The sequence below is a fragment of the Pacificibacter sp. AS14 genome (assembly GCF_038899935.1).
Lineage (GTDB): Bacteria > Pseudomonadota > Alphaproteobacteria > Rhodobacterales > Rhodobacteraceae > Celeribacter.
Map to the genome: position 1 here is coordinate 1 of NZ_JBBMQI010000014.1, position 55,745 is coordinate 55,745.

59 protein-coding genes (1 of these 59 running past the window's edge) are annotated in these 55,745 nt (G+C 54.2%); 33 read left to right on the plus strand and 26 right to left on the minus strand.

The annotated features are described in order from the left end of the window. The first annotated feature begins 478 nt into the window (after positions 1-478). The 6 genes from WNY38_RS12965 to WNY38_RS12990 all read left to right on the plus strand — a co-directional run bounded on the left by WNY38_RS12965 (position 479) and on the right by WNY38_RS12990 (position 8,379). Positions 479-2,062, plus strand: coding sequence for an ABC transporter substrate-binding protein (locus tag WNY38_RS12965; RefSeq protein ID WP_342857768.1), 1,584 nt, complete (start codon positions 479-481; stop codon positions 2,060-2,062). Positions 2,063-2,146: 84 nt separating this feature from the next. After that, a complete protein-coding gene (locus WNY38_RS12970; RefSeq protein ID WP_342857769.1) occupies positions 2,147-3,133 on the plus strand; it encodes an ABC transporter permease in 987 nt (328 codons plus the stop codon). Between the two features lie 3 nt (positions 3,134-3,136). Further along, the gene (locus tag WNY38_RS12975) at positions 3,137-3,967 is read left to right on the plus strand and encodes an ABC transporter permease (protein ID WP_342857770.1); all 831 of its coding nucleotides are present in this window, start codon (positions 3,137-3,139) and stop codon (positions 3,965-3,967) included. Next, the gene (locus WNY38_RS12980; RefSeq protein WP_342857771.1) at positions 3,964-5,601 is read left to right on the plus strand and encodes an ABC transporter ATP-binding protein; all 1,638 of its coding nucleotides are present in this window, start codon (positions 3,964-3,966) and stop codon (positions 5,599-5,601) included. Before WNY38_RS12975 ends, WNY38_RS12980 begins: the two co-directional genes overlap by 4 nt. A 275-nt stretch (positions 5,602-5,876) precedes the next feature. Beyond that, complete coding sequence (locus WNY38_RS12985) at positions 5,877-7,991, plus strand: N,N-dimethylformamidase beta subunit family domain-containing protein (protein ID WP_342857772.1); 2,115 nt, start codon at positions 5,877-5,879, stop codon at positions 7,989-7,991. A gap of 187 nt (positions 7,992-8,178) precedes the next feature. Then, positions 8,179-8,379, plus strand: coding sequence for an alpha/beta fold hydrolase (locus WNY38_RS12990; protein WP_342857856.1), 201 nt, complete (start codon positions 8,179-8,181; stop codon positions 8,377-8,379). A 22-nt stretch (positions 8,380-8,401) separates the two neighbouring features. Here the strand turns inward: WNY38_RS12990 and WNY38_RS12995 are convergent, their stop codons facing one another. From WNY38_RS12995 to WNY38_RS13005, 3 genes are read right to left on the minus strand one after another with little or no spacing between them, the layout of a single operon-like run. Further along, positions 8,402-9,103 carry a hypothetical protein gene (locus WNY38_RS12995; RefSeq protein ID WP_342857773.1) on the minus strand — a complete coding sequence of 234 codons (702 nt, stop codon included), beginning with the start codon at positions 9,101-9,103 and terminating at the stop codon, positions 8,402-8,404. Then, positions 9,075-9,377, minus strand: coding sequence for a hypothetical protein (locus WNY38_RS13000; RefSeq protein WP_342857774.1), 303 nt, complete (start codon positions 9,375-9,377; stop codon positions 9,075-9,077). The genes WNY38_RS12995 and WNY38_RS13000 overlap by 29 nt, the downstream gene beginning before the upstream one ends. A gap of 37 nt (positions 9,378-9,414) precedes the next feature. After that, positions 9,415-9,540 (minus strand): hypothetical protein, encoded by a 126-nt coding sequence (locus WNY38_RS13005; protein WP_342857775.1) that lies wholly within the window; start codon positions 9,538-9,540, stop codon positions 9,415-9,417. A 17-nt stretch (positions 9,541-9,557) separates the two neighbouring features. On the opposite strand from WNY38_RS13005, the gene WNY38_RS13010 reads away from it, so the two are divergent. The 3 genes from WNY38_RS13010 to WNY38_RS13020 all read left to right on the plus strand — a co-directional run bounded on the left by WNY38_RS13010 (position 9,558) and on the right by WNY38_RS13020 (position 12,067). Beyond that, entirely contained in the window at positions 9,558-10,085 is a 528-nt protein-coding gene (locus WNY38_RS13010) for a hypothetical protein (protein ID WP_342857776.1), read from the plus strand. A 131-nt stretch (positions 10,086-10,216) separates the two neighbouring features. After that, positions 10,217-10,831 carry a ribonuclease HII gene (locus tag WNY38_RS13015; protein ID WP_342857777.1) on the plus strand — a complete coding sequence of 205 codons (615 nt, stop codon included), beginning with the start codon at positions 10,217-10,219 and terminating at the stop codon, positions 10,829-10,831. 135 nt (positions 10,832-10,966) lie between these two features. Beyond that, positions 10,967-12,067, plus strand: coding sequence for a site-specific DNA-methyltransferase (locus WNY38_RS13020; protein ID WP_342857778.1), 1,101 nt, complete (start codon positions 10,967-10,969; stop codon positions 12,065-12,067). A gap of 222 nt (positions 12,068-12,289) precedes the next feature. Here the strand turns inward: WNY38_RS13020 and WNY38_RS13025 are convergent, their stop codons facing one another. Next, a complete protein-coding gene (locus tag WNY38_RS13025) occupies positions 12,290-13,429 on the minus strand; it encodes an alkane 1-monooxygenase (protein WP_342857779.1) in 1,140 nt (379 codons plus the stop codon). Between the two features lie 43 nt (positions 13,430-13,472). Continuing rightward, the gene (mutY, locus tag WNY38_RS13030) at positions 13,473-14,522 is read right to left on the minus strand and encodes an A/G-specific adenine glycosylase (RefSeq protein WP_342857781.1); all 1,050 of its coding nucleotides are present in this window, start codon (positions 14,520-14,522) and stop codon (positions 13,473-13,475) included. A gap of 104 nt (positions 14,523-14,626) precedes the next feature. Here mutY and WNY38_RS13035 point away from each other — a divergent pair, with 104 nt between their 5' ends. Both WNY38_RS13035 and WNY38_RS13040 read left to right on the plus strand, forming a co-directional pair. Continuing rightward, complete coding sequence (locus tag WNY38_RS13035) at positions 14,627-15,196, plus strand: DciA family protein (RefSeq protein WP_342857782.1); 570 nt, start codon at positions 14,627-14,629, stop codon at positions 15,194-15,196. Further along, the gene (locus WNY38_RS13040; RefSeq protein WP_342857783.1) at positions 15,193-15,864 is read left to right on the plus strand and encodes a DsbA family protein; all 672 of its coding nucleotides are present in this window, start codon (positions 15,193-15,195) and stop codon (positions 15,862-15,864) included. The genes WNY38_RS13035 and WNY38_RS13040 overlap by 4 nt, the downstream gene beginning before the upstream one ends. 3 nt (positions 15,865-15,867) lie before the next feature. Here WNY38_RS13040 and lpxK read toward each other — a convergent pair whose 3' ends face one another. From lpxK to WNY38_RS13055, 3 genes are read right to left on the minus strand one after another with little or no spacing between them, the layout of a single operon-like run. Next, complete coding sequence (gene lpxK / locus WNY38_RS13045) at positions 15,868-16,860, minus strand: tetraacyldisaccharide 4'-kinase (RefSeq protein ID WP_342857784.1); 993 nt, start codon at positions 16,858-16,860, stop codon at positions 15,868-15,870. Next, positions 16,857-18,143, minus strand: coding sequence for a glycosyltransferase N-terminal domain-containing protein (locus tag WNY38_RS13050; RefSeq protein ID WP_342857785.1), 1,287 nt, complete (start codon positions 18,141-18,143; stop codon positions 16,857-16,859). Before WNY38_RS13050 ends, lpxK begins: the two co-directional genes overlap by 4 nt. Positions 18,144-18,155: 12 nt before the next feature. Continuing rightward, positions 18,156-18,401 carry a DUF4170 domain-containing protein gene (locus WNY38_RS13055; protein ID WP_342857786.1) on the minus strand — a complete coding sequence of 82 codons (246 nt, stop codon included), beginning with the start codon at positions 18,399-18,401 and terminating at the stop codon, positions 18,156-18,158. A gap of 166 nt (positions 18,402-18,567) precedes the next feature. Here WNY38_RS13055 and WNY38_RS13060 point away from each other — a divergent pair, with 166 nt between their 5' ends. Together WNY38_RS13060 and WNY38_RS13065 are read left to right on the plus strand one after the other, a co-directional pair. Beyond that, positions 18,568-19,368: an HAD-IIB family hydrolase gene (locus WNY38_RS13060; protein ID WP_342857787.1), complete on the plus strand. Its 801-nt coding sequence runs from the start codon at positions 18,568-18,570 to the stop codon at positions 19,366-19,368. Positions 19,369-19,371: 3 nt separating this feature from the next. Further along, positions 19,372-20,598, plus strand: a complete 1,227-nt coding sequence (locus tag WNY38_RS13065; RefSeq protein ID WP_342857788.1) for a glycosyl transferase — start codon at positions 19,372-19,374, stop codon at positions 20,596-20,598. A 20-nt stretch (positions 20,599-20,618) separates the two neighbouring features. On the opposite strand, the gene WNY38_RS13070 is transcribed toward WNY38_RS13065, so the two are convergent. From WNY38_RS13070 to WNY38_RS13080, 3 genes are read right to left on the minus strand one after another with little or no spacing between them, the layout of a single operon-like run. Continuing rightward, a complete protein-coding gene (locus tag WNY38_RS13070) occupies positions 20,619-21,404 on the minus strand; it encodes a 3'(2'),5'-bisphosphate nucleotidase CysQ (protein ID WP_342857789.1) in 786 nt (261 codons plus the stop codon). Then, entirely contained in the window at positions 21,391-22,737 is a 1,347-nt protein-coding gene (locus WNY38_RS13075; RefSeq protein ID WP_342857790.1) for a metallopeptidase TldD-related protein, read from the minus strand. Before WNY38_RS13075 ends, WNY38_RS13070 begins: the two co-directional genes overlap by 14 nt. A gap of 57 nt (positions 22,738-22,794) precedes the next feature. Continuing rightward, complete coding sequence (locus WNY38_RS13080) at positions 22,795-24,309, minus strand: hypothetical protein (RefSeq protein ID WP_342857791.1); 1,515 nt, start codon at positions 24,307-24,309, stop codon at positions 22,795-22,797. A gap of 178 nt (positions 24,310-24,487) precedes the next feature. Here WNY38_RS13080 and WNY38_RS13085 point away from each other — a divergent pair, with 178 nt between their 5' ends. Together WNY38_RS13085 and WNY38_RS13090 are read left to right on the plus strand one after the other, a co-directional pair. Then, positions 24,488-25,102 (plus strand): enoyl-CoA hydratase/isomerase family protein, encoded by a 615-nt coding sequence (locus WNY38_RS13085; protein WP_342857792.1) that lies wholly within the window; start codon positions 24,488-24,490, stop codon positions 25,100-25,102. Further along, positions 25,099-26,298 carry a TIGR03862 family flavoprotein gene (locus WNY38_RS13090; RefSeq protein ID WP_342857793.1) on the plus strand — a complete coding sequence of 400 codons (1,200 nt, stop codon included), beginning with the start codon at positions 25,099-25,101 and terminating at the stop codon, positions 26,296-26,298. The genes WNY38_RS13085 and WNY38_RS13090 overlap by 4 nt, the downstream gene beginning before the upstream one ends. Here WNY38_RS13090 and holA read toward each other — a convergent pair. From holA to WNY38_RS13115, 5 genes are all read right to left on the minus strand, one after another. Further along, a complete protein-coding gene (holA, locus tag WNY38_RS13095) occupies positions 26,264-27,289 on the minus strand; it encodes a DNA polymerase III subunit delta (protein WP_342857794.1) in 1,026 nt (341 codons plus the stop codon). The two genes, WNY38_RS13090 and holA, sit on opposite strands and share 35 nt — an antisense overlap. Next, positions 27,286-27,771: an LPS assembly lipoprotein LptE gene (lptE, locus tag WNY38_RS13100; protein WP_342857795.1), complete on the minus strand. Its 486-nt coding sequence runs from the start codon at positions 27,769-27,771 to the stop codon at positions 27,286-27,288. The genes holA and lptE overlap by 4 nt, the downstream gene beginning before the upstream one ends. Next, positions 27,758-30,319, minus strand: a complete 2,562-nt coding sequence (leuS, locus tag WNY38_RS13105; protein ID WP_342857796.1) for a leucine--tRNA ligase — start codon at positions 30,317-30,319, stop codon at positions 27,758-27,760. The genes lptE and leuS overlap by 14 nt, the downstream gene beginning before the upstream one ends. A gap of 76 nt (positions 30,320-30,395) precedes the next feature. Further along, positions 30,396-30,959 carry a DUF3576 domain-containing protein gene (locus WNY38_RS13110; protein WP_342857797.1) on the minus strand — a complete coding sequence of 188 codons (564 nt, stop codon included), beginning with the start codon at positions 30,957-30,959 and terminating at the stop codon, positions 30,396-30,398. Between the two features lie 159 nt (positions 30,960-31,118). Next, positions 31,119-32,192 carry a porin gene (locus tag WNY38_RS13115; protein ID WP_342857798.1) on the minus strand — a complete coding sequence of 358 codons (1,074 nt, stop codon included), beginning with the start codon at positions 32,190-32,192 and terminating at the stop codon, positions 31,119-31,121. Positions 32,193-32,409: 217 nt separating this feature from the next. On the opposite strand from WNY38_RS13115, the gene WNY38_RS13120 reads away from it, so the two are divergent. After that, complete coding sequence (locus WNY38_RS13120; RefSeq protein WP_342857799.1) at positions 32,410-33,069, plus strand: YggS family pyridoxal phosphate-dependent enzyme; 660 nt, start codon at positions 32,410-32,412, stop codon at positions 33,067-33,069. A 31-nt stretch (positions 33,070-33,100) separates the two neighbouring features. On the opposite strand, the gene WNY38_RS13125 is transcribed toward WNY38_RS13120, so the two are convergent. Further along, a complete protein-coding gene (locus tag WNY38_RS13125; RefSeq protein ID WP_342857800.1) occupies positions 33,101-33,610 on the minus strand; it encodes a L,D-transpeptidase family protein in 510 nt (169 codons plus the stop codon). Next, entirely contained in the window at positions 33,610-34,698 is a 1,089-nt protein-coding gene (ribA, locus tag WNY38_RS13130; protein WP_342857801.1) for a GTP cyclohydrolase II, read from the minus strand. The genes WNY38_RS13125 and ribA overlap by 1 nt, the downstream gene beginning before the upstream one ends. A gap of 168 nt (positions 34,699-34,866) precedes the next feature. On the opposite strand from ribA, the gene WNY38_RS13135 reads away from it, so the two are divergent. The 4 genes from WNY38_RS13135 (at position 34,867) to WNY38_RS13150 (ending at position 37,951) form a co-directional block, all read left to right on the plus strand. Further along, complete coding sequence (locus tag WNY38_RS13135) at positions 34,867-35,553, plus strand: response regulator transcription factor (protein WP_342857802.1); 687 nt, start codon at positions 34,867-34,869, stop codon at positions 35,551-35,553. Positions 35,554-35,762: 209 nt separating this feature from the next. Beyond that, positions 35,763-36,440, plus strand: coding sequence for an amino acid ABC transporter permease (locus WNY38_RS13140; RefSeq protein WP_342857803.1), 678 nt, complete (start codon positions 35,763-35,765; stop codon positions 36,438-36,440). Positions 36,441-36,460: 20 nt separating this feature from the next. Further along, complete coding sequence (locus tag WNY38_RS13145; protein ID WP_342857857.1) at positions 36,461-37,123, plus strand: amino acid ABC transporter permease; 663 nt, start codon at positions 36,461-36,463, stop codon at positions 37,121-37,123. A gap of 39 nt (positions 37,124-37,162) precedes the next feature. After that, positions 37,163-37,951 (plus strand): transporter substrate-binding domain-containing protein, encoded by a 789-nt coding sequence (locus tag WNY38_RS13150; RefSeq protein ID WP_342857804.1) that lies wholly within the window; start codon positions 37,163-37,165, stop codon positions 37,949-37,951. Between the two features lie 62 nt (positions 37,952-38,013). Here the strand turns inward: WNY38_RS13150 and soxR are convergent, their stop codons facing one another. After that, positions 38,014-38,448 (minus strand): redox-sensitive transcriptional activator SoxR, encoded by a 435-nt coding sequence (soxR, locus tag WNY38_RS13155; RefSeq protein WP_342857805.1) that lies wholly within the window; start codon positions 38,446-38,448, stop codon positions 38,014-38,016. A gap of 80 nt (positions 38,449-38,528) precedes the next feature. On the opposite strand from soxR, the gene WNY38_RS13160 reads away from it, so the two are divergent. From WNY38_RS13160 to WNY38_RS13180, 5 genes are all read left to right on the plus strand, one after another. Then, positions 38,529-38,912, plus strand: a complete 384-nt coding sequence (locus tag WNY38_RS13160; protein ID WP_342857806.1) for a VOC family protein — start codon at positions 38,529-38,531, stop codon at positions 38,910-38,912. A gap of 89 nt (positions 38,913-39,001) precedes the next feature. Further along, a complete protein-coding gene (locus tag WNY38_RS13165) occupies positions 39,002-39,790 on the plus strand; it encodes an exodeoxyribonuclease III (protein ID WP_342857807.1) in 789 nt (262 codons plus the stop codon). A 55-nt stretch (positions 39,791-39,845) separates the two neighbouring features. Continuing rightward, complete coding sequence (locus WNY38_RS13170; protein ID WP_342857808.1) at positions 39,846-40,751, plus strand: co-chaperone YbbN; 906 nt, start codon at positions 39,846-39,848, stop codon at positions 40,749-40,751. Between the two features lie 26 nt (positions 40,752-40,777). After that, complete coding sequence (locus tag WNY38_RS13175) at positions 40,778-41,413, plus strand: LON peptidase substrate-binding domain-containing protein (RefSeq protein WP_342857858.1); 636 nt, start codon at positions 40,778-40,780, stop codon at positions 41,411-41,413. After that, positions 41,413-41,601: a Trm112 family protein gene (locus tag WNY38_RS13180; protein WP_342857809.1), complete on the plus strand. Its 189-nt coding sequence runs from the start codon at positions 41,413-41,415 to the stop codon at positions 41,599-41,601. The genes WNY38_RS13175 and WNY38_RS13180 overlap by 1 nt, the downstream gene beginning before the upstream one ends. A 7-nt stretch (positions 41,602-41,608) precedes the next feature. Here the strand turns inward: WNY38_RS13180 and WNY38_RS13185 are convergent, their stop codons facing one another. Further along, positions 41,609-42,832, minus strand: coding sequence for a UbiH/UbiF/VisC/COQ6 family ubiquinone biosynthesis hydroxylase (locus WNY38_RS13185; protein ID WP_342857810.1), 1,224 nt, complete (start codon positions 42,830-42,832; stop codon positions 41,609-41,611). Positions 42,833-42,944: 112 nt separating this feature from the next. Between WNY38_RS13185 and WNY38_RS13190 the strand changes: the two genes are divergently transcribed. The 4 genes from WNY38_RS13190 (at position 42,945) to WNY38_RS13205 (ending at position 49,287) form a co-directional block, all read left to right on the plus strand. After that, positions 42,945-44,273 carry an amidase family protein gene (locus tag WNY38_RS13190; protein WP_342857811.1) on the plus strand — a complete coding sequence of 443 codons (1,329 nt, stop codon included), beginning with the start codon at positions 42,945-42,947 and terminating at the stop codon, positions 44,271-44,273. A gap of 129 nt (positions 44,274-44,402) precedes the next feature. Then, entirely contained in the window at positions 44,403-45,584 is a 1,182-nt protein-coding gene (locus WNY38_RS13195) for an aminotransferase class I/II-fold pyridoxal phosphate-dependent enzyme (RefSeq protein ID WP_342857859.1), read from the plus strand. 11 nt (positions 45,585-45,595) lie between these two features. After that, positions 45,596-48,544, plus strand: coding sequence for a DNA translocase FtsK 4TM domain-containing protein (locus WNY38_RS13200; protein ID WP_342857812.1), 2,949 nt, complete (start codon positions 45,596-45,598; stop codon positions 48,542-48,544). Between the two features lie 131 nt (positions 48,545-48,675). Then, positions 48,676-49,287: an outer membrane lipoprotein carrier protein LolA gene (locus WNY38_RS13205; protein WP_342857813.1), complete on the plus strand. Its 612-nt coding sequence runs from the start codon at positions 48,676-48,678 to the stop codon at positions 49,285-49,287. 53 nt (positions 49,288-49,340) lie between these two features. Here WNY38_RS13205 and WNY38_RS13210 read toward each other — a convergent pair whose 3' ends face one another. After that, entirely contained in the window at positions 49,341-49,925 is a 585-nt protein-coding gene (locus tag WNY38_RS13210) for a lytic transglycosylase (RefSeq protein WP_342857814.1), read from the minus strand. A gap of 86 nt (positions 49,926-50,011) precedes the next feature. After that, on the minus strand, positions 50,012-50,893 hold the full coding sequence (locus WNY38_RS13215) for an AEC family transporter (RefSeq protein WP_342857815.1): 882 nt from the start codon (positions 50,891-50,893) through the stop codon (positions 50,012-50,014). Positions 50,894-50,978: 85 nt separating this feature from the next. Between WNY38_RS13215 and hspQ the strand changes: the two genes are divergently transcribed. Continuing rightward, entirely contained in the window at positions 50,979-51,305 is a 327-nt protein-coding gene (gene hspQ, locus WNY38_RS13220; protein WP_342857816.1) for a heat shock protein HspQ, read from the plus strand. Positions 51,306-51,317: 12 nt separating this feature from the next. On the opposite strand, the gene WNY38_RS13225 is transcribed toward hspQ, so the two are convergent. Both WNY38_RS13225 and WNY38_RS13230 read right to left on the minus strand, forming a co-directional pair. Further along, positions 51,318-51,809, minus strand: coding sequence for an ATP-binding protein (locus tag WNY38_RS13225; RefSeq protein ID WP_342857817.1), 492 nt, complete (start codon positions 51,807-51,809; stop codon positions 51,318-51,320). After that, the gene (locus tag WNY38_RS13230) at positions 51,799-52,143 is read right to left on the minus strand and encodes an STAS domain-containing protein (RefSeq protein WP_342857818.1); all 345 of its coding nucleotides are present in this window, start codon (positions 52,141-52,143) and stop codon (positions 51,799-51,801) included. Before WNY38_RS13230 ends, WNY38_RS13225 begins: the two co-directional genes overlap by 11 nt. Positions 52,144-52,348: 205 nt before the next feature. Here WNY38_RS13230 and WNY38_RS13235 point away from each other — a divergent pair, with 205 nt between their 5' ends. Both WNY38_RS13235 and WNY38_RS13240 read left to right on the plus strand, forming a co-directional pair. Beyond that, the gene (locus tag WNY38_RS13235; RefSeq protein WP_342857819.1) at positions 52,349-52,996 is read left to right on the plus strand and encodes an RluA family pseudouridine synthase; all 648 of its coding nucleotides are present in this window, start codon (positions 52,349-52,351) and stop codon (positions 52,994-52,996) included. 97 nt (positions 52,997-53,093) lie between these two features. After that, positions 53,094-53,747: a peroxiredoxin gene (locus WNY38_RS13240; RefSeq protein ID WP_342857820.1), complete on the plus strand. Its 654-nt coding sequence runs from the start codon at positions 53,094-53,096 to the stop codon at positions 53,745-53,747. Between the two features lie 48 nt (positions 53,748-53,795). On the opposite strand, the gene WNY38_RS13245 is transcribed toward WNY38_RS13240, so the two are convergent. Together WNY38_RS13245 and WNY38_RS13250 are read right to left on the minus strand one after the other, a co-directional pair. Further along, entirely contained in the window at positions 53,796-54,626 is an 831-nt protein-coding gene (locus tag WNY38_RS13245) for a glycosyltransferase family 2 protein (RefSeq protein WP_342857821.1), read from the minus strand. Continuing rightward, positions 54,627-55,418 (minus strand): hypothetical protein, encoded by a 792-nt coding sequence (locus WNY38_RS13250; RefSeq protein ID WP_342857822.1) that lies wholly within the window; start codon positions 55,416-55,418, stop codon positions 54,627-54,629. 93 nt (positions 55,419-55,511) lie between these two features. Here WNY38_RS13250 and WNY38_RS13255 point away from each other — a divergent pair, with 93 nt between their 5' ends. Then, positions 55,512-55,745: the start of a sulfotransferase family 2 domain-containing protein gene (locus WNY38_RS13255; RefSeq protein ID WP_342857823.1), read on the plus strand. Its footprint extends 555 nt past the window's final position; the window shows 234 of its 789 coding nt (coding positions 1-234); its start codon is at positions 55,512-55,514; the stop codon falls past the right edge of the window.

Genomic DNA, 55,745 nt, shown 5'->3' on the forward strand with positions numbered 1-55,745 from the left:
AAGGCCGCGTGAAACCAACCAGATTACATCTTAGCTGAGCCGCAAACCTGTCCTAAAAAGCAGGACCACTTCACTTCTCAGCCTCAAAAATTAACGTGACAACACCGGTTGAGCGCAACGTGACCTAGAAAATCTGCGCCGTTCAGGCAGCTCTTTCGGTGACGAAAGTGTTTCACAGACTGAACGCGTCCCCCTGAGATTGGCGATATTCCATCCAAGATTCGGTGAGATATCTTTTGCAAATATTTTCATAACGCATGATAATTGCTTATTTTTTGCGCAACATTGCATTGAGTTGTTTAACGGCGTCTAAAAAAAATGCTATTTGCAGGGACCACGCGCAATGACGAGCATAATTCTCGTCGGCGGCTTGACCTTTGATCCTCGAAAGATGGCAATGAAGGTACAGCAATGTCAGACCAGCTGACACATAAATATGTCTCACTTGAAGTACAGATGACAACAAGGAGTATCTCGGATGCGTTTTAGGACCCTGATCTTAGGGGCTGCCTGTGCGGTAGGAGTTGCGTTTTCTCCGCTCACAGCAATAGCACAAAACCTCGTTTATCTTGTTCAACCCGAGCCGCCGTCGCTGGCGTCATTTCTGTCGACGTCCGGGCCAATTGGCCTTGTCGCCCCAAAGATTTATGATGGCCTTTTTGAATACGATAACGATCTGAAAATCGTGCCGTCACTGGCTGAGAGCTATGACATAAGCGAGGACGGAAAGACAATCACGTTCAAGTTGCGCGAAGGTGTGACGTGGCATGACGGCAAGCCCTTCACATCGGCGGACGTGGCTTTCACAGTTATGGAGGTGTTGAAGCAAACCCACCCGCGCGGTCCGAATACATTCCGCGAAGTGGAATCGATTGATACGCCCGACGACTATACCGCCGTGTTCAACCTTGCAAATCCGGCCCCCTACATGTTGCGGGCTTTGTCGTCCTATGAAAGCCCGATGGTGCCGAAGCATTTGCTGGAAGGAACTGACCTGCGCAGCTCCGATCTGGCGACCAATCCGGTCGGCACCGGCCCCTTCAAATTCACCGAGTGGAAAAAGGGCCAGTACATTCGGATGGATAAATACGAAGGCTATTGGAAAGAGGGCTACCCGAAAATTGAGCGGCTGGTCGCGCGCTTTATACCTGATGCCTCGACCCGTACTGCTGCGCTGGAAAACGGTGAAGTGATGTATGGCGCCTATGGGGCGATCCCCAATATTGACGCTGTGCGACTGCGCGAAATGGATGGCTTTTCGGTCACCACTGATGGTTACTCCATGATCAACCCAATGGCGCTGATTGAGTTCAACACAACTAAGCCTCCTTTCGACAATCCGGCCATGCGTCGGGCGGTTTCGCTTGTGATGGACCGCCAGTTCCTGATCGACAACATCTGGTTTGGCTATGGCAAACCCGCCACTTCGGCGCTGTCTTCGAACTTCGACAAGGTCGGTCTGTATAAGGCAGGTCTGCCCAACTATCCGGCCTCCGGCGATCTGGAAGCTGCGATCAAAGAACTCGACGATGCAGGGATCATGCCAAATGCGGAAGGTGTGCGTGCAAGCATCACGTTGGACCTGATCCCCTACGGCGAAGACTGGCGTCGGGCGGGTGAGTATATGAAGCAAGCCATGAAGCCGCTCGGCATCGAGGTTGAGCTGCGCTATGAAGACGTACCGACGTGGCTGAACCGCATCTACGCGGATTATGATTTCGAGATGAACGTCAATTTCTTCTATCAGTTGCCTGATCCGGTGCTGGGCGTTCACCGTCATTACGGAACTGATCAGATCCGTCAGGGTACGCATTTCGTGAACGCCTCGCGCTATTCCAACCCCGAACTTGACGTCCTTCTTGCTGCGGGTGCTCAGGAACCTGATGCGGCCAAACGCGCTGAAATCTATGGTGAAATCCAATCCATTCTCGCCACTGATATGCCCGTGGCCAATCTGTTCGAGATGGAATTCCTGACCGTTTACAACGACAAGCTATCAGGCCACGCAAATTCCGCTTTGGGGGCCTACGGCTCGTTCGATCAGGCCACCGTATCCGAATGATCTCGGTGCGCTTCGTCCGCGCATTGTAAAAAACGCACTGGCTCGCACAGGGCCGGTGCTATCCACCAAGGGGGTCACGCCTATATGGAAAGTTCAAAACGGCGCACGCGCTATGTGCTCAAGCGCCTTTTGCAGGCCATTCCGATTGTTCTCGCGATCATCGTCCTCAACTTCTTTCTGTTGCAAATGGCCGAAGGCGATGCGGTTGACGTTCTGGCAGGTGAGGCCGGATCCGCAACACCCGAATATATGGCCGAGCTGCGCGAGAAATTCGGGCTCGACCAACCGCTTATTATACAGCTTGGTGTCTATCTGAAAAATGTTGTGTCCCTTGATCTGGGATACTCATTCCGCCACGACATGCCGGTCAGCCAGCTTGTGATAGACCGCTTCATGCCGACATTGTTGCTGATGACATCGACAATTCTGCTCGCGGTGGGCTTTGGCATTGTGCTTGGACTTATCGCCGCATCCGGGCTTAACACTTGGCGCGATACGGTGATTTCGATCTTTGCGCTGATCACCTACGCGACCCCCCTGTTCTGGGTTGGCCTTATGCTGATCGTGGTCTTTTCGCTTAAACTTGGATGGTTCCCAACCTCGGGGATGGAGAATTTTTCGATGTTTTACCACGGCTGGGAACGGGTCGTCGACATCGCCCAGCACCTTGTCTTGCCCACCATAACACTGTCGCTGTTTTACCTCGCACTTTACACGCGCCTTATGCGTGCCTCCATGCTGGAACAGGCGGGCCAGGACTACGTCGTCACTGCGCGCGCCAAAGGACTGACCGAGCGGCGTATCGTTTTTGTTCACGTCTTGCGCAACGCGTTGTTGCCTGTCGTCACAATGGCAGGCGTGCAGGTGGGTGCCTTGATTGGCGGGTCGGTCATCGTCGAATCCGTCTTCGCATGGCCGGGGCTCGGCATGCTCGCGTTTGAGGCGCTTTTCGCCCGCGATCTCAATCTGTTGCTGGGAATTTTCCTGCTGTCCGCCTTGCTAGTTGTTGCGGTCAATCTGGTCGTGGATATCATTTATTCAACGCTTGATCCGCGTATCGAGATGGCTTGACCGATGGAATTTTGGAAACTCTTCGCACGCAACCGATCTGCCGTCATGGGTATGGTTATTCTCGTCTCAATTCTTTTGATGGCAATATCCGCGCCCCTGTTTTTCCCGGCTGATCCGTTCAGTCTGGTCGGGCAGTCAATGTCGCCTCCGGGCCAGAACGGGTTCCTTTTGGGCAGCGATTCTTTGGGCCGCGATGTGGCGGCAGGCATCGCGCACGGCGCGAAAACATCGTTGCTGATCGGATTGCTCGCCACGCTGGTCGCCGTCTTTGTCGGCGTTATTATGGGCGCGCTTGCGGGATATTATGGAGGCCTCGTTGACAACCTGCTGATGCGCACGACCGAGATGTTTCAAACCATCCCTTCGTTTTTGTTCGCCATCCTTCTCGTCGCGATCATGAAACCCTCGATCAACAGTATCGTCATCGCCATTGCCGTCGTCTCGTGGCCTGCTGTGGCACGTCTTGTGCGCGGAGAGTTTCTGAGTCTGCGAAACCGCGAATTTGTGCAGGCCTGCCACACACTTGGCATGGGTGATATTCGTATTATGCTGGGAGAAATCCTGCCGAACTGCCTGTCACCGATCATTGTGATCGGCTCGCTTATGGTGGCATCGGCCATCCTTATTGAAAGCGGGTTGGCCTTTCTGGGCTTGGGCGATCCCAATATCATGAGTTGGGGCTTCCAGATCGGGGCCGGGCGGACGTTGCTGCGATCCGCGTGGTGGGTCTGCACCTTTCCGGGCATCGCCATCCTGCTGACTGTTCTGGCCATCAATCTTGTCGGCGAAGGCCTCAATGATGCGCTCAACCCCCGACTGAGGGAGCACTCATGACCCGGTTGCTTGAGATCAAAGATCTACATGTCGGTTTGCCTGCCGGTGGGCAAAGAAAATTCGCTGTCGAAGCCACAAACCTGCATTTGGACGCAAATGAAATTCTGTGCGTGGTTGGCGAATCCGGCTCGGGCAAGTCACTGACGGCACGTGCCATCATGGGGCTGTTGCCAAAGCCGCATGTTCACATCGCCAAAGGTCAGGTCAATTTCCTAGGTGAAGACCTTGCCGCCGCCAGTGAGGCCCGCTTGCGCAAAATCCGCGGCTCTGAAATTTCGATGATCTTTCAGGAACCGATGACGGCGCTTAACCCCGTCATGACCATCGGAAACCAGATAGATGAGGTCTTTCGGTTTCATAAAAAGATGCCTGGCACCGAACGCCGCAGCCGCGCCTTGGAGCTCCTCCATGATGTGCAGTTGCCTGAGCCGGAGCAGGCGCTTGCCGCCTATCCCCACCAATTGTCAGGCGGGCAGCGCCAGCGGGCGATGATCGCCATGGCCTTGGCGCTTGATCCGAAAATCCTGATCGCGGATGAGCCGACGACAGCGCTTGATGTGACGACACAGGCGCAAGTGCTGCGGCTGATCAAGCAAATGCAGAAGACGCACGGCACCGGAGTTGTGTTCATCACCCATGACTTTGGCGTTGTCGCTGACATTGCCGATCGGGTCGCCGTGATGCAGAACGGTCTGGTTGTCGAAACAGGCACCACGGACGAAGTGCTGCGCAAGCCAACCCACCCCTATACGCAGGCTTTGATGGCGGCAGTGCCCAGCCTTCTTCCACGGGCAGCGCGGCCCCGCTCTGACAAAACGGTGTTGCGGGTCAATGGCCTTACCAAGACCTACAGCGGCGGCGGCGGGCTGTTTGGCGGCAAGGCACGCGTCGTGCATGCGGCCAAAGAAGTCACCTTTGATCTGACGCGCGGTGAGACATTGGGCATCGTGGGCGAATCCGGTTCGGGCAAGTCGACCGTCGCGCGCTGCATTGTTCGCCTGAACGATGCCGAGGCCGGGGAGATTTTGCTGGGAGACGCGGATTTGCGCCCTCTGGGTCGTGCGGCCATGCGCCCGCACCGCGCACAGATCCAGATGGTGTTCCAAGATCCCTTCGCCTCGTTGAACCCACGTTCCAAGGTGGGGCGGATCATCGCGCAAGGCCCGGAATTGTATGGCGCGAGCCGGAGTGAGGCCCGCGACAGAGCGCTGGAGCTGTTGCGCATCGTCGGGCTGGACGACCGCGCCTATGATCGCTTTCCGCATGAGTTTTCGGGTGGCCAGCGTCAGCGGATTGGGATCGCACGGGCGTTGGCGCTGGAACCGAAAATCCTTGTCGCAGACGAACCTGTTTCGGCATTGGATGTCTCCATTCAGGCGCAGATTCTAAATCTGTTGGAAGAAATCCGGGATCGTATGAACCTGTCGATGATCTTTATCACGCATGACTTGCGGGTCGCCGCACAAGTCTGCGACCGGATCGCAGTCATGCAGCGCGGTGAAGTCGTGGAAATCGGCCCAACGGCTGAGCTTTTCGCCAATCCGCAGCACCCCTATACGGCCGAGTTGCTGGCCGCCGTGCCCGGCAAAGGTTGGTTTTCCGCTGAGAACAAGTCCTTGCCCCAAACCTCATAGTCCCAAGACGCGTGCGACGATCTGATTGAACAACGCGGGCGCTTCCAAATGGGCGGCATGGGCACAACCGGGCAGAACGCATAGATTGCAGTCTGGAACGCCTCGCCAAATCGCTTCCGGCTGGCTGCCTTGGAAAGGGTGCCCTGCTGCGTTGCAGATATCGTTGTGACGACAGAAAACAATCAATTTTTGCGGGCGACTGGCATTCCAATCCATTGCCATTGCGACATAAATAAGGAAATACTTAACGCCTAGGCAAAAGGATAAGCACCGTGATGACAGACGCAAAAGATCTCCCACTGTTGGGCTATGTTGACCGTCTCTCGGCGCGCCCGGGTGACCAGTTGAACTTCAAGGTCTCCAGCATCTCTTCCGAACCGTTTAGGGCGCGCCTGACGCGCTCCATCAGTGCCGACCCCAATCCCGAGGGGCCGGGCGTGGTAGAGGAAGATGCCTCGCAATATTTCATGCCAGCGCAGTTCACGTCAGTGCATCGACCTTTCGCGGCTGGATCTTATGGGATCGCGCAGGCCAGCATTGATGCACAACCAACGTCCGAAATCGTTATGTCGGCGCGCATATATCCGACGTTGCGCAGCGCGCAGGTGCAAACAATTCTAAGCATCGGGCGGATTGATTTGAGGCTTGATGCGCAAGGCACCGTCGCGCTTGCCATCGACGGACGCGTCATTCGCTTGGACGAGGCTGTGTCCCTGCGGCGCTGGTACGCCGTTGAGGCGCGCATCACACTGGATAGCATTGTCGTTTCGCAAAGCCCGCTCGGGCATCAGGTGAGCGCAGCCAGTGATGTCACCGATGAAGGTGCAGGTGATCTGACCGTCCGCGGTCGCCCCACAATTGGTGCGCATTTGATTGACGCTACCCCGGCGCAACATTTCAACGGCAAAATCGAGGCGCCAAAATTAACAACCGACGGCACGGTTGTCTGCCAGTGGAACTTTTCTCATAACATTTCAAGTAACACCGTACCCGCGCAAGCCGGACCTGATCTGGATCTGATCAATTACCCCGCGCGCGGGGTAACCGGGTCTGCATGGGACGGATCAGAGATGAACTGGACCCACAAACCCGACCACTACACGGCGATCCATTTCCATCAGGACGACATCTATGATTTCGGATGGGATACGGATTTCTCCTTTACTGTGCCTGCCGACATCCCGTCCGGTGTGTACATCATGCGGATAAGCTGTGACGGCCACGAAGATGCGATCCCCTTCTTTGTCTGTCCCCCCTTGGGCAAGCCAACGGCCACGTTATGCGTGCTGGTGTCAACCTTTACCTACGCCATCTATGGCAACCATGCGCGGCCTGATTACAAGCCATCTTGGCAGGACAAAATCCGCGACTGGGGGTCTTACCCCTACAATCCGGCCGCGCACCCGCACTACGGGTTATCGACCTACAATTATCACGCGGATGGATCGGGAATTTGCCACGCCTCGCACAAACGCCCCCTATTCAACCTCAGACCCGGCTATTTTACATTTGGGGATACGGATTGCTCGGGCTTGCGGCATTTTCCGGCTGATATGCACCTGATCGCCTGGTTGCATGCCAAAAACATCGACTACGATATCGTCACCGACCGGGAATTGCACGATGATGGCGTCGCTGCCATTTCGGGATATGCTGCCGTCACCACAGGCTCCCACCCAGAATACCACACGCGTGAAACGCTGGATGCCTTGCGCAATTATCGCGATTCCGGCGGCAATCTGCTCTATCTGGGTGGAAATGGGTTTTATTGGCGTGTCGCGGTTCATCCCGAACAGGGTGATATGCTCGAAATTCGCCGGGCTGAGGATGGAATTCGCGCATGGGCCGCCGAGCCGGGTGAGTATTTCAATGCCTTTGACGGTACCTATGGCGGATTGTGGCGGCGCAATGGCCGTGCGCCGCAGGATCTTGTCGGGATTGGATTCACCGCACAGGGAGAATTTTTCAGTGACCCTTATCGTCGGCGGGTCTCTGATCCAGCCTATGATTGGGTTTTTGAAGGCGTTGAGGGCCCGCTTATCGGTGATTTCGGGTATTCAGGGAACGGAGCTGCTGGGTTTGAACTTGATCATATGGATTACCGGTTGGGAACGCCTGAAAATGCTGTTCTGCTGGCGCAATCCGTAACGCGCGAAAATGGCTTCATGCTGGTTCCCGAAGAACAGCTGACCCATCTGACAAATCTAACAGGGGGCAGCACAAAGGACGCGATGCACGCGGACATGGTCCTTATTGATTATCCCGGCGGCGGATCGGTTTTCGCAACAGGATCAATCACGTTCTGCGGTAGTCTGCCGTGGAATAATTTTCAAAACAACGTGTCCCAGTTGCTCCAAAATATCATGACACATGTGTTGCATACAAAATAGCCGAGACTGATGGGGTGGATGCGGTGCTGTCAGACAAATTCGAACCTGTCTCAGTTTGCCGCAATAGACACAAAAGACAGATAAATGTTTAAATCCTAAAGACTTCTCCCAACCCACTTTGATCGCAGTCAACGGTGTGGAACTGGAAGTCTTTGAAGCCGGAAAAGAAAGCGCTGGAAAACCGATCGTGCTGTGTCACGGCTGGCCAGAGCATGCCTTTTCATGGCGGTATCAAATGCCAGCGCTCGCGGCCGCTGGCTATCATGTCATTGTCCCCAATCAACGAGCTGTTGAAACTTCTCGGTTCACCCCGTTCAATCGGGGTCACCAATTCATGGCAGTGCAAGAAGCTCTCGGAATGCTTTGCAAAGGTCATGTGTGTTCTTAGATCGGGGTCACGTCTGTATTCTCTAGACCATTTTGATCACATCGCGGGGTACAGACAGCATATAGCCTTTGCGGGCGATGTTTTTGACCAAGAGCTCGCTCATCATCTGATTGCCCAAAGTGTCGCGCAGACGTTTTATCCGTGTGGCACCCGCAGCTTCGTCACAGTCTGACGCATCACGACCCGATACGACGCCTTCGATTTCGGCGCCGCTGAGCACATCATCATCCATTCGTGCTTCGGCCAGCACGCAAAGCGTTTCTATCGCGGCACCCGTCAGTTTGAATTCCATGTTGTTCAGGTAGACGGTGTTTTCAGCGCGCGAGATCATCAAGGACGATATCTGAATGCCCTGTTTGTCGATCTGGGACATGCGTTTGTTGAGACCCAAAATGGTGAGCAAAAACACCAAGGACGCCACGAGCAGAGCGGTGGCGAACAGCATCAACACAAAGATCACCACACGGTAACTGGTCAGCGTATCCGAGAAGGCTGTGCCCGATTGCGCGAGGATTTCCAGCAGTTTGATTTCTGCACTTGAGGTCAGGTTGTTGTTCTCAACAAAGATCGCTTCCACCCGTGCGTTGAACGCATTGGCATCAGGCAGATTGGCGAACAACAGCCCCGCGGCGATCAGCAAAATTAACACAATCGCGACAATGCCGATGGACAACACGCGCCCTGATTTAGACCCGTCAGTAACGGAGGAAATAGGCTCCAGCACTTTCTTTCTTCCCTTGCAATGCGGCTTCATCGACAAAGCCGACAACCGACAACAATACCCAACCATCCGCCGCAAGGCGTGGTGTTAATGCAGCCTGTGCTGCGGACTTGTCGCACTGGGCGTCAAGCACTTCAGCGATACCGTAATGCAGTTTCAATGGGTTGTCCCGCTTTGCTTTATATTCTGCGTAGCACGCTGCATTGGCGCTCAAGGGTAGCAGCGCCAATGCGAGTGCAGCGGCAATAAGGCGGGGGTTTATATATGTGTGTGTCATGGACAAACCTTGCCCAATTGGCGATTGTTATTCAATATCAAAGCCACCAATGCGCATCGATAGCCAATAACAATTCGCTGATATTGAGCGGCAAAGTCCAATGCCCCCATTCCTGTTTCATCGACATCCCGCCAGTCACCCCAAGTGACAGTGCGGGTCCCATAACAGGAAGGACTCAACATGACGACGCAGACCAAAACATCCACACGACGCATTCCGAAATTCGCCGCAGGTCTTGTGGCGCTTTCTATGGCTGTCACCGCGACATATGCCACGCCAGCACGCGCTGATGATGCAGATGTCGCTCGTGCAATCGGTGGCTTGCTCACCCTGTTTGTTATCAGCAAAGCGATTGAGAACTCAGGATCGAAATCAAATCCACCTGTCACGGTCACACGCAAGGTTACGGTCGAAGATAACAGCAAGGACAAAGACCGTGACCGCCGCACGGCGCGCAAAGACACGTTTGAAATTCCGAACACTTGCGTTGTTTCTGTGAGTGACAAACGTAAGCGGATTCAATCTGTTGCTTTGGAAAGCTGTGTGATGCTCGACCGCCACTCTGCCGTCGCTTTGCCGCGTGCCTGCGAAACCAAAGTGAGCACAAAACGCGGTCGTGCAGACGCCTATGATGTGGGTTGCCTGAACAACTTTGGCTACCGCGTCACACGTTCAAACGATGGCAAAGGCGGCCACGCTTTGCGCTAACCCGAAATAGCATACGCGCGTTTCATGTCCCCATGTGCCGCGTTACCTTGGCGGGTGGTCTATGCGTTCCACCCGTCCTTTTTCTTTTAAATCTCCTTGCCCTGATGGGCCGCATGAGGTTTCACAAACGCATGACAGTATATACACCAGATTTTTCATTCGAAGCAGCCGCGACGCAGCGTGGTTATTCCCGTATTGTTGGCGTGGACGAAGTGGGCCGTGGGCCGCTGGCTGGCCCTGTTGTCGCCGCTGCTGTTTGGCTTGATCCAAACCAAATCCCCGACGGCATGAACGATTCCAAAAAACTGACCGCCAAACGGCGCGAGGCTTTGTACGATCAAATCCTTGCTGTGTCTGATGTGTCTATCGGGTCTTGTTCGGTGGAGGAGATTGACGAGATCAATATCCTGCAAGCGTCCTTGCGTGCGATGGAGCGCGCTGTTGCAGGGCTGAAAACCCAGTCAGATTACGTCTTAGTTGACGGTAATAAAATCCCTGCTGCCTTTGGGTTGAGTGCCGAGGCGATTATCAAAGGTGATGCGCGCAGTTTATCGATTTCCGCGGCCTCAATTGTGGCGAAAACATGGCGCGATAGATTGATGGTGGATTTGGCGCAACAGTACCCCGGTTATGGATGGGAGAAGAACGCAGGTTACGGCACCAAATTGCACATGGACGGCTTGGCCAAATTTGGGGTGACCCCACACCATAGACGTTCGTTCAAACCTATACACAACATGTTGTAGCAAGCTTTTTTCTAACACATTGATTCAATAAAGAAATTGACCTCGAATCACCTTTGACTCATTTTAGTACTCACAAAACGACACCAAAAATGGTGCGACTGTATCGCTCGAGAGGGCGTTTCTGTGAGGCAGAACATGACGAAAAATACACGCAAGGAAGCACCTGTGCTTCCGCTCAATACAATTATGTCTGGTGATTGCATCGAAGCAATGAACAGTCTTCCCGAAGAATCTGTAGATCTGATCTTCGCGGACCCGCCCTACAACCTGCAATTGCGCGGCGATTTGCATCGCCCTGACAATTCCAAGGTCGACGCGGTGGATGACGATTGGGACCAATTCGACAGCTTTAAAGTTTACGACGACTTCACCCGTGCGTGGCTCAAAGCCGCCCGCCGCATTCTAAAACCGAATGGCGCGATCTGGGTGATTGGTTCTTACCACAACGTGTTCCGCCTTGGCGCTGAACTTCAAAACCAAGGTTACTGGCTTTTGAACGATGTTGTGTGGCGCAAGTCCAACCCAATGCCAAACTTCCGCGGCAAACGGTTCACCAATGCGCATGAGACATTGATCTGGGCCTCAAAAGGCGAGGGCGCGAAATACACCTTCAACTATGACGCTCTCAAAGCGCTCAACGAGGGCATTCAAATGCGCTCTGATTGGGTTCTGCCCATTTGCAATGGCGGCGAACGCCTTAAAGACGAAGATGGCGAAAAAGCGCATCCAACGCAAAAACCACAAAGCTTGCTTCACCGCTTGTTGATCGCAACGACCAACCCTGGTGATGTTGTGCTCGACCCGTTCTTTGGCACAGGCACCACTGGCGCCGTTGCGAAAATGCTAGGCCGTGATTACATCGGCATCGAGCGCGAAGAAAAGTACCGTAAAGTTGCCGAAAAGCGCATCAACGCGATCCGCAAGTTCGACACAGATGCTTTGACTGTCACGGCATCCAAACGTGCAGAACCACGTGTGCCGTTTGGCCAATTGGTTGAGCGCGGCATGCTGCGCCCAGGAGAGCAGTTGATGTCCATGAACGGTCGTCACAAAGCCAAAGTGCGCGCTGACGGCACGCTTATCGGCAATGACATCAAAGGGTCAATCCACCAAGTCGGGGCGCATCTTGAAGGCGCGCCAAGCTGCAATGGTTGGACCTATTGGACCTATCAGCGTGAAGGCAAAAACGTGCCCATTGATTTGCTACGTCAGCAAATCCGCGCAGAGATGAACTGATCTCTACCTTTTTTAACGAACATCAAGAGCGCCCTTTGCCTGCATGACCGCTGGCAAAGGATCAAAAGTCCATCCGCCCACACCTTTGGACGGCCCATTTGGATGCGCATGCATCACAGTTTACCGCCTGATGCCAGTGGTCTGACTTCCACGGCATCACCTTGCCCCGCCTTATGGCGGGGCCTTTTTCGTCTTCATAAAGCGGTGATTTGGGACTGACCGCTAAAGACGGGGTAGAGGATTGGTCCCGTGTTTATAGGGCTCCCAATCTTCAAACGTCGCCATGTCAGGATAGTATTGTTTGCGCCACGCTTTCACGCGCGGGTTCATGATGCGCCGCCACCACGGTGGCACCATGGCTGCAAATGTCATCACCGGATAGCCGTATGGCAATTGTGGCGCGTCCTCTTCGGAATAGTTTTGCAACAATGGAAACCGACGGTCTGGCTTGTAGTGATGATCCGAATGCCGTTGTAGATTGATCAACAACCAATTGGTCGCCATCTGCGCCGCGTTCCAGCTGTGATGGGGTTTGACGTGCTCATATTTGCCATCGCCCAAGTGGCGACGGGTCAGCCCGTAGTGTTCAACGTAGTTCGTCAGCTCAAGCTGCCAAATCGCAATAAAAGCCTGCCAGATGAACAGGCAAAATCCCATCGTACCGCCCAGCAGTACTGCCAAAATCAAGGCGCTGAGTTGCAAGACCCAATAGCGAAAATGCGGGTTGCGCGGATGAAACGCAGACAGGCCGCGACGCGCCAGCAAGGCTTTTTCAGCCTCCCAAGCGGATACAGGCCCTTCGCGCAACACGCGGCGAAAGAAGTGGTGAAAGCCTTCGTTATAAAGCGCTGTCACCGCATCGCGCCGCGTGCCCACATGTTTGTGATGCACCAAAAGATGCTCGGTGCGAAAATGCGAATAGAGCACAGAAGCCAGCAGTAAATCCCCCAGCCAGCGTTCAACCCGATTGCGTTGATGCAAAAGCTCATGCGCATAGACGATGCCGATGGTGCCCGATGACACCCCAAGGCTAAAGAATAACACGATCACTTCGGTCATGGTCAGATGATCCGTATGGGTCACAAAATAGATCAGCCCATAGATCATCACAAACTGGATCGGGAACCAGATCATCGTGATCAATCGATACAAAGCCAGCTCAGATGTGTCGGTCTCTGGATCGGGGTTTTCTTTGTTCATGCCCAAAAGGCGGTCCAAGATCGAAAACAAATACCACGCATAAAGCGGCACCAAAAACGTGAGCCATCCGCCATATGCAGCCCCCAGCACCAGCAAGGGAACGACGCCTAGAGACAGCCAAAAGGGCAAGGCATTTCGAGTGCTAATGGTGGACATGTTCATCGGGGTAGGTCCTTAAAATATGCGTCTTGGCGGAGGGTATTGATCATTGGCTAAAATGAGGTTGCGCCACATCAAACACCTTTCGCATAACGGTTGGCAAATCCGAAGGTTGAAATTCATTTGCGCCCAACGCGAGCAGCGCCTCTGGCGGGTTTTCCACGACAGGCACCACCATCACGCGCAAGAACAGATGAAAATGCGTGAATGTATGTTTGATCTCGCCGACCTCTGACCAATCAGCCACAAAGGGCGGGGCGTCTTGGGCAGTCTCATCCCAAGGCGACCCCGGCCAGCCGAGCATCCCGCCAAGCAATCCCTTATCGGCGCGCCGTTCCATCACCCAAGCGCCAGAAGCGGTTTGCGATACATAGGCGAAACCTTTGCGGGTAGGTTTCACGGGTTTGGGCACCTTCTTGGGCAGTTCTGCCGCCGTGCCATTTTTACGCGCCAAACAGGGTGCGGTCCAAGGGCAAATCTCGCATTTCGGTGACTTTGGCGTACACACAGTCGCGCCTAGATCCATGATCGCTTGGGCGTAATCGCCTGCGCGTTTTTTTGGCGTGGTGCGCGTCGCCAGTTCCGTCAGTTGCGGTTTCGACAGGGGGAGCGGTTTGTGGATGTCATGCAGCCGCGACATTACCCGTTCGACGTTTCCGTCCACCACAGTTTCGGGCAAATCAAACGCGATCGAGGCCACGGCCGATGCCGTATAAGGCCCGATGCCCGGTAGCGCCAAAAGCGATTTGCGATCTTGGGGAAAGGTGCCACCATGATCCGCCACAACAGCTCGCGCGCCTTTGAGCAAATTGCGCGCGCGGGCGTAGTACCCAAGACCTGCCCATTCGCCCATAACCTGATCATCGGGGGCTGCTGCAAGGTCTTGCACTGTGGGCCAAAGATGGGTGAAGCGTTCGAAATAGGCTTTCACCGCGGCCACTGTTGTCTGCTGCAACATGATTTCCGACAACCAGATTCGGTAGGGATCAGGGTTAACGCCAGCCGCACGGGCACTGGGGCTGACACGCCATGGCAAATCGCGGGCGTTTTCGTCGTACCAAACCAGCAAAGACTGGGCCAATTCCCCGTGTTTCATAATGTGTTTCACTCCGTCACGTAATCTTTAGCGGCTGTCATCGGGTTTTGTCTGGTATCGCGGGGCCCTCAAGCTAGAATAGAGCTTGAGATTGGATACGCCAGATGCGCAAAGCAAAAGTCACAAAGAAAACGACCCCGATTGCCGCCGCTGTCATTAAGCGACGCAAAAAGGGATTCGAAATGACTTCGGGTCTGTTGCAGTCACGGATTCGCAAAGCGACAGAAACACGCGGGTTTTCTGAAATGCGTCTTTTGACGCATTGGACTGAAATCGTTGGCGAACAAACCGCTGCCATGGCGCGGCCTATAAAAGTCAGCTACGCCAAAGGCGGGTTCGGCGCGACACTGGTGCTTTTGACCACTGGCTCTTATGCGCCGATGTTGCAAGCCGAGCTGCCTAAAATTCAAAATCGCGTCAACGCTGTCTACGGATATAGCGCGATCAGCCGTATCCATATCACGCAAACAGCGCCGACCGGTTTTGCCGAAGGGCGTGTGCAATTTGAACACGTGAAAGAAAAGCCGCGCAGTCAGCCAAGCCCTCAGGTTTTGGCCGAGGCGCAAGAACTGTCCTGCGGGGCACAAGATGAACACCTGCGCCGAGCGCTTGAAAAGCTGGCCAGCAGCTTTCTGCACCGTGCCGATAATACAATAAAAAAGGTAGACCCATGAACAGACGTAATTTTTTGATGACCACTGCCGTAGCTGCTTTGGGCGTTGGCGGCGCTTACCTTTACAACTCACCTGCGCCAGTGACTGATTTTCTTGTGACACCTGCAATCGCACAGGATACAGCAGAGATTGATATCTCAACGGTCAAAGACTTGGTCATGGGCGATGAAAACGCACCGATCGAATTGATCGAATACGCGTCCTACACTTGTCCGCATTGCGCGAACTTCCACACGACTGTGTTCAAGCAGCTCAAAGAAAATTATATCGACACGGGCAAAGTGAAATTCGTCTACCGTGAAGTGTATTTCGACAAATACGGTTTGTGGGCGGCGATGGTTGCGCGCTGTGGTGGTGATCTGCGCTACTTCGGTATCAACGCAATGTTGTACGAACAGCAAAGCGAATGGCTCGCTGGCGGCAAAGATGCGATGGAAATCGTTGAAAACCTGCGCACCATCGGCAAAAAAGCCGGTCTGTCTGATGCTGATTTGGACACTTGCATGAATGATGGCGCTATGGCGCAGGCCATGGTTGCCAAGTTCGAAGCAGAAGTGGCGGAATACGATGTGTCTGGCACGCCAACGCTGATTATCAATGGCGAAAAGAATTCGAACATGTCCTACGCGGATCTGTCCGAAAAACTTGATGACATTCTAAAGGGCTAAGGCTCAGGTGATCCCGATTTGCGCCAATAAAGCGTCGATCAGGGCCTCATCTTGGATGGTCATACGCACAGGCAAGGTAAGCACCTTCATTTGAAAGGCGCGGGGCAAACGCACCGCGTCTTTTTCCGTTGTGACCAGCTGTGCATCCAGCGTCGCGGCCTCGATTTCAAGCCGTTTCATCAAAGCGAGGGGCAGGGGTTGATGATCGCGCAAAGCCTCTTTGCGGATCAGCGTCGCGCCCAAGCCCTCCAACGTCGCAAAAAACTTTTCGGGATGACCTATGCCCGCAAAAGCCAAAGCCCGTAGACCATTCCAGTCCATGCCTGTCTCTAAAGGGGCAAGCCGCGCGCGCACTTGCGGCAGTGAAATATGAGTCCCCCATGTGGCATCAAAACGGGATTGTGCGGCTGCGTCACCGATGGAAATCACGATATCCCCTCGCTTTAGACCCACATCAACAGGTTCACGCAATGGTCCTGCAGGCATCACGCGCCCGTTGCCAAAGCCGCGATGAGCATCGACCACAACATACGTCGCATCCTTGATCACCGACGGATTTTGCATCCCGTCATCTAACAAAATAACATCCGCGCCATCCGCTTCGGCAGCTTTGACACCAAGCGCGCGGTCTTTGGCGACCCAGACAGGGGCAAAGGCTGCAATCAAAAGCGGCTCGTCACCAACGTCATCGGCTGAATGCGTCCGTTCCACGACGCGCACGGGGCCCGCCAGTTTGCCACCATAGCCACGCGACACCACCTGAACGATCTTGCCCATGGACTGCAGCTTTTGCACAAGCGCGATCACTGTGGGTGTTTTCCCCGTACCGCCTGCGTTGATATTGCCGATACAAATCACAGGGACCGAGGCCTTGTAGCCTGTCTTCGACACACGCCGCGCTGTGGCATTTGCATAAACCTGCGCTAAAGGGGATAGCAGCCGTGACTGCCAGCCTGGATGATTGGGCGCATTAGACCAAAACGACGGAGGGGTCATGCCAGCATCTCTTCACGCGTGTCCAAAATATCCTGAATCAAAGCGGCAACGCGATCTGTCATTTCCGCCCCCGTTGAACAGACGTCCCAAGCGGCACTGGCCATCAAGGCTGCGCTGTCAGGGGCCAATAGTTCGTTGATTGCATCGCCCAAACTGGTGCCGCATTTGACCACGCGTGTGGCCTTTTCTGCGCGAAACCGTTTATATCCGCTGGTGTACTTTGACACATGCGGCCCGTGCACAATCGCAGAGCCAAAGATTGCTGCAGGGTAGGGGTCGATCCCGCCACCGTGGGTGATAGATTGGCCTAAGAATGACACTGGCGCGAGTCTATACCACAGGCCGTCCTCGCCGCCGGCACTGACGATCAATACCTGAATAGGCTCTGAAATCTTTGCATTATTGGCGCGCGACACGGCTTTTAGTCCTTGACCGGCACAGTGTGTTTCGATCAATGGAATCATGTCCGGGTCTTGGGTTGAAACGATCAACAGCAAACGGTGGGCGCGGCGCAACGCTGCTTTGTGTGCGCGCATGACGACGCTTATTTCGCCTGTGGCAATTTGCGCCGCGAACCAAACGGGACGGGTGCCAATCTCGTTCGATAGCGTTTCCAATTCGGCTTCATCGAACTGAGGCACCTTTGCGCCCTCTTCCATATACCCAAGCACTTCGATGTTCTCGGCGCTGAGGCCCGCGCGGCGCCATGAAATCGACTGACTCACGTTGGCTGCGAAAACATGTTCGAACAACCTTAACGTTGCATTGCGCAATCCAGGAATGATCTGTGAAATCGCGAGCGTGTTCAGGCTGTTCGGGGCATCGATGGACATGGACGGAATGCCGCGCAGTTGCGCTTGTTCGATCAAGGCGGGGCGAAAACCGCCACCGACCCATATCAGGCAATCAGGATCCCAATGGCTGAGAAAACGGCGAATAATGGACAAGCGTTCTTCGGGCGCTTGTGTCATGAACAGTCCCTCGGGCAATCCCTCAGGTGCGGGCGCGATAAAGGTGGCGGTCAGGATGCCGTGCAAATCGGGTTCGTTTTCGTGCAACCGGCGAAACAGCTCTAAGCAAGCGGGTATCGCGCGCGGTGTCCCCGCGGTCATCCAAATGAGACGGCCCTTGGGGCGATCTGGTAGGCCAAACGCAAGACGTTGGTCTCGCGCGGCATCGGTGATGGCGCGCGATTGGACCATTTGGTCAAGCAGCTTCACGACGGACGCTTCTGCGCGAGACGAGAACGCTGAATATGCGATCAAGGAAAGAGATCTGGCCATGCGGCCTAAGCCTTAGCTGTTTGTGTCTTGGGTTGAAGGGGCCGCAACCTTAACATCACGCAAGCTACTCAAATCCGCGATGAAATATCGCATATGTGCGTTGTCCACGGTGCGCTGGGCTTCTGCTTTCCATGCAGAATGTGCGGAAGGATAATCTGGGAAAATGCCGACAACATGAATGTCGTCTACGTTTCGGAAAGTCGTTGTCGATGGGTCAACCAATTCGCCACCAAAGACCAAATGCAAGCGTTGTGTCATTTTTCTCTCCGTTTGAGGATCTAAACCGCACCCTAGTGGAATGCGGTCTATGGTCAAGCTAAGGGATGCTTTCGCTTAAAGATTAGGCTTTATTATTTTTTTGCCAAAAAAAAGGGCGTTAACTGTTGTCCTTTGCTTATGGCTGAGCACATCATTAGACATGTCAATGACGCCAAACATAGCAACGAAACTTATCGTCTTCACCGACCTCGATGGCACTTTGCTTGATCACGATACCTATAGTTGGTCTCCAGCCGAGCCTGCTTTGGACGAGATGAAATCGCGCGGTGTGCCGCTGGTTTTGGCCAGTTCTAAAACTGCGTTTGAACTTGTTGCGTTGCGTAAAGAGCTGGGGTTTGAACACTGTCCAGCGATCGTGGAAAACGGCGCAGGATTGCTGCCTGCCTATGAGGAACCAGATGATAACGCGCAGCAACACGCACAGATTTTGAAGGCTCTGTCCGAGCTGCCGTCTGCGTTGCGCGCAAAGTATGAAGGCTTTTCAGATTGGAGCGCTGCGGAGTGTGCCGAGAAAACGGGATTGCCTTTGGCACAAGCAATGAGCGCGCGGCAACGTCAGTTTTCAGAGCCGGGCCTTTGGTCTGGCACGCAAGAACAATTGCAAGATTTCGAGACAAAACTGGCTGAAAAAGGCATTTCTGCGCGCCAAGGGGGGCGCTATTTGACCCTGTCGTTTGGCGCGACCAAGGCTGATTGGATGTCCAGAATTTTGGATGATTTCGACCCTAAACCAAAGACAATGGCCTTGGGCGATGCGCCCAATGACGTTGAAATGATTGTAGAAGCAGATTTTGGTGTCATTATCAAAAATACACATGGCGCTGGTATTGCTCGACTGGATGAAACCGTCGAGGCATCGATTGTCAGAACAATACAGTCCGGCCCAACGGGCTGGAACATAGAGGTTCAAGCGCGCCTCAAACAGATATATGAAGAAGAGGAATAGAGTATGGCTGATTTTCACCAAGGTGGGCATGTCGCTACGCTGCACAATCTTCGCGTTCATCAACCGGAAGCATTGGTCAGTGAGCTTGAGGCCTTTGCCGCCTCGCGCAAAATAACGTTGATTTTGCCGTCGCTGTTTTCCGAGCTCGAGGGCGAAGCGTTGCCCGATATCATTGACGAGTTGAATAAGGTTAACTTTATCCACCGGATTGTCATTGGTCTGGATCGCGCCAACGAAGAACAATACCGCTATGCGTTGAAATTCTTTTCCAAGCTCAAGGCCGACCACGTCGTGTTGTGGAATGACGGGCCGCGTTTGAGTGCTGTGGATCAAAAACTGCAAGAGCTGAAACTGTCGCCAAGCGAACCCGGCAAAGGGCGCAATGTTTGGTTCTGTATGGGCTACACGATTGCCCAAGCCGACAGCGCCGTGGTCGCGGTGCATGACTGTGATGTGCTGACCTATACTGCCGATATGCTGGCGCGTTTGGTCTATCCTGTGACCAATCCGCGGTTCCCTTATCAGATGTCAAAGGGCTTCTATCCACGGGTTGCAGACGGCAAGTTGAACGGGCGTGTCTCGCGCCTTTTGGTGACGCCGATCTTGAGCGCTATGGCTAAGGTTTTGGGCCCGCGAGAGTATTTGGATTTCATTTCCGATTTCCGCTACCCCTTGGCGGGTGAGTTCGCGATGCGCACGTCTATCTTGCCAGATATGCGTATTCCGTCGGATTGGGGTTTGGAAATCGGTCTGTTGTCAGAGGCTTGGCGCAACCTTTCACCACGCTCTGTTTGCCAAGTTGAAATTTCGGATCGCTATGATCACAAGCACCAAGTGCTGTCCGAAGAAGATGCCTCACAAGGTCTGTCGCGCATGTCTGTCGATATTTGCAAAGCGCTGTACCGCAAGTTGGCCGCCGATGGCACGGTGTTTTCCGAAGAAATTTTTCGCTCGATCAAGGCTACATATTTCCGCGATGCGCTGGATCTGATCGAGACTTATTTCAACGATGCACAAATGAATGGTCTGCACGTCGACCGCCATGTCGAGGAAAAAACGGTCGAGCTGTTTGCCTCAAATATCATGCGCGCGGGGCAGGTGTTTTTGGACAACCCGATGGAGACGCCGTTCATCCCCAACTGGTCGCGCGTCCATGCGGCGGATCCTGATATCACCACGTCGATGTTGGATGGTGTTGCGCAGGACATGAAAGACTACGGTCCCGAATAAGGCTTAGGGTTTCATAAGGTTTACGAAGCGGGCGCAAGTCGTCCCGCGATGCGGTCAGCCAATATCGGGTTGGCCGCAATAAACCCATCAAAGGCGGGCGTCTGTTTGTTGAATTTTGGCGCCTTGCCGTGACGGTCTGTCACCTTCGCGCCGGCCTCATTGGCGATCAACGTACCTGCTGCGACATCCCATTCCCAAGTGTTATGCAGGGCAAGCATGGCGTCATAACGGCCTTCGCCTACAAGCGACATGCGGTAAGCCAAAGATGATCGAAACTTGCGGGCAAAATCAGGACAGCCATCAATCCAAAATTCGGGCAACAGATTGCGCCCTGTTGTCAAAAGGCGAGCGCCAGTGAGATCTTGATGTGGGCTGACCTGCAATGGTTCGCCGTTCAGGGTCGCACCCAGACCTTTTTGCGCAGCATACAGACGTTTGCGCATCGGCAAATAAACCACCGCGGCAATCACTTCACCATGTTCAACAACGGCCAAAGAATGCGCCCAATTGTGGTCGCCTTCAATAAAGCTGCGGGTGCCATCAATCGGATCGATGATGAACACGCGGTCTTTGGATAATCTTGCGTCTGTGTCTTGGGTTTCCTCAGACAGCCAACCGTAATCAGGGCGCGCGCCCAACAGCTTGACGTGCAACATTTTGTCGACCGCCAAATCAGCTTCGGTCACAGGGCCAGCACCGTCTTCTTTGTCCCAAGTCCTTGGGTGTTTGCGCCAAAAGGGGCGCGCGATATCGCCAGCGGCCTCGGCTGCCTCGATCAAAAGGGCAAGATCATCATGCGCCTGCAATGGTCATACCTTCCACCAACAAAGATGGCACAACGCGGCTGAGATGTGTGCGTGCGTCGTTTGCGGGAATGATGCTTTTCAACATATCGCGCAGATTGCCCGCGATGGTGCATTCATTCACGGGATAGGTGATCTCGCCGTTTTCGACCCAAAACCCCGAGGCGCCACGTGAATAATCGCCGGTGGTGGGATTGATCGAAGAGCCAATCATCGAGGTGACCAAAAGCCCTGTGCCCATGTCTTTGAGCAATGCGTCACGCGACTGATTGCCCTGGGTTAGAGACACATTTGTGGGCGACGGTGACGGCGGAGAACTGACCCCGCGTGAGGCATTCGACGTGCTGGTCAGGCCAAGCTGACGCGCTGTCGCCAAGTCCATGGTCCAGCCCATCAAGACACCGTTTTCAACGATGGCGCGCTCGGCAGTTGGCAGGCCTTCGGCATCAAACAGGCGCGACCCAGAGGTGCGCTTGCGATGCGGCTGTTCGGTGACGCTCAGGTTTTTTGGCAAAACCAGTTCCCCCAAACCATCGCGCAGCCAGCTTGACCCACGTGCAATGGCACCGCCGTTGACCGCAGCCAAAAGGTGGCCGATCAAAGTGGATGAAATACGCTCGTCAAAGAGCACCGGAAAGGATCCGGTCTTTGGTTTGCGCGCGCCAACGCGGGCCAATGTGTTCTGCGCCGCACGCAGTCCGATCTCTTCCGCGCTCATCAAATCCGATTGAAAAATCCGACTGTCGCCAAAATAATCGCGTTCCATATTAGACCCAGTGCCGGCAATCGCGACACAGCTGAGGGCACGATCAGAACGCTCATACCCGCCTTCAAATCCGTTGCTCATGGCGATGTGAATCTGCCGACGCCCATATGCGGCCGACGCCGATTGCACCTGCGAAATCCCGTCACAGCCCAAAGCGGCAGCCTCAGTACGGCGTGCGTCGTCTTCCAATTCTGCCGCTGGTGGCTCATCCGTAGGATCAAACATTTCCAGCGTGCTGCAGTCGCGATTGGTGGCCAGCTGGCTTGCATCCGCAAGACCAATATAGGGATCATCCGGTGACAGCTTTGCCATAGCAACAGCGCGCTCTGCGATGGTTTGGATGGTCTCATCGCGCACGTCAGAAGCCGACACACAGGCTTGCTTTTGCCCGATCAGCACCCGCAGCCCGATGTCCACGCCTTCAGAACGCTCGGCATGTTCAAGCGCTCCGCCTCGCACGTCAATCGACACGGATGTGCCCGTGACGGCGATGGCGTCGGCCGCCTCCGCGCCGTTGGCTTTCGCGGCTTTCAATAGGGCAGCGGTCAGCTGAGACAGATCTTTATGCATGGCGTCCTCGGGTTAACTTAAGGGTGTGTCGCAGGTGGCGCGCCATCCGCAAGAGTATTAAAATGGGATGGCGTTGCCATTGGCTGTCAACGTTCCGTCCGCGCCCAATTCGATATCGGTAACGTAGGAATCCGGTTCCGCACCGGGGCGCGCAAACATACCCAGCATGATTTTCGCGGTGACGCTGATTTGGGGGGGCACAAGTCCGGTTTGGGCCAGTGTGTTGATCAAGGCTGTGCCGCCTGTCAAAGATAAAGTCCCCGCTGCCGTTTCCAGAGGCATTGTCCCCGGGATCAGGTCATCTTGTGCAACAAACGTCGCCTCGCCTGTGCCGGTAAGTGTGGCACCTGCGATGGATAGAAACAGCTCGTTAAGCAGCATGTTTGTCGGAAACAAAGGTAACTTATCCTCGCTCAATGCTAAGATTTCGGTGGGATTAAGTAGGTTTGCATCCATCGTCATGTCACCACTGACATCGAGTATCAGCGTGGCAGGGTCATGTGCCATTTGTGTGCTGGGATCGAGAATCATCCAAAAGATCTCAGGCAGGCGCAGCTTTTCAAGCGCGAGTTTGAGACCAAAGGCCTCTTCTTTCTCGCTGGCCAAAAACGGCATGGTCAAACTAAAGTCAGCGCTCTCGAGGCCAAAATCAACCTGCGGAAAGGGTACAGCCGACCCATCAAGCACAACTTCTGTATTGGCGGATGTGCCAGCATAGGTCAGCGCACCCTCTGCAATGGTCACACCAAGTGTCGAGGCCTCGGTTTCACCGACAATATGCATCATCAGCTCTGCACTGCCCGTCGTCATCTCAAACGACGTATTTCCCATCGTATAGGTGCCGGTGCCTTCCAATGCTTCAAGAAATCCAAGGGGTGCATCTGACGGGGCGGCGCTGGTTGTGAACTCAGCAGCGAGACTAAGCGGCGCAATTTTGTAGCTCGTGTTCAATGTCATGTCTGATGTTGAGCCATTCGTCACCGCATTGACCGCGTCAACCTGTATCGCCCAATTTGATGACACCTCTTCGCCAGACGTGCTTTGTGTCGCACTGCCCTGCACTCCAAGCAAAGTAATAATTTGCTCAGGAACAATCGAAATCCCCTTTTTGACCTGTTTTTGGGTCAAATAAGTGATCGAGCCTGGCAAAATTTCAAAACTCAAATCGTCCGCAGACCCTGATGCAATCATCACGTTGTCGATCGCCATGGAACTCTTGATAGTCGTTGGCTCCACCCCAAGATTGAGGCGCCCTTCAACGGACATATCGTAAGAAACAACGTCGGGGATCGAGATTTCAACTTTGCCGTCGCTGAGTTGTTTCATGATGATCTGGGGAATGGTCCCGTCCAGCGTTATAATGTCTGAAACCCCAGGCATCTCGATGGTCACGTCATGCGCGATCAAAGTGTCGCCCGTGGCTTCTAGTTCTGCGGTAGTCCATGTCTGGCCAGAGATTTTGGCGGCCAGTAGCGCTTGTACCCACACGTCTTGCGGAGTGACGTCAGCGAATGAGGCTGCTGCTGGGAAAAGGGCCGTGGTCGCAACCATAAACGATGTAAGGTACTTCATAGCTCATCCAATCAAAACTTTACGCCAGACTTCCATGCTATCGAAGGGATGGTCAAGGCTGGATGCCGCGTCAAATGCGCATTAGAGTCGGGAAAACGGCAAAGGGCCCAGATGATTAATTTATCCACTAAAACAATGATCATCATCGAACTTTGCGCAGAGGTAATGGACTGACAAAATGATTGATGTGACCCGTGATGGTGACCTGTTCACTGTGATCCTAAATCGGCCTGAAAAGGCCAATGCCTTGACTGCCGATATGCTGAAAACCCTTATTCATACAGTCACCGAATTGCGCGGCTCTGCCAAAGCTGTGGTGTTTACCGGCGCGGGGTCTGTTTTTAGCGCTGGTGCCGATCTCGATGAGGCGCCAAACGGCTTAGCTGTGTCACAAGATTGGGATCGACTTTCATCTGCCATCGCCGCACTGCCCTGTTTGACCATCTGCGCGCTCAACGGCACGCTGGCAGGGGGTGCCTTCGGTATGGCGTTGGCATGCGATCTGCGTTTGAGTGTTCCCACCGCAAAGTTTTTCTACCCCGTCATGCGCTTAGGCTTTCTACCACAGCCTGCCGATCCTGTGGGGATGGCGCAGTTGATTGGCCCCTCGCGTACCAAGATGATTTTGATGGCTGGCGAAAAGGTACAGGCGGATGAAGCTCTGGCTTGGGGGCTTGTGGACCGCATCATAGCGCCGGATCAATTACTCTCAACGGCACGCAGCCTATGCGCGTCTGCTTTGGCTGCCGAGGCCTCTCATATTCAAGGCATCAAGGAATTGACTTCCCAATGACCAAAAATGTTCCCGTTGAGGCTGTAGACGCGCTTGTTATAGGCGCTGGACCGGCGGGGCTTATGGCCGCCGAAGAATTGGGACGCGCGGGCGTGCAAGCGGTCATCGTGGATGCCATGCCATCGCCTGCGCGCAAGTTTTTGATGGCCGGCAAATCGGGTCTAAACCTGACGAAAAATGAGGATATGGATGTTTTCTTTAGCCAGTTTTCGCCCTGTCCACCGGCTTTGAAAACAGCGCTAGATGCCTTTGGTCCAGCCGAGGTTTCGGCATGGGCCGAAGCGCTTGGCCAACCTGTTTTCACCGGTTCAACAGGGCGGGTGTTCCCAAAAGCGATGAAGGCCTCGCCGCTGTTGCGGGCATGGCTTGCGCGTCTTGGTGGGTTCGGCGTTGTACTTCGACGTCGTTGGAACTTGGTCGAATTCAATCACGGCATCGCGGTTTTCGATACACCTGATGGCGAACGCCGCATTCGGGCCAAGGCAACTGTGTTGGCTTTGGGTGGCGCGAGTTGGGCTAGATTAGGGTCGAATGGAGCATGGACAGCATCGGTGCCACCTGAGCGGCTTGCGCCGTTTGAACCGGCTAACTCTGCGCTGTCCCTGACGTGGAGCCCGCATATGGAGCGGCATTTTGGCAGTGCCGTCAAAGGCGTGTCTTTGTGCTGTGGGCCGTATCGATCACGCGGTGAGTTTGTCATCTCAAAACGCGGACTGGAAGGCGGCGGCATCTATTCTGTGTCCCGAGGCGTCCGTGAGGGACATGAACTCTACGTTGATCTTTTGCCTGACATGCCTTTGGATGTCGTCAAATCGACCCTGAAGCGGCGAAAAGCAAAAGAAACCGTAGCAAATTTCCTGCGCAAGTTTTTGCGTTTGACGCCGGAAAAAATTGCCCTCGTTATGGAATTTGCCCGCCCCTTGCCCGCCGATCTTGCGCCTGTTTTGAAAGGTCTGAAAACCACTGGTGCAACGCTGCGGCCTATTGATGAGGCCATTTCCACAGCTGGCGGTTTGCGGTTTGATGGGCTGAGCGAAACACTTGAGCTTGCCGATATGCAATGCGTATTTGCCTGCGGTGAAATGCTGGATTGGGAAGCGCCCACGGGGGGGTATTTGCTGACCGCATGTTTGGCCACGGGCCGCCGCGCAGGACGGGCTGCTAGCGACGTTGTGCGAGCATCGCGAGACGAATAAGCGCGCGTTCCATTACAGCCATATTGGGGGCTTTCGAGGCTGATCGCAGTGTCAAATCGGTGTCTGTTAGAACCCCAAGAGCCACTTCCAATTTATACATGCCCCAACCGCTGGCTTGTCGGGTCATCTTGTCACGACGCGGTCCGAAAATCGGTGGACGTGCGCGCGCGATACCTGCCGAGGCGCCCCCCGGATCAGAAGCCGCAGCGTGCAAGGCGCGAAAATGGCGCATCGCAAAGATCGAGATTGCGACGGGATCAATGCCTTGGCCCTCGATCTTGCGCATGATCGGCCCCAGTTCAACCGTGCGACCTTCGGCGACGATATTGAGCACATCATCGACGGCAGCCTCGGTTGTCGCAGGAGCGCAATTCATGATGTCTTCTGACGTTACCGCTGTCACGTCGCCGATTTTATACAGCGCGAGTTTTTCTAAGGTTTGGCGAAAGTCACCTGGATCCAAGCTGCGCGACAGTGCTTCGATGTCGGTCATCGCATCAGGGGCAATTGTGCCGAGGCCTGATTTTTTCAGCGTCTCTTCGATTTCAGCGCGCGATGGCGGATCGGCATAGATCGCGGCGGCAAATGCGTTGGGGTGCGATTCGAAAAACTTGCGCAGTTTGGATGTCGCCTTAAGATTGCCGGCTGTGATCACCACCTGCGCATCGCCTTTTTGCCAATCGGTCATGGACTCGATGATCAAAGGCGCCAGCTGTTCAGTAACATCCTCGACAAAAGCGACACGCGGACCAGGGAAAAAACCTTGGGCCTTGATCGCATCGGCCAGCATGGCTTTGTCTTTGCGCAGTTCGCCCGCTGACATGCGGGTCAGACGCATTTCTTCTTCGCCTTGTGGTCCGATCAAAGCGTTGACGAGGTCTTGGCGTTTAAGCGCGATGCGCATGGCATCCGCGCCAAACAATAAGACCCCAGCCTTGTTCGGGTCTGGTTTCGCGAAATATCCAACAGCTTCGCGAGGGGACAGCTTCATGCGGGCGTTGCCAATTTCGCGTAAATCTGTGCCGCGATTTGATCGGCCAAGATTGACATCAAACGGTCATAGGCATCACGTGTTGCGGTGACGGAGGACACGGTCGACCCTGTGGCGGAATAGGCGGTAAAGTTGCGCGCTTCGCCAGAGGCCACTGTTTGTCCATCTGTGGTGCGTACCAATGTGTATTTGGCGGCACCTGTCACGTGGTAACGGGTGATCTCTTGATCCGTGTTGATGCCAAGCCCGTCTTCATCTGTCTCGATCGTGAAGGATAAAACATACTGCTCATCTGAGGCTTGCGCAAAGATGTCTTCAAGATCATGGGCCAGCGTAAAGCCTTCACGCGTGTTTAACGATTCGACCCGGATCTTGCCGCGCAGCGCCGAGGCTGTGCCATTCGGCCCATACGCAGGCGTAAAGCCGCAGCCCGCGAGGGCCACGGCAGAGAGCAAAAAGGATCTGCGATTAAACAACAACATTGACGATACGACCTGGCACCACGATGAGTTTTTTCGGCTGCCCACCATCGAGCGCCTTTATCACAACGTCGGTTTTTAGGACGAGCTTTTCAACCTCTTCTTTCGACATGTCTTTGGGCACGGTGATTTCAGCGCGACGTTTGCCGTTAATCTGGATCGGCATGGTGACGGAATCTTCTACCAACATGGCTTCATCCGCGACAGGCCATGGGGCGTGCACGATCAAGCCTTCGCCCCCCAGCAGCGACCACATTTCCTCGGACAGGTGTGGCGTCATTGGCGACATCAACTGCGCCAATGTTTTCAAGGCAAAGCGTTTCGCTTCGCGGCCTGCTTTGGATTTGGCGATAAAGTTGGTGAAACCATAAAGCTTGGCGATAGAGGCGTTAAAGCCAAAGCTGTCCACGCCCAAAGTCACCTCGACGATGGCTTTATGCGCTGTGCGGATCAGGTCTTCGTCGCCGGTGCCTTGCTCGGGTTGATCATTAAGTTCAGCGGCCAAACGGTGCACGCGGGTCAGGTGCTTGGCAGAGGCTTCCGCACCAGAGGCGGTCCATTCCACATCGCGTTCGGGCGGGCTGTCGGACAGGACAAACCAACGGGCTGTGTCTGCACCGTATTGTTTGATGATCTCAACCGGATCGACCACGTTGTTTTTAGATTTTGACATCTTAGCCGATGGGATCACGGTGATCTTTTCGCCTGTGGCGGCCACCACGGTCTCGCCATCGCGTTCTTCCACTTCTTCGGGGTAGTGGTAAATCGCGCGCCCGTGTTCGTCGGTGCGCTCGGCGTTTTGGTAAATCGCGTGTGTGACCATGCCTTGAGTGAACAGCGCGTTGAACGGCTCGCGCGCACTGTCTGGCAAGTGACCGGTCTCGTTCATCGCGCGGGCAAAGAAACGTGAATAGAGCAGGTGCAAAATCGCGTGCTCAATCCCGCCGATGTATTGATCGACGTTCATCCAGTAATCTGCGTCCTCGGCGATGGTCGGCGTCGTGGCGCGCGGCGCAGTAAAGCGCGCGTAATACCAAGAGCTGTCGACGAATGTGTCCATCGTGTCGGTTTCGCGCAGCGCGTCTTTGCCACAGCTTGGGCAGGCACAATTGCGCCAAGTCGGGTGACGATCCAGCGGGTTGCCTGGGATGTCAAAGCTCACATCATCGGGCAGCTCAATCGGCAGGTTTTCTTTTTTCTCAGGCACAACACCGCAGGCGTCACAATGGACAACAGGGATCGGACAGCCCCAATAGCGCTGACGCGACAAGCCCCAATCGCGCAGGCGATATTTAGTAACACCAGTGCCAACACCGTTTGATTCGCAAAAATCAACAGCAGCCTCGACAGCCTTTTCGCCGGTTTGAACCGCTTCACCGCTGAACCCACGGATGTAGCGGACGGTGTCGGATTTAAGCGGCACATAGGCCTCGCCGGCTTTCGCCTCGCCCTCAATCGGTTCAAAAACAGGCGCAATTGGTAGGTTATATTTGGTGGCAAATTCGAAATCACGTTGATCATGCGCAGGGCAGCCAAAGACAGCGCCCGTGCCGTAATCCATCAAGATGAAGTTGGCGATGTAGACCGGCAATTCCCAAGCGGTATCAAAGGGATGTCGCACTTTCAGGCCAGTGTTTAGCCCCAGCTTTTCCGCCTTTTCAATCGCTTCTGCCGTGGTGCCACCTTTGCGGCATTCTTCGCAAAAGGCTGCAATCTCGGGGTTCTCATCGGCAAGCGCCTTGGCCAGCGGATGATCCGCAGAAATGCCCACAAAAGACGCGCCATTCAACGTGTCAGGGCGGGTGGTGTAAACTTCGACGCGATCTTGATTGGCAGGACCATCGATCAGAGAGAACGAAAACTGCAATCCGCGCGATTTGCCGATCCAGTTTTTCTGCATGGTTTTGACTTTGTCAGGCCAATTGTCCAAATGGTCGATCGATTCCAAAAGGTCTTCGGAATAGTCGGAAATTTTAAAGAACCATTGCGTCAACTCGCGACGTTCCACCAAAGCGCCAGAGCGCCAGCCGCGGCCGTCTTCGACCTGCTCGTTGGCAAGCACTGTCATGTCGATGGGGTCCCAATTGACCACAGCGTTTTTGCGGTAAACCAACCCTTTGTCGAGCATATCGATGAACATCGATTGCTGCTGGCCGTAATATTCAGGGTCGCAAGTTGCGAACATCCGCGTCCAATCGATGGACAGACCCAGCGGCTTCATTTGATCGACCATGGTGTCGATATTGGCATAGGTCCATGTTTTTGGGTGACCGCCTGATGCCATCGCGGCGTTTTCGGCGGGCATGCCAAAGGCGTCAAAACCCATAGGGTGCAAGACGTTATGGCCGGTTGAGGACTTATAGCGCGCGACAACATCGCCCATGGTGTAGTTGCGCACGTGACCGATGTGGATGCGACCTGAAGGGTAGGGGAACATTTCAAGCACATAGTACTTGGGCTTGCTTTCGTCACGTTTGGCGAGGAAAACCTCTCCCTCGTTCCAAGCTTTCTGCCATTTGGGTTCAAGATCGGCAGGGGTGTAGCTGGTCATGTGTCGTATCCTTCGGGTCTTCATCAAAACGCCGAGCACGTCGGCTCGGCGTGGTCTTCAACTGTCTGCGTTTGTCTTATTTGCCAGTGCGCAACTGTCGTGCGCGGGTCAAAATCGCATCTTCGACCGCGTGGATGGTGTCGCTGCTCACGGCACCGCTGCGGGTATATAGAGATAGGTTCAAGGTGCGCGCATCAAGGGCGGGATCGGTCACGTGAATCACAGCACGGTACGCGCGACCGCCGCCGGGGGGCGTGCCATATCCGGTGATGATCACGCCGGTGAACGGATCGGCAGACTGCACAGGCAGGAAGGACAGCACATCAAGGGTTGCGTTCCAGATGTATTTGTTGACTTGCGCGCCAGCTTCCAGTGATCCGCGTCCGCCACCGAAGATTTTGCGGCGGTTGGCTTGTTCGATCACGATGACTTCGCCATTGGCCAGCTCTACGGCTTGGCCAGTTCTACTCGTATCGACGGTTTCGCCCGCGACTTGGGTTGTACCCCCGCCGTTTGACATAGATCCGGATCCGGTTGACCCGACGCTATTGCCAACTGACCCAAGACTGCCGTTACCGCAGCCGGTCAAAGTTAAAGCGGCAGCAAGGCCAAGCAAAGCAGTTGTTTTCAAGCGGAGCATACTGTGGTTTCCCTAACGATCAATCGCGGCAACCGTATCGCTCAATGTCAGGATGAACAAGACCTTTGGAGGCTGAGGCCCCATGCAAAGCAACGACCCGCGCAAACGAAAAGGGCCGCCCCCAAAGGAGCGGCCCTAGAAAGTCTAAAGTTTTATGACTTAGAAGTCGAAGCCGAGCTCAACTGTCAAACCGTCGTACAATTCGTAGCCACCGACAACTGTGTCGATGTCGTCAGAACCTTCGCCGCCTTCGATGCCGTCAGCGTATGACGCCAGAACAGACGCGCCGCCACCGAGATCGTAGTCTGCGATGATGTATGCACCGAAGTCGTCGTCTGACAGGCTGTCGCCGTCAACGTAACCAACTGTTACAACGAGCTCGTCCATAGTGTATGAACCACCGATGCCGAACTCGTCGGATTCGTTAAGTGATTTGTAGTAAGCTTTAGCTTCGATGCTGTTTGCTGAGTATACAGCAGACATACCGTAGTTGTCTTCGTCAGCAGACTCAGACACGTAGAATGCGGCAAGAGTGATGTCGCCAACTGGGTAAGAAACTTCGATACCTGTTGAATCTTCGTCGTCAGATGTAGCGTATGCAACAGTTACGTCAGCACCAGCGAATGATGTACCAACAGCAAGTGCAAAGACTTCTTCATTTGTGAAGTCGCCTGTGTCAGCCGCGTCATCAGATTCGTTGTATTCTTCTGCTTGGTATGCAGCGGAGAAGCTTACAGCGCCGATGTCACCAGAAACACCGAATGAAGTTTGGAATGTACCGCCAGTGTCTGTGTCAACACCTGTAGAGATAGCAGCTTCAACGCCGCCGAATTCACCGGAGATTTTGAGATTGTCTTCGCCGTCAGCTTCAGAGAAGTTGTCTTCGTCCATTTCGGAAACGCCAGACCAGTATTCAGCAGCAGCGTATTCTGTGTCGCCGAATGTCAAAGCGTATGTGCCGTTAGACAAAGACAAAGTCAGGTTGTCGTCGTCTGTGAAGTCTGTGTCAGAGTTGTCTGAGAATTCTTCGAGTTCGAAACCGTAAGTTACAGTCGCTGTCCAACCGTTGTTCAGCTCTTGTGACATTGTCAGGTCGAGATCAACGTCAGCGTAGACGCCGTCGTTGATTTCTTCGTTGTAGCCCAATGAGGCTGAGCCGGAGAATGATACGTCTGCAGCTGCTGCGCCAGCGAAGGCGACGATGGCAGCGGAGGAGAGAAGAATATTTTTCATTGTTACCCTCGTGGATTTGAAGAAATTGCTCATGCTAGGTAGTCCAGCATATGACGAGACATTTGCGACTTATCGCGCTTTGGGTCAAGAGATGTGGGGGTGTGTTGTGCGCTCTGGCAATTAATGATGCAACTTGGCCACACACCTGTTGCATCGCCGACGCGTGGCGGCCTAAATGCTACTTAATGATCAAGTTTTATTGGGTTTGGAGGCAGTCATGGGACTGAGCGATATTCAAGAAAGAGTCGAAAAAGAGGCGGTTCGGGTGGGTCGAGACCCGAAAGCTGCTCAGCTAATCGCCGTTTCTAAGGTTCAACCGAACGCGCGAGTCGCGCAGGTTTTGCGAGAGGGACACCGAGTCTTTGGCGAAAATCGCATTCAAGAGGCGGCTGGGAAGTGGCCTGCGTTCAAAGAAGAGTTCTCAGGCGTTGAATTACACCTGATTGGGCCGATGCAATCGAACAAGGTGCGTCAAGCGATGGATCTGTTTGATGTCATCCACACAGTGGATCGCCCGAAGATCGCGCAGGCGATAGCGCGGATCAAAAACGAGACAGGATCCTGCCCGCGCCTTTATATACAGGTCAACACAGGCGCCGAGCCGCAAAAAGCGGGCGCTCTGCCGGATGAGGCTGATGCCTTTATAGATATGTGCAAAGAATTAGGCCTGCCGCTTGAGGGGCTGATGTGTATTCCGCCCTCTGATCAAGACCCGTCCGCGCATTTCGCACTGTTGGCGGATATCGCCAAGCGCAATGGGTTAGACGGTCTATCGATGGGCATGTCAGGTGATTTTGAGCAGGCCATCGCACATGGGGCGACATATGTGCGTGTGGGTTCTGCGATTTTTGGCGAGCGGACTTATGAAATTATGTAGAGTGATCGCCTAGATCACCTACGTTATCTGGCTAACTTATAATAAGACGGGTTCTGGGGGTCAGGTGTTCGGCAATCCAGCGCAGATGATCGGCGCGAAAGGCCACGCAGCCCTCAGTCGGATAACGGGGCCGACGCCAGCGGTGTACGAATATGGCGGAGCCTTTGTGCGCTGTGGCGGCGGGCCAGTTCCAATCGGTGATCACCACAAGGTCATATAGACGGTCCCCGCGGCGCAGTTTTTCGTGACTTTGCCCAAAAGGCGCTTTGACCAAAAGATTATAGTCAGGGTGATCCGGCGCATCGCACCACAGATCACGGGGCAGAATCATCTCCCCTGTGATTGGGGGTGTACGATCGGCGCGATACAATACGCCAGGCATCGCATGAGCCCCACGCGGAGAGGCGCCATCGCCCTCGCGTTTGTCAGATGTGATGCCGCCTTTGCCGATAGAACAGGGAAAGCGTCGGCCCATAAATCGCGCGCCCCATTTGGTGACGACAATGTCTTTGGCTGACACAGGTCGAGGTGTAGCGCGCATTATAAGAGGTGCCCCGATTTTTTCGCCTTGGTTGCAAGATAGGCGCTGTTGTGGCTGTTTTTACCAACTTCCAAAGGCACACGGGTCACGACGTCGATGCCTTGTTCTTGCATACGGGCGATCTTGGCGGGGTTGTTGGTCATCAACTTGACGGCACTGAACCCCAACTCTTTGAGAATCGCAGCCCCGATACGGAAATCGCGCTCATCGTCTTCAAAGCCAAGGCGGTGATTGGCCTCGACTGTGTCATAGCCTTGGTCTTGCAATGAATAGGCACGCATCTTGTTGGCATGGCCGATGCCGCGCCCTTCTTGGTTCAGATATAACAGCACACCACTGCCAGTCTCGCCCATATGCGCCAAAGCGGCGTGAAGCTGCGGGCCGCAATCGCATTTGAGCGAACCAAACAGATCGCCGGTGAAACACGCAGAATGCAAGCGGGCCAGCACGGGCGCGTCTCGATCAGGTTTGCCGATCTCGATGGCGAAATGTTCTGTGCCACCATCATCGGGGCGAAACACATGAACGCGTCCGGCATTATGCGCCGCAAGTGGCACGCGGGCGTGCACGACATCCTGTAGTGGCGCGAGCAAAGACATATAAGGAGAAGCCTCTTCGGCGGGCACCACGGTCAAGCCGTTGCTTGCCGCCAAGTTCAGCGCGTCATCTGTGTTCACCAATAAGACAGCTGGCAACAGCTGCGCAGATTTTGCCAGCTTAATCGCGGCGCGGTGGCGCACGGGGCAGCCCGTACGGGCGCTTGCAAGCGGCCCTTTCATCGGCGAGGCCAAATCGCCCGCAGGGTCTGCGATGGCTTCGATCCAAGATGTTTTGGCATGGATAGGCAATTGCAGCCGCGCGATATCGCCGTCATAGGGGCGCGCTTTGAGTGTCGCGGCCCTGCGCGCGGTAATGGCCAACACGACAGGCCCGATGGATTTGAATGTCTCTAATCTGTCTTTAGACAGGTGTTCCGCCGCAATCGCCAAAGACATGCCCGTGGCTGAACGCAGCACAATCGGCACCCCCATACGCAAATCAGCGCGGGCGCGGGCGATCAATTCCGGCAGGCTTGGGGCTAGGCTCATGTTCAATTCCAACGATATGGTCGCGCAATATGTAGTGATCTTTGTTAGAAGATGAAACATACCCCGTGAAATTCACACGGTTGCGTGAGAGCACTGTTGTAAATCTTGTCGAAAGCGTGAACCCGCATCACATCATGGGCAGAGACAAACATAAGGAGGGCATTCAAAATGGCCACTCTCAAAAAAATTCTGCTGGTGGATGACGACGACGACCTGCGCGAGGCGCTGAGCGAACAGCTGGTGATGACCGAAGACTTTGACGTCTTCGAAGCTGACAGTGGCGTGACGGGTATGGAAAAAATCAAAGACCAACATTACGATCTCGTGATGCTGGATGTTGGTTTGCCGGACACGGACGGGCGCGAGCTGTGCAAATTGATGCGCAAAAGCGGTGTGAAGGCGCCGATTTTGATGCTCACAGGGCATGATACCGATGCAGACACGATCTTGGGTCTGGATGCGGGCGCCAACGACTATGTGACCAAACCGTTCAAATTCCCTGTGCTTTTGGCGCGTATTCGCGCGCAGCTGCGCACGCATGAGCAATCAGAAGCCGCCGTGTTCCAGTTGGGCCCGTATTCGTTCCAGCCTGCGCAAAAGATGCTGGTGACTGAAGACGAAAAGAAGATCCGACTGACCGAAAAAGAAACCAATATTCTCAAGTATCTCTACCGGTCCTCTGAAACCGTAGTGCCGCGCGATGTGCTGCTGCACGAGGTTTGGGGCTACAACGCTGGTGTGACCACACACACGCTTGAGACACACATTTACCGTCTGCGTCAAAAAATCGAACCTGATCCCTCGAATGCGCGCATTCTTGTGACGGAATCCGGCGGGTATCGTTTGGCGTCCTAAGCGGCACCTTATATATGTGAAAAGGCTCGGATCGTTTTGATCGGGGCCTTTTTTTGTGCGTTTGGTCAAAAATGGGTCTTCTTTTTTGGCACACCAAAGAATGAAAGCGCCCCATGCGCGCGCCGCCTTGTGCCGCCCCAACGTCGCCTATTGTGTCAACTCAAGTACATGATCGTACACGAAATTGTAGACGCAAAGGTCGGCCACTTATGGAACTGCGCTTTTTCGAGATCTACCGAAACCCAGAATACCTTTGGCTTTTGGCCGAAGGAATCGCGTTGAGCGCAGGTGTGACGCTGGCTGGCGCTGTTCTGGGATTCATTTTAGCGCTGGGCTTGGCGGCCGCGCGCTATGAGAAAATTCCAGTCCTGCGCTATATCGCTGCCACTTACGTGGATTTCATTCGCAACACGCCTTTGATTGTTCAGCTGTTTTTCGTGGCCTTTGGTTTGCCGCAATTGCTTGGCTATGTCTGGCCGTTTTGGGGCCATGCTGTGTTGGCGCTGATGTTGAACTTTTCCGCCTATTTCGCCGAAATTTTGCGGGCTGGGTTTCAGGTCGTCGACCAAGGCCAGCATGACGCCGCAAAAGCTTTGGGCATTCCGCGTTTTGTTCAGTTCATCAAGATCATTGTGCCGCAATCTGTGGCGCAGATGTTTGCCTCGCTCAATTCGCAGTTCATTTTCTTATTCTTGACCACTGGCGTGATCTCAGAGATCGGCGTGCGCGATTTGACCAACGCAGGTCTTTATATCGACAGTCGCACGTTTAGATCGTTCGAGGTCTTCTTCACGCTCACCGTGCTGTATATCTTGCTGTCCTTGGCCTTTAAAACGCTGATGTACGGAATCGAAAAGCGCGCCTTTCGCTGGAAGACCGCGCGATGAAAGATCTGTTTATTTCCCTGATGGGCAAGCCCGACGGCATCATTTTGTTCCAGCTGATCGAAGCCACGCAGTTTACAATCTATCTGTCTTTGATCGCCTTTCTCGGCGGTGGCATTCTGGGCGGGTTGGTGACATTGCTGCGCATTATGCCAAACAAGACCGCCAAAGGTGTTGCCGTCAGCTACATCTGGCTGTTCCAATCTACGCCTTTATTGATGCTGCTGTTCCTCACGGGTCTTGGCGCGCCTGCGCTTTTGGGTATCACCATTGATCCTTGGACGGCTGCGATTTTCTCGTTGACGATCTATTCCTCGGCCTATCTGGCCGACGTATGGCGCGGTGCCATCGAGAGTGTACCGCCAGGCCAATGGGAAGGCGCGCGCGCGATTGGGCTTGGGTTCTATCCGACCCTGCGCAAAGTGATTCTGCCGCAAGCGTTAAACATCGCTTTGGCACCTACTGTGGGCTTTATGGTGCAGATCATCAAAGGCACCTCGCTGGCCTATATCATCGGGTTTCACGACCTCATGGCAATTGGCAAGCGCTGGGCCAATGCCCCTGTCGAGGGCTCAGAACCCTTCGTTATTTATCCGCTCATGGCGCTGATTTATTTCAGTCTTTGTTATCCGCTGACCCTGTGGTCGCGCTGGTTAGAGAAACGCCTTGGGTCGCCCGCCCACTGATTCACATCATTCAAACTTATTCACCTCAAGGAGACTCCAATGTTGAATAATAAAGTAAAATCCCTGATTGCAGCCGCAGCGCTGGCCTTTCCCGTCTGTGCACCCGCACATGCGGACCTGTCCGATATCCTGTCTGAAGGCGTGATCAAAATCGCTGTCCCTGAAAGCTTTGCGCCTTTTGGATCGCTTGGCATTGAAGGCGAACATGTTGGCTATGATGTCGATGTGGCGAAACTTTTGGCCGAAAACCTCGGTGTTGAACTTGAGATCGTGCCCGTTGTGTCCAAACAACGCATTCCGTTCTTAGAGACAGAACGCGTTGATTTGGTGATTTCGTCTTTGGGTGCCAACCCTGAGCGTGCGAAATCCATCTGGTTCTCGGCCGCCTACGCGCCCTTCTACTCTGGTGTGTTCGCATCCGATGACACGGTGATCAGCACGGCTGCCGATCTGTCTGGGCTGACCATCGGTGTGACCGGCGGCAACTTGGAAGATCTTGAACTGTCCAAAATCGCGCCTGAAGATGCGAAAATCGTTCGTTTCGGCGATGATGCGGCGACCTTGTCTGCCTATACATCTGGTCAAATCGACGTGCTGGTCACAGGCAACACAGCCGCAGCGCAGTTGACCGTTGACCACCCAGAGATCAGCATCGCCACCAAAATCATCCTCAAAGAAAGCCCTGCGTTCATCGGCGTGAAAAAAGGCGACTTTGATCTGCTGCAATGGGTCAACGTCTTTATCTTGCACAAAAAACTGGGCGGTGAATTGGACGCGATTTCCCAAGAGTGGTTCGGTCAACCGTTGCCACCACTGCCAACATTCTAAGACACTGAATTCCATCAAGAGAAGGCCCCGCATGTCGGGGCCTTTTTGCTGTGCCGTGGTGCCTACAACAGTTGCGGTCCAGCGCCGCGGGCCGCCACCTGATCGTTCTCGTTGTAAAGTTTGCACTTTTTCATAGACAGGCATCCGCAGCCGATACAGCCTTCCAAATTATCGCGTAGCCGTTCTAAGGATGCGATTTTTGAATCCAGCTCTGCGCGAAATTCCATGGCGATCTTGCGCCAATCGGCTTCGTTCGGCGTGCGGTTTTCCGGCAGGTCCGCCAGCAGTTCACGAATACGGGCGATGGAAAACCCAAATTTTTGCGCCGCGATGATAAAGGAAATCCGCCGCAGCGCCATGCGCGCATATCGCCGCTGCCCGCCTGCATTGCGGTTCGCTTGCAGCAATCCTTCAGATTCGTAATAGCGTAACGCCGAAACCGCGATGCCAGTGCGCAGGGCGACTTGCCCGATGGATAGTTCTTTTGCGAGTGCCATAAATAAACCTTGACCTAAAGTTAGGTTTAACAATTACACAGGCTCTATAAACGCACAACAGCAATGTTTAGGAGAGCCAAATGACACAGGTAAAATTGGAACACGTGAACGTCACCGTCAGTGATTTGAGCGCCACAGTGGATTGGATGGAATTCGTTTTCGATTGGAAAATCCGCTGGCATGGCCCGTCTATTCACAACGGCAAAACTGTTCATGTAGGCGGCGATGACAGCTATCTTGCGCTTTATCAGCCGCCCACAGATCCCACGCCCCCCGTGGACAGTTACCGCAGCATAAATGGCCTCAATCACATCGCCGTGGTGGTGCCAGATTTGGATGTGATCGAGCAACGCGTGCGCCATGTCGGGTTCACCCCGTGCTCGCATGCAGACTACGAACCCGGACGCAGGTTTTATTTCGATGATGCAGATGGCATCGAGTTTGAAGTGGTTCAATACGATTGATCCAGTTCTGGGTGGCGCAAGTGGGAAAGGCCGATTAACCTGTCGATCAAATTTATGGGCCGCTTTGGCCAAATCGCAGGGACCCGCATATGTCATTCACGCTTGCCACTTGGAACATCAACTCAGTCCGCCTGCGCGAGCCGCTTGTGCTCAAGCTTTTGTCCGAGCAAGGCCCCGACGTGTTGTGCCTGCAAGAGTGCAAATCCCCCGTTGATAAAATCCCGCTCGAGGGCTTTCACGCGCTGGGCTACACCCACATGGTAGCGCGCGGGCAAAAGGGCTATAACGGCGTGGCTATCCTGTCGAAACTGCCGATTGAAGATGCGGGCGGCGAAGATTACGCCAGCTTGGGCCATGCGCGCCACGTTGCGGGCAAGCTTGAGAACGGCGTGACCATCCACAACTTTTATGTGCCCGCCGGTGGTGACAAACCCGATCGCGAGATCAATGAAAAGTTCGGTCAAAAGCTCGATTACCTCACTGAAATGCGTGACGCCTTTCATGCCGCAAAGCTTGAAAAATCGATACTTGTGGGCGATTTGAACATCGCGCCGCGCGAAGACGATGTTTGGGATCACAAAAAGATGCGTAAAATCGTATCGCACACAGAAATCGAAATCGAACATCTGGTGCAAACTCAAGAGGCGGGCGGCTTTGTCGATATCACGCGCCAAGATATTCCGGACGGGCTGCTGTACAGCTGGTGGTCGTATCGCGCCAAAGATTGGGACGCGGCCGACAAAGGCCGTCGTCTGGATCACATCTGGGGCACATCCGACATTTCAAAAGCCGCGCATTCCAGCCGCGTTTTGCGCGACGCCCGCGGATGGACACAGCCGTCTGACCATGCGCCCGTGTTTGCCACCTTCGACCTTTAATTCTGCGTTCAACAAGCGCATATAAAGGACAAGCAAAGTTAGAGGAGAGACCCAGATGATTGAACTCGGGACACCCAACGCCCCCACTGCGGGCGCGCATATTATCGACATCACCCAAGACACCTTTATGGCAGAAGTCGTTGAGATGTCGAAAACGGTCCCTGTGATCGTCGACTTTTGGGCGCCTTGGTGCGGCCCGTGCAAAACGCTTGGGCCGGCTTTGGAAGCGGCGGTCAGCGCCGCCGACGGCAAAGTGCGCATGGTCAAAGTCGATGTCGACCAAAACCAAATGCTTGCGGGGCAGATGCGGGTGCAATCGATCCCGACTGTTTTCGCATTCTGGCAAGGCGAGCCGATCGATGGGTTCCAAGGCGCGCTGCCGCAATCTGAAATCGATGCCTTTGTCGCCAAGCTGACAGACCTTGTCGATGACGGTGGTTTGGATGCGGCAGTCGAGGCCGCAGATGAAATGTTTGAGGCTGGCGAGATTGACGACGCGGCTGAAACCTATGCGGCAATCTTGGAAGAAGACCCCAAAAACGTCGGCGCGTTTGCAGGTTTGGCCAAATGCCACATCGCGCAAGACGCACTGGATGAGGCCGAAGCGGTTTTGAACGGCATGCCAGCTGAGATTTCCGAAAATCCAATGATCGAGGCTGTATTTGCGCAAATCGCTTTGGCGCGCGAGGCCGAAAACGCGGGCCCTGTGGCCGATCTGACCGCCGCTGTTGCCGCTGATCCTGCCAATATGCAAGCGCGACTTGATTTGGCCACAGCCCTGCACGCAGAGGGTCAAGTCGAAGAGGCCGTAGATGCCCTTTTGGCGGCCTTCAAACAAGATCGCGATTGGAATGAAGGCGCTGCGAAAGAGCAATTGTTCAAGATTTTCGATAGCTTGAAGGCCAATGATCCGATTGTTTTGAACGGGCGTCGCAAATTGTCATCAATGATATTTGTCTGATCGGGATGGCGGGCTACCTCATGGGTATGAAAAATTCAAATGATCTGCCTTTGGCGCTGCCCGTCTTTCCGTTGCCCGGTGCGCTTTTGCTGCCGCGCACCCCTTTGCCGCTGCATATTTTCGAGCCTAGATATTTGCAAATGGTCGAGGACTGCATGAAAACCCCCGAACGCCTGATCGTGATGGCGCAGCCGCGCGGCGGCGCCGCAGGTGATCGCTTAAATGCCATCGGTTGTGCGGGGCGTTTGACGGGGTTTAACGAGACCGATGATGGCCGCTATATGATCACGTTGACTGGCATTTCGCGCTGTCGTATTGGCGATGAAATCGACGGATTTGTGCCATATCGGCGCGCATTGATTGACTGGTCAGGCTTTGATCGCGATCTTGGCGGCTCGGAACGCGACGCAGGTTTGGATCGAAAAGCCCTATTTGCGCTGTTGCGTCGGTACTTTTCCGCAGAAGAGTTTGACGTCGATTGGGACGGTTTGGCAGGGGCCTCGGATGAGGTTTTGATCAACTCCATTTCGATGCTTTGCCCTTTTGACGCGGAAGACAAACAAGCCCTGCTCGAAGCCCCGTCTTTGTCGACACGCCGAGAAACGCTTGTAACATTGATGGAATTTACCTTACGTGGCGGCACCAACGAGGACATGATGTAATGACACCTGATACAATCCCTTTTGATCGCAGAATGCTTGAAGCCTTGGTCTGCCCGCACACGCGCGGTGTTCTATCCTATGACGCTGAGGCCCAAGAACTGGTGTCCAAAACCGCAGGTCTGGCCTATCCCATTCGCAACGGCATTCCGATTATGCTGATGGACGAAGCACGGCGTTTGGACGACTGATCCGCGCTTAAAGCGGTTTGCCCTGCATCAGTTTGGGCAAATCTCCACTGACACCGGCCGCCTCGCGCATCGCTGCACGGCGCAGACTTGGCAGGGCGTTCACCACACCCATCCCGATGTCGCGACCCAATCGCAACAGCGGGTTGTCGTTTGAAAACAACCTGTTGAACCCATCGGTCATCGCAGCTTGCGTGGTGACATCAAAGCGGCGCCATTGCTGATAGCGCATCAATACATTGATGCGCCCGATGTCTTCGCCGCGCCGATGGGCGTCAACCAAGGTCTCAGCCAGCGCACCAACGTCTTTAAAACCTGCGTTCAAACCTTGCCCCGCGATGGGGTGCATCCCGTGGGCGGCATCGCCAACCAAAGCCACGCGGTCGGCGGCAAAAACATTGGCCAAAGTCAGGCTCAGCGGATAGGTGAACCGCTTGCCCGCCAAAGAAATCTCACCCAGAAAATCGCCAAAGCGCGGACGCAAAACGTCCAAATAATCCGCATCGGACAGCGCGTGAATATCGGCGGCCACGCTGGTTTTTTCGGTCCAAACAATCGAACTTTTGTTGTCAGGCAAAGGCAAAATCGCCAAGGGGCCAGCGGGCATGAAATACTGATGCGCGCAGCCCTCATGGGGCAATGCATGCGCAATGGCGCAAACCAAAGCGGTTTGATCATAGCCCCAACCAGTGCGCGCAATGCCAGCGCGCTTGGCCGTGCCAGAGGTGCGCCCGTCGCAGCCCGCAATCAATGCGCCTGATAGAGTGGCCCCATCATCCAAGGTCAAATGCGCGCCCAAAGGGTCAACGCTTTGCGCGGCCACTGTGCCGTTGATTTGGGTGATACGCGGATGTTCGGCCGCTGCATCCAGCAAAGCGCGACGCAAAAAGCGATCCTCTATCATAAACCCAACAGGTCCGTCGTCGGTCTCGGCGTGATCAAATTCCAACATAAAAGGCGCAGGGCCGTCGCCTGCTTTGCCGTCGGTGACTTTGACATCCAAAATCGGCTGGGCTTTGTCGCGCACAACATCCCAAACACCCAAAGCTTGCAGCAATCTTTGCGACGACACAGACAAGGCATAGCCGCGTCCGTCAAATCCGCCGCCCGCCAGCGTAGAGGTGCTGATACGGTCGATGATGGTCACGTTTAAGCCAGCGTTTGCAACCGCCAAAGCCAAGGCTGGGCCGTTGAGGCCGCCGCCTACAATCAGGATGTCATTTGAATCTGTCATGCCGTCAATATGGCGCGCAATGCGGGATTGTCCATGCGTGTTTGTGCCGCTAGCTTGGGGAAAATGACACCGATGATACTCAGACGATAATCAAGCGACAAAGGGGCTGTTCATGTCCGATATTTTCAAAAAATCCATGTGCGAATTGGGCCGTCATATTGGGGCAGGCGCGCTCGACCCACTCGACATCACGGCGCAATATCTGGATGCTGCCGAGGCGCATGCCTGCGGCCCGCGTATTTACGCGCGTCTGACGCGTGAGCGTGCGCTGAGTGAGGCTGCGGCCGCCAGCAAACGCGCCAAAACCGGCACGCGGCGCGGGCTTTTGGACGGTGTGCCTGTGTCTTGGAAAGATCTGTTCGACACCGCAGGCACAGCGACCGAGGCTGGGTCGGGTTTACTGGAAGGGCGCGTGCCGACCGAGGACGCCGAGGTGGTGCGCCGCGCCACCGAGAGTGGCCTTGTGTGCTTGGGCAAAACCCATATGAGCGAATTGGCGTTTTCAGGTTTGGGTCTCAATCCTGTGACCGAGACCACACCCTGCGTGAACGATGCGGCGGCGGTGTCTGGCGGGTCGTCGTCTGGGGCGGCGGGCTCTGTCGCGTTTGAATTGGCCCCCGGCGCGATTGGCACCGATACAGGCGGATCAGTGCGTATTCCTGCGGCGTGGAATGATTTGGTGGGGTTGAAAACGACCTCAAACCGCCTGCCGCTCTCCGGCGTTGTGCCGCTGGCGGAATCCTTTGACACCGTTGGTCCATTGGTCAAAACGGTTGAGGACGCCGCCGAGGTGTTTGCGATTTTGGATGGCACGCCAGCGCCCAATCTGCGCGACGCGTCGCTTAAAGGCAAACGCCTGTTGATGCTGGAAACCGTGGCTTTTGATGACATTCGCGAGGCCCCTTTGGCAGGGTTTGAGCGCGCAGTGCTGCGTTTGCAAGACGCAGGCGCTATCATCGAGCGCGGATCGGTGGATATGATTGAACGGGCCATGGCTCTGTCGGGTATTTTGTTTCCGGCTGAGGCTTATGGCACATGGCGCGATGTGATCGAGGCCAATCCAACCGTGATGTTTCCGCCCATTTTGGACCGTTTCCGTGCAGGTGGCACCGTTATGGCGGCGGATTACGTCGATGCGTGGCGCAAATTGCAGATGTATCGCGCAGAGTATCTGGCCGCCACCGCAGGCTATGACGCGGTGATCTTGCCCACTGCGCCGATTTTGCCGCCCAATATGGACCGGCTTTTGAGTGACAACGATTACTACGTGACCGAAAACCTATTGGCGCTGCGCAACACGCGTATTGGCAACTTGATGGGGCTGACGGGGTTGACCCTTCCAACGGGTGTGCCGTCTACGGGTATTTTGCTGCAAACACCGCCCAATACCGAACATCAACTGCTGTGTTTGGGGGCCGCAGTGGAGCGCGCCTTGGCCTAAAAGTCACAGGTTCGGACGGCAGGCATTGAAACGAGACGTCTTTTTCTGGACCGTTTGGCTTGAACGCGGTATCGTGCCTTAAAACAAGCGGGCAAAATGATCCGCGAAGACGAGGCAGTAGTAACAATCATGACGTTTCCAGAGCGGTTTTCGAACCTGCCTGAATATGCGTTTCCGCGCTTGAGAACCCTTCTCGATGCGCATGCGCCAGGCGGTGAGATCATACATATGACCATCGGCGAACCCCGCCATGCGATGCCCGATTTTGTCGGGGAAATCATGATGCAAACCGTTGATCTGTTTGCGAAATACCCCGCCAACCATGGCACGCCAGAACTGCTGGACTCGATTGCCGGATGGATCAAGCGTCGCTTTGATGTGGCGGTCGATCCTGCGACCCAAATCATGACGCTCAATGGCACCCGCGAAGGCTTGATGAACGCCTGTATCGCGCTTTCGCCGGAAACAAAGCGCGGCAAAAAACCTGTCGTTTTGATCCCCAATCCGTTCTACCAAGTCTATGCAGTGGCCGCCGCCACGGTCGGCGCGGAACCCGTTTTTGTGCCCGCGACCGCGCAAACGGGGTTTTTGCCAGACTATGCGGGCCTGCCCACCGAGATTTTGGACCGCACGACTGTGGTCTATATTTGCAGCCCGTCAAACCCCCAAGGGGCCGTGGCGCCGCGTGATTATTTGTGTGACTTGATCGCTTTGGCAGAAAAGCACGACTTCACGATTTTCGCTGACGAATGCTATTCCGAGATTTATCGCGGCGAGGCCCCCGTGGGCGCGCTTGAGGCGGCGCAAGACATCGGCGCAGACCCTGAGCGGGTGGTGATTTTTCATTCTCTGTCTAAGCGCTCTAACCTTCCGGGGTTGCGCTCTGGCTTTGTGGCCTCTGGTCCGAAAAATATCGAACAGATCAAACAGTTGCGGGCTTACTCTGGCGCGCCTTTGCCTTTGCCTATCCAAGCGGTATCTGCGCGGGCTTGGGCTGACGAGGCCCATGTGGCCGCATCGCGGGCGCTTTACGTTGAAAAACTAGACCTCGCCGATGAGATCTTTTCTGGCATCGATGGAGCAAGCGCTCCGCAAGCCGGTTTCTTTTTGTGGCTTCCTGTGGAAGACGGCGAAAAAGCGGCTTTAAAATTGTGGACTGAAACAGGTGTGCGGGTTGTTCCGGGCGCCTATTGGTCACGAGATGTTCAGGGGCACAACCCTGGCAAAAATTACATTCGGGTCGCTTTGGTGGCCCCAAAAACAGAGACACAGCACGGGCTTACAACGCTTCGTGACTGTTTGTACGGTTGAAAGAGGCGAAAATGGCATCCTATCAGGCACGTGGTCGCGACCCACTTTTTGACAAAAACACCCAAGCGCTTTTAGAACGCAGGGGACGAGAACTTGTGGGCATCGGACTGTTGCTTTGTGCTGTGATCATGGCCTTGATGTTGGGGTCGTACATGCCTGAGGACCCCAGTTGGTTGTCGGCCACCGATGCGCCGGTGAACAATATCTTGGGGCATTTTGGCGCCACGATTGCCTCGCCGTTGATGATCATCGTTGGCACGGCTTCTTGGGGTATTGCCGCTGTGTTCGCCGTTTGGGGGGTGCGTTTCATCACTCATCACGGGGCTGAACAGTCTTTGTCGCGTGTGGTGTTCGCGCCGATTTCGATTGCATTGATTGCGATCTATGCCTCGACATATGCGAGCACTTCGGCCCAAAGCTACGGCGGATTGTTTGGAGACACCGTGCTGGCTGCTTTGATTCAAATCTTCCCGCTGAGCCCTGCTTTGGCACTAAAATCATTGGCTTTCATAGCTTCCTTTGCGGCCGTTGCGATGATGTTGTTCGTCTGTGGCTTTACCCGCCATGAGCTGAGTAAAGCTGGGCGCTTTATGCTGTACGGGCTGGTTGGTGTTTATGCTTTGATTTTGCATGTGACGGGCATGGCTGCGCGCGGGTCTGTCGCGACAGGCCAACGTATCGCAACGACAGCGGCTGAACGCCGCGCCGACAAAAAGCGCATTTTGGCGGAAAATCAGGCTTTGTTCGAAGAGGATCAGGTCGTTGCCCCGCGTGTTGTGCGCGCAGGGGTTCATCAAGACAATGTTGAGGACCACATAGTCCCGACAGAATATTCCGAAAAGTCCGGCCTGTTTTCCAAAATGCCAACCCTGTTGAAACGGTCCCAAGAGGTGCCGTTACAGCCGGAACTGGTTGAGCCAGAATTGGCACCAGAACCTGATATGGGCGGCGGTTTTGATGATCGTGTCCGCAGTAAGATTTCGAATGTCGTGAATGCGCGTGTGCGTGCTGGGTCGCGCGCGATTTCCACAACAGGTGGGCGGATTGAGCCACCTTTATCTGCCGCACAAGCAGCCGTTGCGAAATACAAAAAAGGTCCCAAGCCGATGATTATTTCGCAGCCTGCGCCTAAGGTTGCCGCTGAGAATGATATAGGATTTGAAGACCCATTGGCTTATGCGGATGACGCGCTCGCCTATACAGATGACGGTTATGATGGGGGCTATGATGTGGCGCCCACCGATTACGCGCCGATGGATTATGACGACGATATCGCGCTGGATACGCCTGATTACGTTACGCCAAATGCAGCACGTTTCGAGCCTGCGGTGGCCGTACCAGAGTCAAAACGCGTTGTGCAACATCCAGTGCGCAAGCCTGCGGTGAAGTCGAAACAAGCGCAAGCCGAAGCCCAGCCGACGTTGAAATTCGATCCAAAAGAAGCGGTTTACCAGTGTCCGCCTTTGTCGCTGCTGGAAAGCGCCGACACAGTTGAACGGTTTACGCTGTCTGATGATGCCTTGGAAGAAAACGCGCGTATGTTGGAAAACGTGCTGGATGATTACGGCGTCAAAGGCGAAATCGTGTCCGTGCGTCCGGGGCCGGTTGTGACCATGTACGAACTTGAACCTGCGCCCGGTTTGAAAGCCTCGCGCGTCATTGGCTTGGCTGACGATATCGCCCGCTCTATGTCTGCACTGTCTGCGCGTGTCTCGACTGTGCCGGGTCGCACTGTGATCGGGATCGAGTTGCCGAATGAAAACCGCGAGAAAGTCGTCTTGCGCGAAATCCTATCGGCGCGTGATTTTGGCGACAGCAACATGAAGCTGCCGCTGGCTTTGGGCAAAGACATCGGTGGCGATCCCATCGTGGCCAATCTTGCCAAGATGCCTCACCTATTGATTGCGGGGACGACGGGTTCTGGTAAATCTGTGGCGATCAACACCATGATCTTGTCGCTGTTGTACAAGCTGACGCCGGATGAATGCCGGATGATCATGATCGATCCGAAGATGCTTGAGCTGTCCGTTTATGACGGCATTCCGCATCTGTTGTCGCCGGTTGTGACCGATCCGAAAAAGGCTGTTGTGGCGCTGAAATGGACCGTCGCTGAGATGGAAGATCGCTATCGCAAGATGTCTAAACTGGGCGTGCGTAACATCGATGGCTACAATGGTCGCGTGAAAGAAGCGCTGGCCAAGGACGAGATGTTCTCGCGCACTGTGCAGACCGGTTTTGACGAGGAAACCGGTGATCCGATTTTCGAGACCGAAGAGTTCAAGCCCGAAACCATTCCGTACATTGTTGTAATCGTTGACGAGATGGCCGACTTGATGATGGTGGCGGGTAAAGAGATCGAGGCCTGCATCCAACGTTTGGCGCAAATGGCGCGGGCTTCTGGCATTCACATCATCATGGCGACACAGCGTCCGTCTGTTGACGTGATCACCGGTACGATCAAGGCAAACTTCCCGACACGGATTTCGTTCCAAGTCAGCTCGAAAATCGACAGTCGCACGATTTTGGGCGAACAGGGTGCTGAGCAACTCTTGGGTATGGGCGACATGCTTTATATGGCGGGCGGATCGAAAATCACCCGTGTGCACGGACCGTTTTGTTCGGATGAAGAGGTCGAGAAAATTGTCTCTTACCTCAAATCCTACGGTCCGCCGTCTTATGTTGGGGGCGTGGTCGAAGGCCCGCCTTCTGACAAAGAAAGCAGCATCGATGCTGTGCTGGGTCTGTCCACTGGCGGCAATACAGACGTCGAAAATGCGCTTTACGACACGGCTGTGGCCATCGTTATCAAAGATCGCAAATGTTCGACCTCCTACATCCAGCGCAAACTGGCGATTGGCTATAACAAAGCCGCGCGTCTTGTTGAGCAAATGGAAGACGAAGGCTTGGTGTCACCGGCCAACCATGTTGGCAAACGCGACATTTTGGTTCCCGAGCAATAAGGTTCTTAGACCAGAGCGTGCAGTAAGCAGTTCAGGGTGTGATGTGCAGATCTTTGCTTATCACGCGCCCTTCCGGTTTATGTGATCAATTCTAGGATGTTTTGGTGCGCAAAGCGGCGTATATTGAGAGTATGAAAACACTTCGTTTCGCACTTGCGCCCGTTATCGCGTCTATTTGTTTGGCCCTTCCAGCGGCGGCAGAAAAACTGTCATTGAATGAGCTGTCCACCTATATAAATTCGCTTGTCACGGTTCAGGCCGATTTCGTTCAAAAGAACGATGATGGTTCTACGGCAACGGGTGTACTGACGCTCAAACGCCCGGGTCGGATGCGTCTGTCTTATGGCGGTGAAAATGATCCTTTGGTGCTTGGCTCTGGTGGGCAGGTGGCCGTGTTTGATCCCGGCTCTAACGAACCGCCCCAACGATTTCCCATGTCTCAGACGCCCTTGTCTTTGATTTTGGAACAAAATGTTGATCTGTCGCGGGCGAAAATGGTCGTGTCCCATACCGAACAAAATGGTGACACAGTTGTGCGCGCCCAAGATCCTGAGCATCCAGAATACGGGTCCATCGATTTGATTTTTGGGGATACACCGGTGTTGAAGGCTTGGGTTATTCACGATGAAGGCGGTGGGTCGACCACGGTTCAGCTGACCAAAATGCGTCTGGGTGGAACGGTACGAGATGCCGAGTTTAACATCAGAGCTGAAGCGCGCCGCAGGGGCACACCTATCGAGTGAATCGGCGCATGCTTTGCCTCACCCTGTGTCTCATAGGCGTGAGGCAAAGCGCATTAGATTTTGTGGCAGGACTTCAGCTGAACATAATAACTGCTGGACCTTGAAGCCGTTGCAGCGGCCACGCGCACAAGCCAAGATTTGGCTCTGTAGCTGCCGCGGGCATAGCCGCTGCGACCCTCGTGATAAGCTAAATATTGTGCCCGTGCGTCTGTTTTTGAAATCCCGAGGCGCTTAGTGGATTCAGCCATGTACCACCCCATAAAATCAGTGGCGTCGTTGATCCGGTCACGTTTGGCACCAAAGCGGCGCTGGTCTTCGCGGTACTCATCCCATGTCGCATCAAGCGCTTGCGCATAACCATAGGCAGAGCTTTGGCGACCCATTGGAATCACGCCCAGCACAAACCGATACGGCGTGCGTGCGTTGCCGATGAATTTACTTTCTTGGTATAACACTGCCATCTGCACGTTTACGGGCACGCCCCATCTGCGCTCTGAGGCTTTCATGGCCTTCAAATAAGCGGGGCGTTGTTTAACGATTGAACAGGCGTCGTCGAGATTGCGTGGTGCCGAAAAATTACCGCTGCCACAGGCAGCGACCAGCACCAACAGTGCCATCGCGCGAAGACCTTTTCTCATAACTGCTCTCATGTGTTATTTTTTACAACCATACCGCGTTTTGGGCGCTCCGTAAAATGGCTTTCTCGTGAGTGGGCTGATTTTGGTCACACAACAAAAGCCAACAATAGCGGAAGGTACAGCACGGACAAAAGGGTCGAGGCCACAACAAGTCCTGCGACGTCTTCGGCCTTGGCACCGTATTTTTCAGCCAAAAGATAGGATGTGACGGCGACAGGTGTGGTGATTTGCAGGATCAACACCGCATATGGCACAGAGGACAGGCCGAACCATTTGCCAAGAATGATGGCGATGCCGGTGCAGATAAGGGCCTTGAATACGGATAGCATAGCTGCTTTTCCAAGACCGCTGGGCGCAAGGCGCGCCACGGCGACGCCGAGTGTGATCAACATGGTCGGGATAGCAATTTGCCCCAATAATTCCAAGGTGTTCATCATAAACGTCGGGATGGTCCAACCCTGCCATAAAAACACCGACCCCAAAAGCGTGGCCCCCACAAGAGGCTCTTTTAAGGCCTTGCCAAAAGAGCCGCCACCAGCCGTGATGTAGACCCCGAATGTGAAGGACCAAATCGCCATGACGGCGAAGATTATGATGGCATAGCTTAGACCTTCGTCACCAAATGCAAAATAGGCCAAGGGTAAGCCGAGGTTGCCCACATTGCCGAAAATCAGAGGGTTCAGATAGGTGCGGGTTTCAAGCTTGAGCAGTTTGACCGTCAGATACATTATGACGGTCACAGCGCCGTAAGCCGATATCGCGGCCAAGGACAGCTTCGTCAATGCGGTCGGGTCAATTTCGGCTTTGACCAGTGCGGTGAAAATCAAAGCTGGGACCGATAGGGTCATCGCCAGTTTGGTGACAAACTCGATGCGGTACTCGTGACCCGTTTTGACCCAGATAAATCCTATCGTGGCCAATAGAAAGACCGGCGACACAATTTCTAAGACTGTTAAAATTAAGTTCACAGACTGTTTCCTGATTAATCGGCTGCCCCCCGTGGACACTGCCCGCTGGAAAAGTCTAATAACGTGAAACGGGGGTTGCAATGTTATGTTGAAAACACGCGCCAAATATCACTTAGGACAGGTTGTCCGTCACCGAAAGCATCCCTTTCGTGGCGTGGTCTTTGACGTGGATGCTATTTTTACCAATACCGAAGAGTGGTATGATGCTATTCCCGAACAAAGCCGACCTAAGAAAGATCAGCCGTTTTACCATCTATTGGCTGAGAATGATCAAAGCTATTATGTCGCCTATGTCTCAGAGCAGAATTTGATTGCAGATTATTCTGGCGTTCCTGTGGAACACCCAGATCTTACGGATCTTTTTGGACCGTTCGAAGATGGCACATACCCGCTTCATTTTCAGATGAATTGACACCGGGACGGGCTAATCCTTGCTTGCAAACGGCAGCCTGAAGGACAGTGTGTTTTGGTTTGAGTGGCGCGCGTAGTTCAGGTCACGAGTCAGCTGGTGGATAAGGAACCAACCAAATCCACCTTCCGGTAAATCCGCAATGTTACATGTCAGGTCTTTGGGAGCGCCTTTGGGAAGTTTGCCATTTGGCATCGAGCGTCCCGTGTCGATAACTTTGCACTGCAAAGTGTCGTGTGAGTAATCCAAATGAGCCTCAATCAGGCCAGACTCGCTGTCCGAGTAGGCATGCTCAACAATGTTATTGAGCACCTCTGCGATGACAAGTTCAACCGTGCTCCAATCCTCTTGGGACAGGCTCAGGTTGGACATGCCGGATTTAATTGTCAAAAGACCGCGTCGCACGGAACGTTCATTTGCCGGAATGATCAAGCGCAGGGCGCCATTGTCACCTTGAAAGTTTCTATCGCTGCTCAAAGAAACGTCCAAAATCTTTTCAGGACGCATCGGCAGCGTCCCCGATCGCGGACGTGGCGTTGTCATGGATTGAAAAAACAGTGTCCATACGGGTTAGGTGAAACACCTTTTGTACAGCGGGCTGCAACGAGGCGAGTTCAAGTGTTTGGTCTACTTTCTTGGCTTTGAGTGCAGCAACAACGGCGCCCAACCCAGAGCTGTCGAGAAATTCGACTTGGGACATATCAAGCACCACGCGTCTTGGTCCTTCGTCGGTGAGTTTACGCATTTCGTCTTTAAACTGAATGGCGCACACCGCATCGATTCTGTTTTCGCAGACTGTTACCAAACGCGCGTTGTCGAAGTCTTTGTGATTCAATTCCATTGGACACCTTTTGATCGTATTCAGTTTGATCTTAGGAAAAATGTCTTACCAAGGTGTTTGGAACGCCTTGCAATAGGCCGTGAATATCTGAGGCATTTAGATCGAAATTTATCAATTTATCGCGTCGACCCCATGGCGTGCTTCGGCGGGCGCAGATGCAAAGAGCTGTTGGTCAATTTGGATTGAACATGGTATTCGGCTGCGCATGAGCGATACATATAATCCCCCCCATGACCCGTTGGACGTGATCCACGCGGATCATCAAATCTTGATTGTGAACAAACCCGCAGGGCTTTTGTCCGTTCCTGGCAAGGGCGAGCATCTGTCGGATTGTTTGATGGCGCGCATTTTAGGTGCGTTTCCCGAGGCTTTGCTCATCCATCGGTTGGACCGCGACACCAGTGGCGTGATGGTCTTTGCCTTGACGCCCCATGCGCAAAAACACATCGGGCAGCAGTTTGAAAAACGGCGTACGAAAAAGACTTACGTGGCGCGTATTTTTGGCAAGCTGGAGCCGAAAACAGGCACTGTCGATCAGCCGATCATCGTCGATTGGGAAAACCGTCCTTTGCAAAAGATTTGTCATGAAACGGGGCGCGCGGCGCAGACCGATTGGCGGGTGCAACGCTATGACGAGACAGGCACGCGGGTGCGATTGTATCCCCACACAGGGCGGTCGCATCAGTTGCGGGTGCATATGCTGTTCTTGGGCCATCCCATCATGGGCGATCCGCTTTATGCCACGGGTGATGCGCGTGACGCGCCGCGTTTGATGCTGCATTCTGAGAACCTGAAATTCCGTCATCCTGATGGCGGTGCAGGCGTCAGTTTCACTGCGAAATGCCCGTTTTAGATCTCTCTTATGTCGCGTGACATAGGGGGTAATGGGGGGTGTTATTGGCCGCCTGAATGCTTATCTTATGGATTAGATAATCAAAGGGAGTGGACCAATGAGTCTTCGCATTAATACGATTGTACCGAACTTTACGGCTGAAACAGATCAAGGAACGATTACGTTTCATGACTGGATTGGTGACTCTTGGGCTATTTTGTTCTCTCACCCCAAAGATTTCACACCTGTGTGCACCACCGAATTTGGCGCTGTGGCGCAGTTGGCGGATGAATGGGCGGCGCGCGGCACCAAAGTGATCGGCGTGTCCGTTGATGGTGTTGAAGAGCACAAAGGCTGGAAAAAAGACATCGAATCTTTTGCGGGCACGACAGCCGATTTCCCGATCATCGCAGACAGTGATCTGGCCGTGTCTAAGGCCTTTGATATGCTGCCAGCTGACGCCTACATGCCCGATGGGCGCACACCTGCGCACAGTGCCACTGTGCGCTCTGTGTTCATCATTTCACCTGACAAAAAAGTCCAGTTGATGATGACTTACCCTATGTCTGTGGGGCGTAACTTTGCCGAGATTTTGCGTGCTTTGGATGCCTTGCAAAAAACATATGGCGCGCCACTTGCGACGCCTGCGAACTGGGTCACAGGCCAAGACGTTGTTGTGGCTTTGTCGCTTGATAACGCCGCCGCAGAAGCCAAATACGGCGCGCTGGACATCAAGCTGCCTTACCTGCGTATGGCCAAAGATCCTAAGTAATTTACGGCTGTTTTCAATTGGATCGGGCGCTCATTTTGGGCGCCCGATTTATTTTGGAAATCCAAAGGTCTTGATGAGCTCATTGATTTGCACATCATTGCCATTTTCCAAAACATTGTAGGCGCGCAGGTCACTTGCGGGGGTCATATTCCATTCCAAAATACGGCGTCTCCCACCAATCTTTTGCGCACAACCGCCCGTCAAACGGTGCATCCAATAGAACCACACATCATCAGCGTAGGGGCATAAGGATTGAAAAAGATCTTGGTCTAGAACGCGCGGATCAAAGCAATTGGGCGCGTAGAACACCCCGCTTACACCGGTTGGAAAAATCAGTTCTGATTGCGCAGGCTTGTCAGTGTTGTGTGACCAAGAGGAATAGGGGGCAGGGCGTTTTTCGTCATTCAAGGCCATTTCATGCGCCCGGTGACAGATCACTTTTGCGCCGCTCTTATGGTGCGCCTCAACAAGGTCTTTGAGCCAATCTGCCCCGTAATATACGTCATCATCCGCCGTCACGATGTAGGCGTTAGGATATGCTGAAAGTGTCGGGATGAGCTTGGTGTAAGACCGCAACTCATGGGTTGCCTGTATCGTCAGCCCTTGTGCTTGGCAGGCCAAAACGTCGGCAGGCAATTTGTCGATAGCGTCATGGGCGATCCAAAGAATCGTTTTGTCGGCTTGCATGCTTTGCAAAAGCAACGATCGCAAAGTCTTTGCCAGTGTTTCGAACCTAGCGGGATAGCTGGTCAGTGACACGACCAGTTTGCCATCTAAGTTATGTTGTATGCCCAAAGTACGTCGTGAGCTTACCTCGGCCAGCGCACGGGCGACGCGGCGCTTGTGTTTGAACACGCGAAACCAATGGGGCGCGCCCATCTATCTCTCCCACATCTCTTTGAGCCAGCGCACATCACCGATGCGCCGATACCATTTGCTGCCTTTGCCGCCCAAAGCGTCTTCCATCTTGGGCGAGCCTGCAAAGACAACGATCCGTGCGCCTTGGGGCAAAACCGGATCGCTGACATAGCTTTTCAACCCGCGCGGCACGCAATCGTTTTTGAAACTGACGCACCACTCTTTGGGCCAATAGGTGAGATGGCCGTGTTTTTCGAGCTGCGCACTTTGGAATTGCTGGCTGATCTCATACCCTGCGGTGGCAGCTGCGGGGTCGGCCAAAAAGGCATCCAGAATATAGCTGTGCGCGCCGATCTCATAGCGAAACACCGAGCTGTTGCCGACAGAATGCAAAAACGCATCGCGTTTGGGATTGATCTTGCGCAGCGGTTTAGCGCGAAACAGATCATCGTCGCGAATGATGAAAAACGGGCCTTCCAGGTCAAAGAACGGCTCAAGGTCGCCGGTGATCACCTGATCCAAATCCAAGAATAGCGCTGTGCCTGACAATCCAGCTAAGTCTTTGCGGAACAAGGCCAGTTTTTGCCAACGGGTGTCTGTGTGACCTTCGGGCAATCCGAGTTCGGGCAGAGGCAAGGCCTCGATGCCCGCGTCCAAGCCTGCGGGATCATCGGTGAAGCAGATAAACCGATGTGGGCGTTGCAAGTGACGTTTCACACCACGCGCAAGGTTGTTGACATAGTTGGGCCCGTAGAGCGTGCCCCATTTCATGGTGAGGATGAGGACGGGCGGAGGAGTTTGAATTTTATTCATGACGCTTTTTTGCATAGATTGGACGTGAGATCATCTAAAATCAGTGGCGAGGCGCGGCTTGTTACAGATCGTGCCGCATGTTACGTGAGCAGTATGCCAAACGTTACATTTGCAACGCGCCCCAGCCCCATCAAGCTCCGTTTGCTGTCGCCCATTTCTAAGCGGCATCGTGCAAAACGGTCCCTTCTTGCGCAGCCCTATGCCATCCAAGATATCATCCATCAGCTGGTTTTGACTGATGACAAGAAGATGTTGTTTGTGCGAAATTTTAAAGCCGGATGCTCGTCTGTGACGCATTTGCTTTATGAGTTTTCCAAGGGCCATGTG

Bases quoted from the DNA above. Each gene is read 5' to 3' on its own strand.
- lpxK (WP_342857784.1), bottom strand. From the start codon at position 16,860: ATGACCCCTCCGTCGTTTTGGTCTAATGCGCCCAATCATCCAGGCTGG.
- WNY38_RS13110 (WP_342857797.1), bottom strand. From the start codon at position 30,959: ATGCTCCGCTTGAAAACAACTGCTTTGCTTGGCCTTGCTGCCGCTTTA.
- WNY38_RS13120 (WP_342857799.1), top strand. From the start codon at position 32,410: ATGGGACTGAGCGATATTCAAGAAAGAGTCGAAAAAGAGGCGGTTCGG.
- WNY38_RS13005 (WP_342857775.1), bottom strand. From the start codon at position 9,540: ATGGGACCCGCACTGTCACTTGGGGTGACTGGCGGGATGTCGATGAAA.
- WNY38_RS13180 (WP_342857809.1), top strand. From the start codon at position 41,413: ATGACACCTGATACAATCCCTTTTGATCGCAGAATGCTTGAAGCCTTG.
- WNY38_RS13035 (WP_342857782.1), top strand. From the start codon at position 14,627: ATGCGCAAAGCAAAAGTCACAAAGAAAACGACCCCGATTGCCGCCGCT.
- WNY38_RS13205 (WP_342857813.1), top strand. From the start codon at position 48,676: ATGAAAACACTTCGTTTCGCACTTGCGCCCGTTATCGCGTCTATTTGT.
- WNY38_RS12975 (WP_342857770.1), top strand. From the start codon at position 3,137: ATGGAATTTTGGAAACTCTTCGCACGCAACCGATCTGCCGTCATGGGT.
- WNY38_RS13200 (WP_342857812.1), top strand. From the start codon at position 45,596: ATGGCATCCTATCAGGCACGTGGTCGCGACCCACTTTTTGACAAAAAC.
- ribA (WP_342857801.1), bottom strand. From the start codon at position 34,698: ATGAGCCTAGCCCCAAGCCTGCCGGAATTGATCGCCCGCGCCCGCGCT.
- WNY38_RS13210 (WP_342857814.1), bottom strand. From the start codon at position 49,925: ATGAGAAAAGGTCTTCGCGCGATGGCACTGTTGGTGCTGGTCGCTGCC.
- WNY38_RS13055 (WP_342857786.1), bottom strand. From the start codon at position 18,401: ATGACACAACGCTTGCATTTGGTCTTTGGTGGCGAATTGGTTGACCCA.
- WNY38_RS13050 (WP_342857785.1), bottom strand. From the start codon at position 18,143: ATGGCCAGATCTCTTTCCTTGATCGCATATTCAGCGTTCTCGTCTCGC.
- WNY38_RS13115 (WP_342857798.1), bottom strand. From the start codon at position 32,192: ATGAAAAATATTCTTCTCTCCTCCGCTGCCATCGTCGCCTTCGCTGGC.
- WNY38_RS13125 (WP_342857800.1), bottom strand. From the start codon at position 33,610: ATGCGCGCTACACCTCGACCTGTGTCAGCCAAAGACATTGTCGTCACC.
- WNY38_RS13150 (WP_342857804.1), top strand. From the start codon at position 37,163: ATGTTGAATAATAAAGTAAAATCCCTGATTGCAGCCGCAGCGCTGGCC.
- WNY38_RS13090 (WP_342857793.1), top strand. From the start codon at position 25,099: ATGACCAAAAATGTTCCCGTTGAGGCTGTAGACGCGCTTGTTATAGGC.
- WNY38_RS13065 (WP_342857788.1), top strand. From the start codon at position 19,372: ATGGCTGATTTTCACCAAGGTGGGCATGTCGCTACGCTGCACAATCTT.
- WNY38_RS13175 (WP_342857858.1), top strand. From the start codon at position 40,778: ATGAAAAATTCAAATGATCTGCCTTTGGCGCTGCCCGTCTTTCCGTTG.
- WNY38_RS13140 (WP_342857803.1), top strand. From the start codon at position 35,763: ATGGAACTGCGCTTTTTCGAGATCTACCGAAACCCAGAATACCTTTGG.
- WNY38_RS13240 (WP_342857820.1), top strand. From the start codon at position 53,094: ATGAGTCTTCGCATTAATACGATTGTACCGAACTTTACGGCTGAAACA.
- WNY38_RS13075 (WP_342857790.1), bottom strand. From the start codon at position 22,737: ATGCATAAAGATCTGTCTCAGCTGACCGCTGCCCTATTGAAAGCCGCG.
- WNY38_RS13245 (WP_342857821.1), bottom strand. From the start codon at position 54,626: ATGGGCGCGCCCCATTGGTTTCGCGTGTTCAAACACAAGCGCCGCGTC.
- WNY38_RS13230 (WP_342857818.1), bottom strand. From the start codon at position 52,143: ATGGAATTGAATCACAAAGACTTCGACAACGCGCGTTTGGTAACAGTC.
- WNY38_RS13165 (WP_342857807.1), top strand. From the start codon at position 39,002: ATGTCATTCACGCTTGCCACTTGGAACATCAACTCAGTCCGCCTGCGC.
- WNY38_RS13225 (WP_342857817.1), bottom strand. From the start codon at position 51,809: ATGCGTCCTGAAAAGATTTTGGACGTTTCTTTGAGCAGCGATAGAAAC.
- WNY38_RS13250 (WP_342857822.1), bottom strand. From the start codon at position 55,418: ATGAATAAAATTCAAACTCCTCCGCCCGTCCTCATCCTCACCATGAAA.
- holA (WP_342857794.1), bottom strand. From the start codon at position 27,289: ATGAAGCTGTCCCCTCGCGAAGCTGTTGGATATTTCGCGAAACCAGAC.
- lptE (WP_342857795.1), bottom strand. From the start codon at position 27,771: ATGTTGTTGTTTAATCGCAGATCCTTTTTGCTCTCTGCCGTGGCCCTC.
- WNY38_RS13060 (WP_342857787.1), top strand. From the start codon at position 18,568: ATGACGCCAAACATAGCAACGAAACTTATCGTCTTCACCGACCTCGAT.
- WNY38_RS12965 (WP_342857768.1), top strand. From the start codon at position 479: ATGCGTTTTAGGACCCTGATCTTAGGGGCTGCCTGTGCGGTAGGAGTT.
- leuS (WP_342857796.1), bottom strand. From the start codon at position 30,319: ATGACCAGCTACACCCCTGCCGATCTTGAACCCAAATGGCAGAAAGCT.
- WNY38_RS13025 (WP_342857779.1), bottom strand. From the start codon at position 13,429: ATGAACATGTCCACCATTAGCACTCGAAATGCCTTGCCCTTTTGGCTG.
- WNY38_RS13160 (WP_342857806.1), top strand. From the start codon at position 38,529: ATGACACAGGTAAAATTGGAACACGTGAACGTCACCGTCAGTGATTTG.
- WNY38_RS13000 (WP_342857774.1), bottom strand. From the start codon at position 9,377: ATGACACACACATATATAAACCCCCGCCTTATTGCCGCTGCACTCGCA.
- WNY38_RS12985 (WP_342857772.1), top strand. From the start codon at position 5,877: ATGACAGACGCAAAAGATCTCCCACTGTTGGGCTATGTTGACCGTCTC.
- WNY38_RS13135 (WP_342857802.1), top strand. From the start codon at position 34,867: ATGGCCACTCTCAAAAAAATTCTGCTGGTGGATGACGACGACGACCTG.
- WNY38_RS12980 (WP_342857771.1), top strand. From the start codon at position 3,964: ATGACCCGGTTGCTTGAGATCAAAGATCTACATGTCGGTTTGCCTGCC.
- WNY38_RS13170 (WP_342857808.1), top strand. From the start codon at position 39,846: ATGATTGAACTCGGGACACCCAACGCCCCCACTGCGGGCGCGCATATT.
- WNY38_RS13010 (WP_342857776.1), top strand. From the start codon at position 9,558: ATGACGACGCAGACCAAAACATCCACACGACGCATTCCGAAATTCGCC.
- WNY38_RS13235 (WP_342857819.1), top strand. From the start codon at position 52,349: ATGAGCGATACATATAATCCCCCCCATGACCCGTTGGACGTGATCCAC.
- WNY38_RS13190 (WP_342857811.1), top strand. From the start codon at position 42,945: ATGTCCGATATTTTCAAAAAATCCATGTGCGAATTGGGCCGTCATATT.
- WNY38_RS13040 (WP_342857783.1), top strand. From the start codon at position 15,193: ATGAACAGACGTAATTTTTTGATGACCACTGCCGTAGCTGCTTTGGGC.
- mutY (WP_342857781.1), bottom strand. From the start codon at position 14,522: ATGAAACACGGGGAATTGGCCCAGTCTTTGCTGGTTTGGTACGACGAA.
- WNY38_RS13145 (WP_342857857.1), top strand. From the start codon at position 36,461: ATGGGCAAGCCCGACGGCATCATTTTGTTCCAGCTGATCGAAGCCACG.
- WNY38_RS13085 (WP_342857792.1), top strand. From the start codon at position 24,488: ATGATTGATGTGACCCGTGATGGTGACCTGTTCACTGTGATCCTAAAT.
- hspQ (WP_342857816.1), top strand. From the start codon at position 50,979: ATGTTGAAAACACGCGCCAAATATCACTTAGGACAGGTTGTCCGTCAC.
- WNY38_RS13020 (WP_342857778.1), top strand. From the start codon at position 10,967: ATGACGAAAAATACACGCAAGGAAGCACCTGTGCTTCCGCTCAATACA.
- WNY38_RS13195 (WP_342857859.1), top strand. From the start codon at position 44,403: ATGACGTTTCCAGAGCGGTTTTCGAACCTGCCTGAATATGCGTTTCCG.
- WNY38_RS13015 (WP_342857777.1), top strand. From the start codon at position 10,217: ATGACAGTATATACACCAGATTTTTCATTCGAAGCAGCCGCGACGCAG.
- WNY38_RS12970 (WP_342857769.1), top strand. From the start codon at position 2,147: ATGGAAAGTTCAAAACGGCGCACGCGCTATGTGCTCAAGCGCCTTTTG.
- soxR (WP_342857805.1), bottom strand. From the start codon at position 38,448: ATGGCACTCGCAAAAGAACTATCCATCGGGCAAGTCGCCCTGCGCACT.
- WNY38_RS13080 (WP_342857791.1), bottom strand. From the start codon at position 24,309: ATGAAGTACCTTACATCGTTTATGGTTGCGACCACGGCCCTTTTCCCA.
- WNY38_RS13185 (WP_342857810.1), bottom strand. From the start codon at position 42,832: ATGACAGATTCAAATGACATCCTGATTGTAGGCGGCGGCCTCAACGGC.